The organism is Actibacterium sp. 188UL27-1 (genome assembly GCF_016901225.1).
Classification (GTDB): Bacteria; Pseudomonadota; Alphaproteobacteria; order Rhodobacterales; family Rhodobacteraceae; genus 188UL27-1.
This window is the reverse complement of sequence record NZ_JAFEUL010000008.1, coordinates 113,030-170,700: the sequence shown is the minus strand read 5'-3', so window position 1 is coordinate 170,700 and position 57,671 is coordinate 113,030. Positions and strand designations below refer to the sequence as shown.

52 protein-coding genes, 1 tRNA gene and 2 pseudogenes (1 of these 55 cut by a window edge) are annotated in these 57,671 nt (G+C 60.0%); 22 read left to right on the top strand and 33 right to left on the bottom strand.

From position 1 onward, the window contains the following. On the bottom strand, positions 1-682 hold the 5' portion of the coding sequence (locus IU397_RS12735) for an Mrp/NBP35 family ATP-binding protein (RefSeq protein ID WP_204414070.1). 401 nt of this gene lie to the left of the window's left edge; the window shows 682 of its 1,083 coding nt (coding positions 1-682); the start codon lies at positions 680-682; the stop codon falls past the left edge of the window. A gap of 231 nt (positions 683-913) precedes the next feature. Between IU397_RS12735 and IU397_RS12730 the strand changes: the two genes are divergently transcribed. Continuing rightward, the gene (locus tag IU397_RS12730; RefSeq protein WP_204414069.1) at positions 914-1,141 is read left to right on the top strand and encodes a DUF1127 domain-containing protein; all 228 of its coding nucleotides are present in this window, start codon (positions 914-916) and stop codon (positions 1,139-1,141) included. A 235-nt stretch (positions 1,142-1,376) separates the two neighbouring features. Here IU397_RS12730 and IU397_RS12725 read toward each other — a convergent pair whose 3' ends face one another. Beyond that, positions 1,377-1,757, bottom strand: coding sequence for a response regulator (locus IU397_RS12725; protein ID WP_204414068.1), 381 nt, complete (start codon positions 1,755-1,757; stop codon positions 1,377-1,379). A 63-nt stretch (positions 1,758-1,820) separates the two neighbouring features. After that, the gene (locus IU397_RS12720) at positions 1,821-4,190 is read right to left on the bottom strand and encodes an ATP-dependent helicase (RefSeq protein WP_204414066.1); all 2,370 of its coding nucleotides are present in this window, start codon (positions 4,188-4,190) and stop codon (positions 1,821-1,823) included. 282 nt (positions 4,191-4,472) lie between these two features. Between IU397_RS12720 and IU397_RS12715 the strand changes: the two genes are divergently transcribed. Together IU397_RS12715 and IU397_RS12710 are read left to right on the top strand one after the other, a co-directional pair. After that, positions 4,473-7,919 (top strand): pyruvate carboxylase, encoded by a 3,447-nt coding sequence (locus IU397_RS12715; protein ID WP_204414064.1) that lies wholly within the window; start codon positions 4,473-4,475, stop codon positions 7,917-7,919. A gap of 103 nt (positions 7,920-8,022) precedes the next feature. Continuing rightward, on the top strand, positions 8,023-8,409 hold the full coding sequence (locus IU397_RS12710; RefSeq protein ID WP_204414062.1) for an MAPEG family protein: 387 nt from the start codon (positions 8,023-8,025) through the stop codon (positions 8,407-8,409). 11 nt (positions 8,410-8,420) lie between these two features. Here the strand turns inward: IU397_RS12710 and IU397_RS12705 are convergent, their stop codons facing one another. Next, positions 8,421-9,293, bottom strand: a complete 873-nt coding sequence (locus IU397_RS12705) for a LysR family transcriptional regulator (protein ID WP_239479767.1) — start codon at positions 9,291-9,293, stop codon at positions 8,421-8,423. Between the two features lie 100 nt (positions 9,294-9,393). Here IU397_RS12705 and IU397_RS12700 point away from each other — a divergent pair, with 100 nt between their 5' ends. From IU397_RS12700 to IU397_RS23630, 3 genes are all read left to right on the top strand, one after another. Further along, positions 9,394-9,675: a DUF1330 domain-containing protein gene (locus IU397_RS12700; RefSeq protein ID WP_204414060.1), complete on the top strand. Its 282-nt coding sequence runs from the start codon at positions 9,394-9,396 to the stop codon at positions 9,673-9,675. A gap of 131 nt (positions 9,676-9,806) precedes the next feature. Further along, positions 9,807-9,881: transfer RNA gene (locus tag IU397_RS12695), tRNA-Gly, on the top strand. 187 nt (positions 9,882-10,068) lie between these two features. Further along, a complete protein-coding gene (locus IU397_RS23630) occupies positions 10,069-10,191 on the top strand; it encodes a hypothetical protein (protein WP_255569803.1) in 123 nt (40 codons plus the stop codon). A 224-nt stretch (positions 10,192-10,415) separates the two neighbouring features. Here IU397_RS23630 and IU397_RS12690 read toward each other — a convergent pair whose 3' ends face one another. The 4 genes from IU397_RS12690 to IU397_RS12675 form a co-directional block, all read right to left on the bottom strand. After that, on the bottom strand, positions 10,416-10,730 hold the full coding sequence (locus IU397_RS12690) for a hypothetical protein (RefSeq protein WP_204414059.1): 315 nt from the start codon (positions 10,728-10,730) through the stop codon (positions 10,416-10,418). A gap of 86 nt (positions 10,731-10,816) precedes the next feature. Then, positions 10,817-11,305, bottom strand: coding sequence for a hypothetical protein (locus IU397_RS12685; RefSeq protein WP_204414057.1), 489 nt, complete (start codon positions 11,303-11,305; stop codon positions 10,817-10,819). 102 nt (positions 11,306-11,407) lie between these two features. Next, positions 11,408-12,529, bottom strand: a complete 1,122-nt coding sequence (locus tag IU397_RS12680) for a Gfo/Idh/MocA family protein (RefSeq protein ID WP_204414055.1) — start codon at positions 12,527-12,529, stop codon at positions 11,408-11,410. A 7-nt stretch (positions 12,530-12,536) separates the two neighbouring features. After that, positions 12,537-13,229: a GntR family transcriptional regulator gene (locus tag IU397_RS12675; RefSeq protein ID WP_204414054.1), complete on the bottom strand. Its 693-nt coding sequence runs from the start codon at positions 13,227-13,229 to the stop codon at positions 12,537-12,539. Positions 13,230-13,316: 87 nt separating this feature from the next. Between IU397_RS12675 and IU397_RS12670 the strand changes: the two genes are divergently transcribed. The 8 genes from IU397_RS12670 to IU397_RS12635 all read left to right on the top strand — a co-directional run bounded on the left by IU397_RS12670 (position 13,317) and on the right by IU397_RS12635 (position 20,400). Continuing rightward, a complete protein-coding gene (locus IU397_RS12670; protein WP_204414053.1) occupies positions 13,317-14,471 on the top strand; it encodes an LLM class flavin-dependent oxidoreductase in 1,155 nt (384 codons plus the stop codon). Further along, entirely contained in the window at positions 14,471-15,364 is an 894-nt protein-coding gene (locus IU397_RS12665) for an aldo/keto reductase family oxidoreductase (protein ID WP_204414052.1), read from the top strand. The genes IU397_RS12670 and IU397_RS12665 overlap by 1 nt, the downstream gene beginning before the upstream one ends. Positions 15,365-15,390: 26 nt before the next feature. Continuing rightward, the gene (locus IU397_RS12660) at positions 15,391-15,882 is read left to right on the top strand and encodes a flavin reductase family protein (RefSeq protein WP_204414051.1); all 492 of its coding nucleotides are present in this window, start codon (positions 15,391-15,393) and stop codon (positions 15,880-15,882) included. 84 nt (positions 15,883-15,966) lie between these two features. After that, a complete protein-coding gene (locus IU397_RS12655) occupies positions 15,967-16,575 on the top strand; it encodes a TRAP transporter small permease (protein WP_204414050.1) in 609 nt (202 codons plus the stop codon). Then, complete coding sequence (locus IU397_RS12650; protein ID WP_204414049.1) at positions 16,572-18,098, top strand: TRAP transporter large permease; 1,527 nt, start codon at positions 16,572-16,574, stop codon at positions 18,096-18,098. The genes IU397_RS12655 and IU397_RS12650 overlap by 4 nt, the downstream gene beginning before the upstream one ends. 20 nt (positions 18,099-18,118) lie before the next feature. Then, positions 18,119-19,183, top strand: a complete 1,065-nt coding sequence (gene dctP, locus IU397_RS12645) for a TRAP transporter substrate-binding protein DctP (protein ID WP_204414047.1) — start codon at positions 18,119-18,121, stop codon at positions 19,181-19,183. Positions 19,184-19,753: 570 nt separating this feature from the next. Further along, complete coding sequence (locus IU397_RS12640; protein WP_204414045.1) at positions 19,754-20,005, top strand: hypothetical protein; 252 nt, start codon at positions 19,754-19,756, stop codon at positions 20,003-20,005. Between the two features lie 230 nt (positions 20,006-20,235). Beyond that, positions 20,236-20,400, top strand: coding sequence for a hypothetical protein (locus IU397_RS12635; RefSeq protein ID WP_204414044.1), 165 nt, complete (start codon positions 20,236-20,238; stop codon positions 20,398-20,400). Between the two features lie 89 nt (positions 20,401-20,489). Here the strand turns inward: IU397_RS12635 and IU397_RS12630 are convergent, their stop codons facing one another. Both IU397_RS12630 and IU397_RS12625 read right to left on the bottom strand, forming a co-directional pair. Then, entirely contained in the window at positions 20,490-22,094 is a 1,605-nt protein-coding gene (locus IU397_RS12630) for an EAL domain-containing protein (protein WP_204414042.1), read from the bottom strand. Between the two features lie 156 nt (positions 22,095-22,250). Then, entirely contained in the window at positions 22,251-22,733 is a 483-nt protein-coding gene (locus IU397_RS12625; RefSeq protein WP_204414040.1) for a tetratricopeptide repeat protein, read from the bottom strand. Positions 22,734-22,736: 3 nt separating this feature from the next. Here IU397_RS12625 and IU397_RS12620 point away from each other — a divergent pair, with 3 nt between their 5' ends. The 5 genes from IU397_RS12620 to IU397_RS12600 all read left to right on the top strand — a co-directional run bounded on the left by IU397_RS12620 (position 22,737) and on the right by IU397_RS12600 (position 31,110). Then, on the top strand, positions 22,737-24,095 hold the full coding sequence (locus IU397_RS12620) for a cytochrome-c peroxidase (RefSeq protein WP_370541678.1): 1,359 nt from the start codon (positions 22,737-22,739) through the stop codon (positions 24,093-24,095). Between the two features lie 167 nt (positions 24,096-24,262). Further along, positions 24,263-25,858: a tetratricopeptide repeat protein gene (locus IU397_RS12615; RefSeq protein WP_204414038.1), complete on the top strand. Its 1,596-nt coding sequence runs from the start codon at positions 24,263-24,265 to the stop codon at positions 25,856-25,858. Between the two features lie 25 nt (positions 25,859-25,883). Next, on the top strand, positions 25,884-27,086 hold the full coding sequence (locus IU397_RS12610) for a phosphatase PAP2 family protein (RefSeq protein ID WP_204414036.1): 1,203 nt from the start codon (positions 25,884-25,886) through the stop codon (positions 27,084-27,086). 50 nt (positions 27,087-27,136) lie between these two features. After that, positions 27,137-29,335 (top strand): hypothetical protein, encoded by a 2,199-nt coding sequence (locus IU397_RS12605; protein WP_204414028.1) that lies wholly within the window; start codon positions 27,137-27,139, stop codon positions 29,333-29,335. Positions 29,336-29,610: 275 nt separating this feature from the next. Next, a complete protein-coding gene (locus IU397_RS12600; protein WP_204414027.1) occupies positions 29,611-31,110 on the top strand; it encodes a peroxidase family protein in 1,500 nt (499 codons plus the stop codon). Between the two features lie 178 nt (positions 31,111-31,288). Here IU397_RS12600 and IU397_RS12595 read toward each other — a convergent pair whose 3' ends face one another. The 3 genes from IU397_RS12595 to IU397_RS12585 form a co-directional block, all read right to left on the bottom strand. Beyond that, positions 31,289-33,544, bottom strand: coding sequence for an ATP-binding protein (locus IU397_RS12595; RefSeq protein WP_204414026.1), 2,256 nt, complete (start codon positions 33,542-33,544; stop codon positions 31,289-31,291). 36 nt (positions 33,545-33,580) lie between these two features. After that, on the bottom strand, positions 33,581-34,381 hold the full coding sequence (locus tag IU397_RS12590; RefSeq protein WP_204414025.1) for an ABC transporter substrate-binding protein: 801 nt from the start codon (positions 34,379-34,381) through the stop codon (positions 33,581-33,583). Positions 34,382-34,643: 262 nt separating this feature from the next. Then, on the bottom strand, positions 34,644-35,150 hold the full coding sequence (locus IU397_RS12585; RefSeq protein ID WP_204414024.1) for a fasciclin domain-containing protein: 507 nt from the start codon (positions 35,148-35,150) through the stop codon (positions 34,644-34,646). Between the two features lie 150 nt (positions 35,151-35,300). On the opposite strand from IU397_RS12585, the gene IU397_RS12580 reads away from it, so the two are divergent. Next, the gene (locus IU397_RS12580; RefSeq protein ID WP_204414023.1) at positions 35,301-36,944 is read left to right on the top strand and encodes a sulfatase-like hydrolase/transferase; all 1,644 of its coding nucleotides are present in this window, start codon (positions 35,301-35,303) and stop codon (positions 36,942-36,944) included. Here IU397_RS12580 and IU397_RS12575 read toward each other — a convergent pair. The 6 genes from IU397_RS12575 to IU397_RS12550 form a co-directional block, all read right to left on the bottom strand. Beyond that, positions 36,941-37,405, bottom strand: a complete 465-nt coding sequence (locus IU397_RS12575) for an N-acetyltransferase (protein WP_204414022.1) — start codon at positions 37,403-37,405, stop codon at positions 36,941-36,943. The genes IU397_RS12580 and IU397_RS12575 overlap by 4 nt on opposite strands. Positions 37,406-37,411: 6 nt before the next feature. Next, positions 37,412-37,624: a hypothetical protein gene (locus IU397_RS12570; protein WP_204414021.1), complete on the bottom strand. Its 213-nt coding sequence runs from the start codon at positions 37,622-37,624 to the stop codon at positions 37,412-37,414. A gap of 79 nt (positions 37,625-37,703) precedes the next feature. Beyond that, the gene (locus tag IU397_RS12565) at positions 37,704-37,895 is read right to left on the bottom strand and encodes a hypothetical protein (RefSeq protein ID WP_204414020.1); all 192 of its coding nucleotides are present in this window, start codon (positions 37,893-37,895) and stop codon (positions 37,704-37,706) included. Positions 37,896-38,077: 182 nt separating this feature from the next. Then, positions 38,078-38,179 carry a winged helix-turn-helix domain-containing protein gene (locus IU397_RS23900; RefSeq protein WP_204414018.1) on the bottom strand — a complete coding sequence of 34 codons (102 nt, stop codon included), beginning with the start codon at positions 38,177-38,179 and terminating at the stop codon, positions 38,078-38,080. Next, positions 38,143-38,433, bottom strand: coding sequence for a response regulator transcription factor (locus tag IU397_RS12555; RefSeq protein ID WP_204414166.1), 291 nt, complete (start codon positions 38,431-38,433; stop codon positions 38,143-38,145). Before IU397_RS12555 ends, IU397_RS23900 begins: the two co-directional genes overlap by 37 nt. Positions 38,434-38,626: 193 nt before the next feature. Next, positions 38,627-39,385: an NAD kinase gene (locus IU397_RS12550; RefSeq protein WP_204414016.1), complete on the bottom strand. Its 759-nt coding sequence runs from the start codon at positions 39,383-39,385 to the stop codon at positions 38,627-38,629. A 154-nt stretch (positions 39,386-39,539) separates the two neighbouring features. Here IU397_RS12550 and glyA point away from each other — a divergent pair, with 154 nt between their 5' ends. Both glyA and IU397_RS12540 read left to right on the top strand, forming a co-directional pair. Continuing rightward, positions 39,540-40,835 (top strand): serine hydroxymethyltransferase, encoded by a 1,296-nt coding sequence (gene glyA, locus IU397_RS12545; RefSeq protein WP_204414014.1) that lies wholly within the window; start codon positions 39,540-39,542, stop codon positions 40,833-40,835. Between the two features lie 508 nt (positions 40,836-41,343). Further along, a pseudogene (locus tag IU397_RS12540) lies at positions 41,344-41,813 on the top strand (hypothetical protein); the annotation flags it as partial. 94 nt (positions 41,814-41,907) lie between these two features. On the opposite strand, the gene IU397_RS12535 reads toward IU397_RS12540, so the two are convergent. The 14 genes and pseudogenes from IU397_RS12535 to IU397_RS12470 form a co-directional block, all read right to left on the bottom strand. Beyond that, positions 41,908-43,563, bottom strand: a complete 1,656-nt coding sequence (locus IU397_RS12535; RefSeq protein WP_204414012.1) for an FAD-binding dehydrogenase — start codon at positions 43,561-43,563, stop codon at positions 41,908-41,910. Positions 43,564-43,588: 25 nt separating this feature from the next. After that, a pseudogene (locus IU397_RS12530) lies at positions 43,589-44,455 on the bottom strand (bile acid:sodium symporter family protein); the annotation flags it as partial. Positions 44,456-44,539: 84 nt separating this feature from the next. Beyond that, complete coding sequence (locus tag IU397_RS12525) at positions 44,540-45,553, bottom strand: LacI family DNA-binding transcriptional regulator (protein ID WP_370541675.1); 1,014 nt, start codon at positions 45,551-45,553, stop codon at positions 44,540-44,542. A gap of 46 nt (positions 45,554-45,599) precedes the next feature. Continuing rightward, the gene (locus tag IU397_RS12520; RefSeq protein WP_204414006.1) at positions 45,600-47,225 is read right to left on the bottom strand and encodes a dihydroxyacetone kinase subunit DhaK; all 1,626 of its coding nucleotides are present in this window, start codon (positions 47,223-47,225) and stop codon (positions 45,600-45,602) included. 10 nt (positions 47,226-47,235) lie between these two features. Beyond that, the gene (locus IU397_RS12515; protein ID WP_204414004.1) at positions 47,236-48,228 is read right to left on the bottom strand and encodes an ABC transporter ATP-binding protein; all 993 of its coding nucleotides are present in this window, start codon (positions 48,226-48,228) and stop codon (positions 47,236-47,238) included. Beyond that, positions 48,221-49,318: an ABC transporter ATP-binding protein gene (locus IU397_RS12510; protein ID WP_204414002.1), complete on the bottom strand. Its 1,098-nt coding sequence runs from the start codon at positions 49,316-49,318 to the stop codon at positions 48,221-48,223. The genes IU397_RS12515 and IU397_RS12510 overlap by 8 nt, the downstream gene beginning before the upstream one ends. A 1-nt stretch (position 49,319) precedes the next feature. Further along, on the bottom strand, positions 49,320-49,682 hold the full coding sequence (locus tag IU397_RS12505) for a VOC family protein (protein WP_204413999.1): 363 nt from the start codon (positions 49,680-49,682) through the stop codon (positions 49,320-49,322). 3 nt (positions 49,683-49,685) lie between these two features. Further along, complete coding sequence (locus IU397_RS12500) at positions 49,686-49,880, bottom strand: hypothetical protein (RefSeq protein WP_204413997.1); 195 nt, start codon at positions 49,878-49,880, stop codon at positions 49,686-49,688. A gap of 85 nt (positions 49,881-49,965) precedes the next feature. Continuing rightward, a complete protein-coding gene (locus IU397_RS12495; protein ID WP_204413995.1) occupies positions 49,966-50,907 on the bottom strand; it encodes a carbohydrate ABC transporter permease in 942 nt (313 codons plus the stop codon). Next, the gene (locus IU397_RS12490) at positions 50,904-51,851 is read right to left on the bottom strand and encodes a carbohydrate ABC transporter permease (protein ID WP_204413993.1); all 948 of its coding nucleotides are present in this window, start codon (positions 51,849-51,851) and stop codon (positions 50,904-50,906) included. The genes IU397_RS12495 and IU397_RS12490 overlap by 4 nt, the downstream gene beginning before the upstream one ends. A gap of 90 nt (positions 51,852-51,941) precedes the next feature. Beyond that, positions 51,942-53,261 (bottom strand): ABC transporter substrate-binding protein, encoded by a 1,320-nt coding sequence (locus tag IU397_RS12485; protein ID WP_204413991.1) that lies wholly within the window; start codon positions 53,259-53,261, stop codon positions 51,942-51,944. A 157-nt stretch (positions 53,262-53,418) separates the two neighbouring features. After that, entirely contained in the window at positions 53,419-53,844 is a 426-nt protein-coding gene (locus tag IU397_RS12480) for a universal stress protein (protein ID WP_204413990.1), read from the bottom strand. A 64-nt stretch (positions 53,845-53,908) separates the two neighbouring features. Next, positions 53,909-56,539: a TRAP transporter permease gene (locus IU397_RS12475; RefSeq protein ID WP_204413989.1), complete on the bottom strand. Its 2,631-nt coding sequence runs from the start codon at positions 56,537-56,539 to the stop codon at positions 53,909-53,911. A 72-nt stretch (positions 56,540-56,611) separates the two neighbouring features. Next, the gene (locus tag IU397_RS12470) at positions 56,612-57,574 is read right to left on the bottom strand and encodes a TAXI family TRAP transporter solute-binding subunit (protein ID WP_204413988.1); all 963 of its coding nucleotides are present in this window, start codon (positions 57,572-57,574) and stop codon (positions 56,612-56,614) included. Between the last annotated feature and the right edge of the window lie 97 nt (positions 57,575-57,671).

Here is a 57,671-nt window from a genome sequence, read left to right as displayed (position 1 = left end):
CAATCAGCACATCCAATTCACCCCAGCGCACCTGACCCAGCATCTGTTGCAGGGCGCCCATCAACATCGGGCCGCGCCAGACGACCGCCTGATCCGGATCCACCATCAAACCGATGGACATCATCGTGACCCCGTGAGCGTAAAGCGGCTCGATAATCTTGCCATCGGGCGAGGCGGGCCGCTTGCTGACCCCCATCATACGCGGCTGACTGGGACCATATATATCGGCATCCAACAGGCCGACCCGCCGTCCGGCTCGGGCCAGGGCCACGGCGAGGTTGGCGGACACCGTGGATTTGCCCACGCCCCCCTTGCCCGACCCGACCGCCAGGATGCGATCAACCCCCGACACGGGCGCGGGGCCCGATTGCGGTGTTGGATGACGCCCGATTTTCAAGTCGGGCGGTGGAGCCTTGGTGGTTTTGGCCGCGGGGCCGTGGGCCGTCAACACGGCAGAGACACTTGATACAGTGTCCAATGCGGCCACTGCGGCTTCGGCGGCGGCCCGGACCGGTTCCATCACGCGGGCTTGATCGGCAGAGGGCGCCTCGATCACAAAACGGACAGTATCCCCCTCGATCGTCAATGCCCGCACCATGTCACGCGCGACAAGATCCCCACCGTCGGGCAGGGAAACACCCCGCAATACAGTCAAGACAGTCTCTTTGGTGGGGATCGGCATAAGTCAGCTCCTTTGCCATGCAATGTGGCGTTCCCGCAGGCAGGCGCAAGACCCGTTCGCAGACCGCATAGCAGAGGGGCATCACCGCTGAAAAATACGTCAGCATTACGTATGCATTTTCTGCATGGCAGCATTCGAGATTTATCGATTGTGCAATCGCAGCATAGCACCGATATTCAACTCAACCAACGCGGATGCAAAGCCCGCAAGACAAGATACAGGTACGATGTAATGGCACATGTAACGCACGGTAGCGGTTCCGTTTTCGGCCTTTTGGGCCAGATGACAGTCTTCAACGGTGGCCTGAGCAAGCGGCTCAACCAGTGGAAACGGTTTTCCGAAACGCTGAGCGAGCTTCAGCAATTGTCGGACCGTGAATTGAACGATCTGGGCCTGTCCCGCAGTGCGCTGCGCGGTGTGGCTTGGCATGCAACGCTTGATGAGGCCGCACGCGGCTAAGAGTTTTCGAGATCAGAAGGCCCTTCCTCCTCCCTGGGTCTTCTGTCAATTGGCGGTGGCACCTATCCTCCTCCCAGGTGTCACCGCTCTTTTTTTAGATGTATAACTTGTCTGACCCGATTGTGTGACATCTGTCATGTTCCGCAAATGCGGCCAGTATCAACGCCCGATTTCATTTGCCTAACAGCACTGCATCAAAGCGCGACAACCCAACATAGATTGCATGTCCGCACGTTTACGACGCACCCTGATCCTGCTGGATCATGCGTTTGCATGTGGATGATAGCAGTTCTACATCCACAGGTTTCCGCAAAACCGCAAAGACGTTTGACGAAATCTCCTGCAGTTCACGCTTGGGATATAACGACGATCCCGTCACGATCAGAACCTTGGCTTCGGGCTGTCGCTCCCCGACCGAGCGGGTCAGTTCCATTGCGTCGCCGTCTTCAAGCTTCATATCCATGACGATGACTTCAAAAATGCGAGATGCCATCGCTTGTTCGGCCGCCAATACTGAATTGACACAGACCGTTCGAAATCCGTCATCCGTCAGCACGCTATCCCATAAAAGTCGTAAATTGGGATCGTCTTCAACAATCAGCGCGCGAACAGGCATAAAACCTCCGGGATTTGTCGAGTACAGGCTCGCATCAGATAGATACAGAAAAGTGAAGAACTGTCAAAAAGGCACATCATCGGCAGATGCTGCCGGAACGATAAACTTATCAACGACTTTCTTAACTCCAGCCTTCTCAAAGGCAATCTCAAGTTTGTCGCCTTCAACCCCGGTCACCGCGCCGTAGCCAAACTTTGTATGAAACACACGGTCCCCCAGGGCATAGCTCGACACGGCCTCTGCATCGATGACCATGTTTCGCGTTTCCTTGGGCTGGGCCATGCTGCGGGCCTGCGCACCCGCTTGGTTGCGCGATTGCAGGCGGCGCCAACCCGGTGAATTATAAACGTTCGCCTCAGCTGCCGCTGTTTCCAGGTTAGATTGCATCGCCACCGCACCGAAACCGCCACCGTAAAGTCCAGGCGGGGTCAGGACATCCACATGGTCTTCGGGCAGTTCGTCGACAAACCGGGAGGGCAAAGCCGACTGCCATTGGCCAAAGATCCGTCGGTTCGCGGCAAAGCTGATCGTGCAGAGCTGCTCGGCCCGGGTGATGCCGACATAGGCAAGACGACGTTCCTCCTCCAGGCCCTTCAGCCCGCTTTCATCCATCGACCGTTGGGATGGAAACAGGCCATCCTCCCATCCAGGCAGGAACACGGCGGGAAATTCCAGGCCCTTGGCGGCATGGAGCGTCATGATGCTGACCTTGGCACCGCCATCATCCTGTTCGTTATCCATGATCAGCGCAACATGCTCCAGAAACCCTTGCAGGTTTTCGAAGCTCTCTAATGCCTTAACCAGTTCTTTGAGGTTCTCCAGCCGCCCCGGTGCCTCCGGCGTCTTGTCGTTTTGCCAATGCGTGGTGTAACCGGATTCCTCCAGGATCTGTTCAGCCAATTCAATGTGATTGGCCTGCGGATCCAAAGCACCGCCATGCCAGCGGCCAAATCCCGCCAGCAATTCATCCAGCGCCGACTTCGCCCGCCCGCTTACACCACCGGCGGCCAAAACCAGTCGCGCCCCTTCGAAAAGTGACACACCATTGGCCCGGGCGGCGACTTGCATTTTCTGGATCGCCTTGTCACCAAGGCCGCGTTTCGGAGTATTCACAATCCGCTCAAACGCCAAATCGTCATCGGGGCTGACAGCGACGCGAAAATAGGCCATCGTGTCACGGATCTCCATCCGCTCATAAAACCGCGGTCCGCCGATCACACGATAGGGTAGTCCAATCGTCAGAAACCGGTCCTCAAACGCCCGCATCTGATGGCTGGCCCGCACCAGGATCGCGCAATGGTCCAGCCCGATCGGGTTCATCCCACGGGTGCCCTGCCCTAATGCCTCAAGCTCTTCACCGATCCAGCGCGCCTCTTCCTCACCATCCCAATGACCGATCAGGCGCAGCTTCTCTCCGCCTTCGGCTTCAGTCCACAGCGTCTTTCCCAGCCGCCCCTGGTTGCCTTTGATCACACCGCTGGCCGCGGCAAGAATATGCGCGGTCGAGCGATAGTTCTGCTCAAGCCGCACCACCTTCGCGCCTTCAAAATCCTTTTCGAAACGCAGGATGTTGCCCACCTCGGCCCCGCGCCAGCCATAGATCGACTGATCGTCATCCCCCACACAGCAGATATTGCGGTGCCCCCCCGCCAAAAGGCGCAGCCACAAATACTGGGCGACATTGGTATCCTGATACTCGTCTACCAGGATGTAGCGGAACCACCGGCGATACTGGTCCAGCACATCCGCGTTCTGCTGGAAGATCGTCACGACATGCAGCAACAGATCACCGAAATCGACGGCATTCAGTGTCTTCAAACGCTCCTGATAGGCCGCATACAGATCCACACCCTTGTGGTCGTAGGCGCCCGCCTCAGCCGCCGGAACACTGTCCGGGGTCCAGGCGCGGTTTTTCCAACTGTCGATAATGCCGGCCAGCATCCGGGCCGGCCACCGCTTGTCATCGATGTTTGCGGCCTGGATCAACTGTTTCAGCAGGCGGATCTGATCATCCGTATCTAAAATGGTGAAGTTCGACTTCAATCCGACCAGTTCCGCATGCCGCCGTAATAACTTGACGCAGACCGAATGGAATGTGCCCAGCCATGGCATTCCCTCCACCGCCTGCCCCATCAAGGCTGAGACCCGGCTCTTCATCTCTCGCGCGGCCTTGTTGGTGAAGGTCACGGCCAGGATCTCGTTCGGGCGAGCCGTGCCGGTGTTCAGCAAATGGGCGATCCGCGTGGTCAGCGCCTTTGTCTTGCCAGTTCCCGCACCCGCCAGCATCAAAACCGGGCCGTCCAATGTCTCGACCGCCTCCCGTTGGGCGGGGTTCAACCCGTCCAAATACGGTGTGGGCCGCGCGGCCATGGCCCGCTGGGATAACGGCGTCGTCGCCGCTTCAAACGCATCGCTATCATCGAATGTGTTCATGGACATTAACGTAGCGCAGTCAGACGCTCAGGGAAACCCCGTGTTCCGCATTTGTTCCAGCATAATACCCCATCACACCGGCGCGGCCCGCCATACGCGCCCCGGCCAGCCCTTCGCGCGCGGGCGGATCCATGCAACCGGCACCCTGGTAGACGCGCGCGCCCGGCCCAACGCTTTTGCGCCAAAGGCGCCAAAAGGGGCGGGAGACCTACCCAATCGCCACCATTGCCCCGGTCACAGAACCGTCATACCAATGCCGCAACTGCGAAAAGGAGACCACCCGTGCCTGAATTTCAGAAAATTCTCATCGCCAACCGGGGGGAAATCGCGATCCGCGTCATGCGAGCCGCCAACGAGTTGGGCAAGAAAACCGTCGCCGTCTTTGCCGAGGAAGACAAACTCTGCCTCCACCGTTTCAAGGCCGATGAAGCCTACCGCATCGGTGAAGGTATGGGGCCGGTCGCCGCCTATCTCAGCATCGAAGAAATGATCCGCGTCGCCAAGATGTCGGGCGCCGATGCGATCCATCCGGGCTATGGCCTGCTGTCCGAGAACCCGGAATTTGTTGAGGCCTGCGCCGCAAACGGCATTACCTTCATCGGCCCCAAGGCCGAAACCATGCGCGCCCTGGGCGACAAGGCCAGCGCCCGCAAGGTGGCCGTCGCCGCCGGTGTCCCCGTCATCCCAGCCACGGATGTGCTGGGCGATGATATGAAAAAGATCAAGAAAGAGGCCAAGGAGATCGGCTACCCCCTGATGCTCAAAGCCTCCTGGGGTGGCGGCGGACGCGGCATGCGGCCCATCAACAGCGAAGACGAGCTCGAAGAAAAAGTGCTTGAAGGTCGCCGCGAAGCCGAAGCCGCCTTTGGCAATGGCGAAGGATACCTTGAAAAAATGATCCTGCGCGCCCGCCACGTGGAGGTCCAGATCCTGGGTGACAAGCACGGCGCGATCTACCACCTGTGGGAGCGCGACTGCTCGGTCCAGCGCCGCAATCAAAAGGTCGTGGAACGCGCCCCCGCCCCGTATCTGTCAGCCGCGCAACGCGAACAGCTTTGCTCGCTTGGTAAGAAGATCTGCGAACACGTCAATTATGAATGTGCGGGCACCGTCGAATTCCTGATGGATATGGATAGTGGCGCATTCTACTTCATCGAGGTGAACCCCCGCGTCCAGGTCGAACACACGGTCACCGAAGAGGTCACGGGCATCGATATCGTCCGCGCCCAGATCCTGATCGCCGAAGGCAAATCCCTGGTCGAAGCCACGGGAACCCCCAGCCAGTATGATGTCGTCTTGCGCGGCCACGCGATCCAGTGCCGGGTCACCACCGAAGATCCGCTCAACAATTTCATCCCCGACTATGGCCGCATCACGGCCTATCGCGGCGCCACCGGCATGGGCATTCGCCTTGATGGCGGCACTGCCTATTCCGGCGCCGTGATCACGCGGTATTACGACAGTCTATTGGAAAAGGTCACCGCCTGGGCCCCGACCCCCGAAGCCGCCATCGCCCGCATGGACCGGGCCTTGCGTGAATTCCGCATCCGCGGCGTGGCCACCAACATTGCCTTTGTCGAAAACCTGCTGAAACACCCGCAATTTCTAAACAACGAATACCACACCAAGTTCATCGACCAAACGCCTGAACTGTTCGATTTCAAGGCGCGCCGCGACCGCGCGACCAAGATCCTGACCTATATCGCCGACATCACGGTGAACGGTCACCCTGAGGTGGAAGGCCGCCCCAAACCCGCAGACGACCTGCGCCTGCCAGTCGCCCCCAAACCCAGCATCATCGAACCGCTCCAGGGTCTGCGCCAGATGATGCTCGACAAGGGGCCACAGGCCGTGGCCGATTGGATGGCAGACCAGAAACAGCTGTTGATCACCGACACGACCATGCGCGACGGGCACCAAAGCCTGCTGGCGACCCGCATGCGCTCCCTCGATATGATCAACGTGGCGCCTGCCTATGCCGCCAATATGCCGGGCCTCTTCAGCATCGAATGCTGGGGCGGTGCGACCTTCGATGTGGCCTACCGGTTTTTGCAGGAATGCCCCTGGCAACGCCTGCGTGACCTGCGCGCGGCCATGCCCAACCACCTGACCCAGATGCTGCTGCGCGCCTCAAACGGGGTCGGCTACACCAACTACCCAGACAATGTCGTGCAAAGCTTTGTCCAACGCTCCGCCGATACCGGGATCGATGTGTTCCGCGTCTTCGATCCGCTGAACTGGGTCGAAAACATGCGCGTGGCTATCGATGCGGTGCTGAAAACCGACCGCATCCTTGAGGCCTCAATCTGCTATACAGGCGATATTCTCAGCCCCGAACGCTCCAAATACGATCTGAAATATTATGTCGAAATGGGCAAGGAGCTTAAGGCGGCAGGCACCCATGTGCTGGGCCTCAAGGATATGGCGGGCCTGCTGAAACCTGCCTCTGCCACCCTTCTGGTCAAGGCATTGAAAGAAGAGGTCGGCCTGCCCGTCCACTTCCACACCCATGACACGGCCGGTATCGCCTGCGGCACCATCATCGCCGCAGCCCAGGCTGGCGTCGATGCGGTGGACTGCGCCATGGATGCGCTCAGCGGCAACACCTCCCAAGCGACCCTTGGCACCGTGGTTGAGGCGTTGGCCCATACCGACCGCGACACCAAGCTCAACATTGCCGCCATCCGCGAGATCAGCAATTACTGGGAGGCCGTCCGCGCCCATTACGTGGCTTTTGAAACCGGCCTGCAGGCCCCGGCCTCCGAAGTCTACCTCCATGAAATGCCAGGCGGGCAATTCACCAACCTCAAGGCCCAGGCCCGTTCCATGGGTTTGGAAGAGCGCTGGCACGAAGTAGCCCAGACCTATGCCGATGTGAACGCCATGTTCGGGGATATCGTCAAGGTCACACCGACCTCCAAGGTCGTGGGCGACATGGCCCTGACGATGGTCAGCCAGGGCCTGACCCGCGCAGATGTTGAAGACCCGGGCCGCGATGTGGCCTTTCCCGAAAGCGTCGTGGACATGATGCGCGGCGCCATCGGTCGCCCGCCCGGCGGTTGGCCGAAAAAGATCCAGGCCAAGATCCTGAAAGGTGAAAAACCCCTGACAGAACGGCCTGGAAAGGCCCTGCCCCCGGTCGATCTGGAAAAGACTAAGGCGGAATTGCAAGCGCAGTTCCCCGAGGAGCATATCGATGACGAGGATCTGAACGGCTATCTGATGTATCCCAAGGTCTTTACCGATTACCAAACCCGCCACGCCGATTACGGCCCCGTCCGCACCCTGCCAACCCGCACTTTTTTCTACGGCATGGCGCCCGGCGAGGAGATCACGGCAGAAATCGACCCCGGCAAAACGCTTGAAATCCGCTGCCAGGCCTTGGGTGAAACCAATGCCGAAGGCCAGGCCAAGGTCTTTTTCGAGCTCAACGGCCAGCCCCGCACCGTCCGCGTCCCCAACCGTCGCGTCGTCAGCACCAGCGCGGCCCGGCCAAAGGCCGATGCCACCGCACCCGGCCATATCGGCGCGCCTATGCCCGGTGCCATTGCCACCGTCGCTGTCCAAGCAGGCCAAAAGGTTTCGGTGGGCGACGTGCTCCTGACCATTGAGGCGATGAAGATGGAAACCGGCCTCAGCGCCGAACGCGACGCCACCATCAAGGCCATCCACGTCAAACCCGGCGATCAGATCGACGCCAAGGACCTGCTGATCGAATTGGAAGACTGACCACCCCCATGGCCCGATGAACCGCAACTGTTGTCGCAACGGATGCAATTGGCGTAACAGCTAAAATGCACCGAATGAAACGACATGTGCGGAAGGTCTCCATATGCTAACGGTGACGTCGATCTATGCCAGTCTGACGGCCCTCGTATTTCTGACGCTGAGCGCCCGGGTGATCGCCTATCGGCGATCCAACCAGATCTCGTTGGGGGATGACGGCGACAAGAGCCTACTCAAACGCATGCGGGCCCAGGCCAATTGCGCGGAATATGCGCCAATCGGTCTGATCCTGCTGGCTTTGGCCGAATTACAGGGCGCACCCGCCATTGCGCTGCACCTGTTGGGGCTCACCCTGTTTGCCGGTCGAGCGATCCATGCCTATGGCTTTTCCGCGAGCCCACCGGTTATGGGTCTGCGCGTGGTGGGCATGCTTTTGACGCTGACGATGATCGGGATCTCCGCCCTCGGCCTGCTGGTTCAGGCAATCCTCTGACGGGCGTGGGATCAGGCAACGAACAAGGCCCTCTGCGCCTTGATGTAATCCACCAGCACGTCCCGAAACGCCACCGATTTGGCGGAGGGCCAGACGTCCGGATGCCCCACGACCCAGATATCGGCGTAGGGGTGCGGCGGCAAAACCGGAACCTGCACCAAGCCCGGTGTGGTGCGGCCCAGAAACATCGGGGTCCGCACCACGCCCAGGCCCGCCTGCGCCGCACCCAGCATCGCCACCATATCGTCGAACCGCATGCGAACGCGTGATCCGAGATGGGCCTGCATCGCGGCCTTCGGCACATCGGGATACTGGTCATAAATCAGCCAATCGACGGGGCCAGACGGATTCGCGGTGATCTGATCGGCCCATTCCGGGTTGGCGAAACTGGCATTATGCTGCTGCGTCAGCCGCAACCCCATCAGCGTGTCACCGGGGCTGTGACTGATCCTGATGGCCAGATCCGCCTCGCGCCGGTTCAAATCCAAAAGGTCATTCGTTGCCCGCACCCGCAATTCCACCTGACGATGGGCGGCGCAAAACCTGTCCAGCACCGGAGCCAGAAAATTGGCGATCAGCAATTGAGGCGCTGTCAGCACGAATGGACCGGTCAGCGTGCTGTCGCGCCCGCGCAACTTACGCAACAGATCATGCTCTGCCGCATCCATGCGGGCGGCATGTTCCGCGACCAACACGGCAGTCTCGGTCGGCCGGTATCCGTCTGCCAATCGTTCGAACAACGTCAGGTTCAAACCTGCCTCGGCCCGCGTGATCCGGCGTGACACCGTCGTGTAGCTGACGTCCAAATGTTTTGCCGCCGCGGCGAGCGAGCCATGGCGGACCAGCGCCAAAACCGTTCTCAGATCATCCCAACCAATATCCATACATGCATATTTGCACGCCGGACATGCAAATACACGCGGTTTCGCATGGTGAACCTGCGTTTATCCTCTCCACATCACCGACCGGCCACAGGAGCCCACCATGATCTACGCCTATGTCAGCCTCACCGTCACCAACCCGGATAGCCTCGCCAAGTACCGTGAACAGGGAGCACCGGCCCTGGCCCGCCATGGCGGGAAGGTCGAAACCGCAACGGCCGAGACATCAGTACTGGATGGCAGCCCTAACCTGCCCGATATGGCCGCCCTTCTGTCTTTTCCAGACCGCGGTGCCGCGCTGGCCTGGATCAATGACCCTGAACTTGCCGAAACCCACGCCCTGCGCCGTGGTGCCGGGGCGTCTGATATCGTCTTGCTCGGCTGATAGGAGCCCGAAACGGGGGGCCGCAACCATGCGGCTCCTTTCCCGATGACGTTGCGCATTTGAAGAATTTCCGATGAAAAACCGCTTGAACCCAGCCGGATGTCTGGATACACCCACGCTACTCTAAGGATGCGGGCGTAGCTCAGGGGTAGAGCATAACCTTGCCAAGGTTAGGGTCGTGAGTTCGAATCTCATCGCCCGCTCCAATAGAGTATTTCATCAAATTTATTGACGATCCCGATGTCGTGCGCATCCAGACAAGGATCGATCGCTTTAAGCAAATGTCGCAGAGACGCCCCTGCTTTGGCGGAAGCCGGTCCCATTCATGCCGTATTCAACCGCGATCACAGGCGCAACGGCAGAACGTCACAGTTTATTTCGAAGGGACAGACCATGGCATTTCTTTCAACGATCACCGTCGGACAAGTCATTTGCGCAGCTTTGGCCTGCGCCCTGATCTATGACCTGCGCGAACGTCTGCGCGACGACGACTCCGAAAACGAAGACCTGTATTGAACCGAAACGCCATATCCCGGGTCTGACGCGGATCAGGACATGCGCGCCCAAACGGCAGTGCCAGTCTGAGAACAAAGACGCATCCCAATGTTTGGGATGCGTCTTTTTTATTTTAATTGCTTCACAGCGTCTGACAAAACACCTGAAATATCTTGCATCACTTAACGCGTTGAAATCTTTGATTTCAGGCGGCGCTAAGTGATCCAGGTTTTTCGCATGACACCTTAATTTGGTGAAAAGATCGTGGTGCTGGTGCCGTCGGCATAAACCAGATCCACCGGTTGGGAGGCGTCAGGCAGCGTCAATGTGTAGGGATCGGGCGTGCCCTGGGTCACCTCCGCCTTGACGTCCACGGCGCACTCCTCCGACACGCCGCACCGGACCAGTTGGACCCGTTGGCGCCCATCGTCACTGTCCAACATCGCCCCGGCCAGGTAATGCGCACTTTCCATAAGCGGCATGACCGAGATCCGAATGACGCCATCATCCGCCATGGTGGCTTCGACAAGGTCCAACTGATCTTTCTGATAGATATCCATGGCTAACCTTTCCTTGCAGGCGCTCATCGCTGGCAGAACACAAAGCAGGACCAGCGCCAGCCCACTTCGTCGAACCCAAACGGTGCTTACCATGAGGATGCAGCGGATGATCCCGTTGGTGCAGCGCCAGCCGGAACCGGGCTCATGCGGGATGTCGGGCTGCGCGTCTCAAGCCGGCGAATACTGGCGCCCAACTGGCGCGGCGATTCAGCGCCCAACAGGCTCATATCGTCGGCATCCACGTCTTCGCCAACAACCCGCGCGATGACATCGCTGGCCCAGGACGAGCAGTTATGGGTGTAGTTCCAGGTCACGTTGCGGCCCAGTTCCGTATGCAATGCCGCGGCCTGGGTGGGTGTTAGCTCATAGTAGCGGCTGGCCCGCGCCCCGGCGATGGTTTCAAGCCCACGGCGGATATCGGTGCCGCTGCCATTGTCGATCGTCCGACCATGTTCATCGGGCCACAATCCGTAGCAGGTGGTCCGACCGAGTGTTGTGATGCTGATCCAGGCATGGCCACCTGTTTTGTCTCCACTGGTGACATTGCTGTGTATACCAAGAACGACCTTGGACATGATGAAAACCCCTGTGATTTTTGTCAAAATATACTTGTCCCATGAAGATGCGCATTTTTGCCGTGCATTTCAATGGATCAGTTCACGAAAGGGTGACGCGCGCTAAACCCGCGCGGCCTCCCGCCAGTCCGGCGTCATCGCGACCATCTGCCCGGTGATCGCCGCTTCCTGCGCGGCAAGGCCGATGGCGACCGCCGCCCATCCATCGGCCAGCGTCACCTCCGGCGCGGCGCTGCCTTTGACGACATCCAAAAACCGCTCATGCTGATAGAACGTGGATCCATTGTGGTCCCCAGCGGCGAGCAAGGTCGGATCGACGGGGATCGTCTGCACCTGTGGCCCCTTGGGCGACCGCGGGCTGACCACCACCTTGGGCTCCGGCGGGGCGCCAAGCGCCTCGGGCCAGAACCGTCCCGGCCCGGGCACCAGCGCCTCGATCTTGCCCCGGGGTCCAACCGCGCTGATCTCTTCTTGATAGGTGCTGCCTTCGGCGAACATACACAGCTCCAACATCGCGCGGGCACCATTGGCGAAATCGACGATCACATAGGCCGCGTCCCAGATATCCGGCACGGCACCGTTGTAGTTTTCCTCCAGATGATTCAGGACCTGCCCGCCACTGGCCATCACGCGCACCGGCTCTGACTTCAGAACCAGCCGCATCAGATCAAAGAAATGGCAGCATTTCTCAACCAGGGTGCCGCCTGTCTGGTGGTTGAAGCGATTCCAATGGCCGACCTTTTCAAGGAAGGGAAAGCGGTGCTCGCGGATGGTCAGCATCTTGACCCCGCCGGTGATCGCATCGGCCTGTTGCAGCAACGCTGTGATCGGGGGCATGTAACGATACTCCATCGCGACCCAGATCGGCGCGGCGTAGCTGGCTTGCAAAGCGCGCAGCGCAGCCAGCCCCGCCCCGTCGGTATAAAGCGGCTTTTCCACCAGAACCGGCAGGGCCCGGATCGCGGCCACCTGTTCCAGCTGCGTCATGTGCAAGTGGTTCGGGCTGGCAATCACCAGACAATCCAGATCGTTGCGCTGCAACAACGCGTCCAGCGAAGGCTCCATCGCTGCCGCCGGAGCCGTTGCCTGGGCCGCCGCGGCCATCTCTGCATCCGGCTCAAAGATCGCGCCGACACGGGCGTCACCCAACAATGCGATATTGCGTAGGTGCTCGCGGCCCATCATGCCGCACCCAATAACTCCATACGTGACTGGCACGCGCATCCCTCCTTCAGGTCATCCGATTGGTGTAATGGCACAGCTCTGGATGAAACCAGGTAAACGAGCCCTCGGCCCGCCGCCCGTCCTGCGCCCATCCGATGCGCGTCACATGCCCCATCATGGTTTGTGTGGACCGGCCCAGCCCCGCTGCCCCCCAACCCGGGATCGGCGCCACGCCAACACGATCTTCGACCCGTGCGATCCACAGACCCAGCCGGGCTTTATAATAGTGATACAAACTGTCGGACAGATCGGCGCAGCTGACCGTCTCGGCACGGTCCCCGGCCAACCAGATCTCTTCGATTGCAACCGGCTGGCCATCCAGGTTGCGCTGTCGCCGGATCCGGTGCCCCGTCTCGCCAAGCTGGAACGCCTCAGGCGGCGCGCCTTTATCCACAGACAAAACCAAAGCGGTGGGAAGCCCACCCCCACCAGGCAGCTCAAGGCGAAAAAACGAATATATACCAGACAATTCTGCGCTGGCTTTGATGTAGTTCCCTGACCCCTGCACGCGCTCCAACACACCTTGGCCGTCCAGATCCGCCAGTGCCTTGCGCAACGTACCGACGGACGTGCCGAACTGATCCGCCATATCCCGTTCCGGCGCCAGCTTCTCTCCATCGACCAAACGCCCGGCCATGATCTCTCGCAAGATCAAGGCGCTGATCTGTTTGTAAAGCGGTGGGGAAGCGTGGTCGTCCATGGCCCGTCATGCAAAATTGATACAGGATTGATCTACATCAAGGCCAGTGTTACGCAAGCGAAAATGCATGTCAGTTTCGGAGATTCGATGACGATTGTCCCTGTCACCTCTGCTGATCTGGATGCCGCTGAGGTATCGTGGTTCGCAGCCCTCTGTTCGGACGATTACCAATTCCTTGGTGTGCCCGATGGCGACCTGCGATCATCCTGGGACCATTGCAGCGCGATCCTGAAAGAAGCAGAGGCACAGGGCTTTCGCAACATCTTGTGCCCCTCATCCTATCAGGTCGGGCAAGACACGCTCAGCTTTGTTGCCGGATGCGCTCCCATCACTGACCGGATCAACATGCTGGCCGCGGTTCGGTGTGGTGAGATGCAGCCCATCATGCTCGCCCGCACCATCGCGACGCTGGATCACATGCTGAAGGGTCGGTTGACGGTCAACATCATCTCGTCCGACTTCCCCGGTGAGGTCGCCGAGAGCACCTACCGCTACCAGCGGTCCCGCGAAGTGGTCGAGATCTTGAAACAGTCCTGGACCCGGGATCACATCAATTACAGCGGCGAAATCTATGATTTCAAAGGGATCACAACGGATCCGGCGCGCCCATATCAGACCGGTGGACCCCTGCTATATTTTGGCGGCTACTCGCCTTCGGCCTTGGATCTGTGCGGCCAACATTGCGACGTCTATCTGATGTGGCCAGAGCCCAAGGATCAACTGGCCGAACGCATGAAGGCTGTCCATCAAATCGCTGAAAACTATGATCGAACGCTGGATTATGGCCTCCGTGTCCACATAATTGTCCGCGACACCGAAGCCGAAGCCAAAGAATATGCTGAATATCTGGTCAGCAAGCTCGATGACGAATATGGCCAACTGATCCGCGACCGGGCCCATGACAGCACATCGCTGGGTGTCGCCCACCAGGCCAAGGCGCGGGAATTGGCAGACAAGTTCGGCTATATCGAACCGCATCTCTGGACCGGGATCGGCCGGGCGCGATCCGGCTGCGGTGCAGCCCTTGTTGGCTCCGCCGATCAGATCTTAACCCAGATCGAAGCGTACAAAAAGATGGGCATCCGCGCCTTCATCTTCTCCGGCTACCCCCATCTGGATGAATGCCGCCACTTCGGCGAAAAGGTCATGCCGCAGCTGAAAACCTGTTCCCTGCCAGAGGTTTATGGCAGGGTCCCCGCAGATACACCTAAGACGCCGCTGGGCGCAGGAGAGCGACGTTGATGGAACGCACCACACTGGCCCCCGGTCTTGATTTCAGCCGCATCGTCTATGGTATGTGGCGCCTGGGCGATGATGACGATACCAGCCCCGCCCATGTTCAGGCCAAGGTTGAAGCCTGCCTGGAGCAAGGCATCACCACCATGGACCAAGCCGACATCTACGGCGGGTACGAGGCCGAAGCACTGTTTGGCGCCACCCTGAAAGCCGCCCCCGCCTTGCGTGAGCAGGTCGAGATCGTGACCAAATGCGATATCGTTGCACCCGCCGGGATCTATGCCGATGCGCCGGTCAAATACTACGATACGAGCCGCCAACACGTCGTAACATCGGTCGATAACTCCTTGCGATTGATGAATATCGACCAGATCGACCTGCTGTTGATCCACCGGCCCGATCCTTTGATGGACCACTACGAAACCGGTGCCGCCTTGGACGAGGTCGTGGGATCGGGCAAAGTCCGCGCCGTCGGCGTATCGAACTTCAAACTACATGACTGGACCTTGCTGCAATCCGCGATGCACACGAAACTGGTCACCAACCAGATCGAGGTTAGCCTGCTCCACCACGCCCCGTTCACCAATGGCGATATCGCATTCCTGCAGGAACGCATCATCAAGCCGATGGCCTGGTCACCCCTTGGTGGCGGCGCCTTGTTTAAAAGCGAAAACAGTGCGTTACGCGCCGCAATGAAAGCTGTGGGTGACCAGTACGGCGCAGATGAAGCCGCCGTCGCCGTCGCTTGGCTGCTCGCCCACCCCGCCGGGATCCTGCCCGTCATGGGCACGAACCGCATCGACCGGATCAAGACATTTGCCGACGCGCTCAAGGTCAAGATGGATCGCCAGACCTGGTTCACGCTCTACACTCACGCCTTGGGGCACGAGGTCCCCTGATGGCAGACGGCGCGGGACACCTGCAGATGGAAACGTTTAATCCTACGACCAGCGCGCGCACCTATCGTGATGCGCTGGGATGTTTCGCCACGGGTGTTACCGTGGTCACCTGCGCCTCAGCCAAGGGGCCCCTTGCGATGACGGCCAACAGCTTTGCCAGCGTCTCGCTCGATCCACCGCTGGTCCTATGGTCACCCGGCAAAAACTCCAGCCGCTACCCCGCATTCATGACCGCCCAGCATTTCGCCATCCATGTCCTGCGCAATGATCAGGCCGCCCTCGCCACCCGGTTTGCCAAGGACGGCACCGCGTTCGACGGCACAGCATGGACGATGGACACGAACGGCACGCCACACCTGACCGATTGCCTGTCGCGGTTCGATTGCCTGACCCATGCACAGCACGATGCGGGTGATCACACGATTATCGTCGGCCTGGTCCAGAACGCGGCCCACAGCATCGGCCAACCGCTTGTTTTTGCTCAAGGCGCCTACGGGTTCTTTACGAACGGGTCATAACCCGCAAAGGTATGGGAAGGACCGGATCAACCGGCCCCCGACAACAATGATCGGACCAACCGATCGGGAAGGGAGGAGCCCGAAATGGGTGTGCTGATGGGCCTCTTGGCTCCGCTCCGGCTATTTAACGACACCGTTCTGGCCGCCTGCCGGGTGCTGGGAATGCTGGCGCTGGCCATCATGGTCATCTTCATCCTGATCCAGGTCTTCTCCCGCTACATCCTGAACGACGCCTTGCCCTGGTCCGAAGAGGCCGCGCGGTTCTGCATGCTCTGGATGACAGGCCTCGTGGCTCCGGCCTCGTTCCGACGGGGTGGGTTTGTGGTCATTGATATGCTGGAACGCGCCCTGCCCCGACTGTTTGCCACCATCCTCAGCATGACGCTTTTACTGATCGCAGTTCTGGTCATGGTCTACGCGCTGCAGATCGGCTGGGCCGAGGTGACGGGGTTCGCAGGCACATTCAAGACGGCCTCTCTTTACACTTACATCCTGCCCAGCATCAGCGATTTGAGTATTGAATTTGGCCTGGCCAAGATGCCCCGCTCCCATATGATGGCCTCGCTGGTTGTCGGGCTCACATTGATGATCATCGTGAGTGCAGAGTTGCTGATCCGCAGCATCATCACCCTTGTCGGTGGCGGCGACGACCTCCCACCCTTGGCCGAACCAAACGTGGCGGGGGCAGAATGACCGCCCTCATCTGGTTCCTACCAATCTTCTTGATCCTGCTGATGATCGGGCTGCCAGTCTTTTTCGCGCTGCTGGCCGCACCGGGCGGCATGCTCATCGCAACGGGACAGGAAAGCGACCTCAAGCTCCTCTACCGCAACCTCTATAACGGCATGGACAGCTTCCCCCTGATGGCGCTGCCTTTCTTTATGCTCGCGGGAGAGATCATGAACCGCGGCGGCATCACCACGCGCCTAGTCGAATTCTCCCAGGCCTTCATGGGGCACCTGCGCGGCGGACTGGCCCATGTGAATATCCTGTCCTCGATCCTGTTCGCCGGTCTCTCGGGCTCGGCCGTCGCTGACACATCGGCACTCGGCTCAACCCTGATCCCGGCGATGGAAAAGAACGGCTATACCCGCCGTTTTGCCGCCGCGATCACTGCCGCTTCATCGGTCATCGGCCCAATCATCCCGCCATCGGGCATCATGATCATCTATGCCTATGTGATGGGCGAAAGCGTGGCGGCCCTGTTCCTGGCCGGGATCGTGCCCGGCATCCTCGTCGGCGTCGGCCTGATGGTCATGGTGCGCGTGCTGGCCGACCGCTACGACCTGCCCAAGGCCGAGCGCATTGTGAAGCAAGACAGCGCCATCAGCCCGGTCGAATACTATGTCAGCCTCGTCTTGCTGCGCCTGAATATCGGTGGGCTGCTCTATCTGATCTTGACCGCAACGACGGGCATCGGGTCGGAAACGGTGCAAGAGGACGGGACCGTTGTCCCCGCGGGGACACTCATTCCGCTCATTTCTTTCGTGGTCTGCTACATCGCCACCGACCTGATGCTCCGCGCCTATCGCGGCCAGGTCAGCCATGACTTCCGCATGGTCTGCAAAAAGGCGGTTGCGCCGCTGCAAACCCCGATCATCATCCTGGGCGGCATCTTGGTTGGCGTCTTCACCCCGACAGAGGCCAGCGCGATCGCCGTCTTTTACGCACTCATCATCAGCTTTTTCGTCCTGCGCTCCATGAAGGTGCGCGATCTGGGGCCTGTCCTGACCCGCTCCGCCATGGCATCGGCCACCGTCCTGTTGCTGGTCGGCGCGGCGGTCAGCTTCAAAACCGTCGTGGCTTTGTCGAACGCGCCCCAGGTCCTGGCCGATTTCATCCTCGCGCTCAGCGAAAACCCCCTGATCCTGCTGTTCCTGATCAACATCCTGCTGTTCATCGTCGGCATGTTCCTGGATGCCGGGCCTGCGATCATCATCCTGGGCCCCATCCTCGGCCCGATCTTCGTTGAAATGGGCGTCCACCCCGTCCACTTCGCCATCATCATGAGCGTCAATCTGACAGTCGGTCTGGCGACGCCGCCCATGGGGCTGGTGCTGTTTGTGGCCAGCTCTGTCTCCGGCGAACGGGTCGAAACCATCGCCCGCGCCATCCTACCGTTTCTGGCCATCGAGATCTTTGTGATCTTCCTGATCACCTATGTTCCGGCCATCTCCATGACGATCCCGCGCCTGACGGGATTCGTTTCACCCTGATGCAATATGGGAGGTTTTTCATGCTCAAGGGATTAACCACGGCTGTCGTCACGACGGCTCTACTGGCGGGGTCGTCCGTCGCGGCATGGGCCCAGGACAAGATCACGTTGCGGGCCACGGCCAACTCCAATGAAAACGACGAGGACTATGACGGTCTGGTCGTCTTTAAAAACTACGTGGAGGCCGCGTCGAACGGCGCGATCGAGGTCGAATTGTTCATCGGCACCCAGCTTTGCTCCAACGGGGCGGAATGTCTGGCCGGTGTCGCCGATGGCTCCATCGACATCTACATCTCCACCTCGGGCGGCGCGTCGGGCATCTTTCCCTACGTCCAGGTCCTCGATCTGCCTTACCTGATGGCCGATGACAGGGTGGCCGAAAAGGTGCTGACTGACACCGATTTCACCCGCACGATGCGCGACATGGCCCTGGCCGACAGTGACAATTCGATCCGCCTGATGACCATTGGCAATACCGGCGGCTGGCGCAACTTTGCCAATACCAAACGCCGGGTAGCCTCCCCCGCCGACATGGAAGGGCTGAAAATCCGCACAGTGGTCGCCGATCTACCGCAGGAGCTTGTAACAGCCCTGGGTGCCGCACCCACGCCAATCCCGTGGCCAGAACTGTTCACTAGCTTCCAGACCGGGGTGGTTGAGGGCTCCAAAAACGGCATCACCGACATCATGAGCATGAAATTCCCCGATGCCGGCCTGCAATATGTGACGCTCGACGGCCACGCTTATATGGGTGCGCTCTGGTGGATGTCGAACGCCAAGTTCACAGAGATGGATGAGGGCATGCGCCGCGTCATCGTCGATGGTTTCTACCAGCTCCAGCAGGCCACCTTCGCCTCGCCCAAGCGCAAATCCATCGCCGCTTACGAGGAATTCGTGGCCGGCGGCGGTGACCTCTACGTGCCAACGCCTGAGGAAAAGGCCGCATTCAAAGAGGCCGCCGCGCCTGTCTTTGACTGGTTCAAAGGCAATGTCGACAAGGGTGAGGAGATCTTTACCGCCCTCAGCGAGGCCGTCGCCGAAGCAGAGGCCGAGATTGACGAAGGCCGCGGAAAAGACCTGCAGTAAGGGCAGACACAGACAGGTAAAACGCGCGGTCCGGCCATGGTCCGCGCGTTTTCATTGGGCGACCTGACAAACCTTGTGAAAGGTGTGGAATCCGGCATCCCTCGATCAGCCCACTCAAAAGTGCCCCTGATCGGATCGTGACATGCGGTCACGGCGGAATATCTGGCCAACGGGCCGGGCCATTATCCAAAATGCGGTGAGATCTTCTAGACCCATGCGCCGTGCCAGGCGGGTGAAAACGGGCCCAGCCCTGGGATGCCGGTGAATGGGACAGCCCATGATCAAAGCCGCGGATCCAGGCTTTACACTTTTTTCAAACCGCATGGCGCCATCAGGTGGACGACTTGGTACTAGCTAACCGCTGTCTCCACCGAACAAATCCGCGCGGATATACCGGGGGCGGATGTCCCGGGGATTGACATCGCCCAGATCGGTCAATAGCCCTCTTTTCTTCACCCGGGCCTGATGGGTAATGCACCCGGGCGCAAGGGGCCAAGATGCTGCGGTATGGGTTGTTTCCGTCGCCCGCTTTGGTACCGTTCGCCGCAGGGGGAAGGAGGAGCCCCGGCAATGGCTCACATGATTCATCACCAGGTCGCGCGCTTCGTGCTGCGGGTCTCGGCCATGCTGATCGCCGGGGTCTGGCGCTCCCGGTCGCTGTCCGAGATCGAAGCGGCTCTGCGGCAAAGCCCGCAACCCCGCCGCGCTGTCCTCGTACTTTTTCCCTTGGTATTGTTGTTTCTGCTCAGCCTGATTGCGGCGCAGTTTGGTTGGATTGCCATGCTGGTCTTTTGGATGGGCGTCATTGCCTTAGTGAATTAGCGCCCAGGCGATAACCGGCCTGCGAGCCCGGCGGCCCAATTCACCGCCAAATAGCGAAAATGGGTAGGCGACTGTCCAAACAAAGACTGCATCGCACGGTCAGCCGCATACAAGCGCATACCAAATATATCGTATGCCTTTGTATTATAAAGAAAATTTTCGTAAATTATGATCCGCCGCCGGAATGACGGCGTAACACTTGTCATACGCAACCTCACAGGGGAACGATCATGGACTTCGGACTTGGAATTCTCACGTTCGGTACGCTCGGTTTTGCCGTTGCTTTCGGCTATGTCGGCGCGCGAGCAACGCAAAAGCTGCGCGAAAGCGATGCACCCAAATCATCCTTGTCAGCCGACGGTATCGCCGAACGCATGGCACAGATCAGCAAATAATCGGATCAGGGTGGGGCATATATACCAAGTCCCGCCCGATATCTCCTCCGCCAATATCTGTGACGTTGATTGCCAGGGCAATCGATTGGTTAAACCAACGCGCGGCGGGACGCCATCACGATGGGTTGCATGACAGCTTCCGGGACATGTTTATTTGACCATTTGGTTTCGAGCAGCCATGCAATGTCAGACGCAGGCAATGCACGTTCGAACAGAAATCCCTGACCCGATCCACACCCGAGCGCTCTCAGGAATGAGAGATCTTCCGGCGTCTCCACACCCTCTGCCGTAACTGGCAGTTCTAGTTCCCGCGCCAGAGACATGATACCCGCCACAATCTTTCGATTACTGGGCATCATGCTGATATTGGTCACGAAACTCCGATCTATCTTGATCCGGTCGAAGGGCAGATCCCGCAAGCTCGACAAGCTTGAAAATCCCGTACCGAAATCATCCAGCGCGACCGAGATGTCCAGGGCCTGCAAATCCAGGATAACGTTGCGCGCCAGCTTGAAATCCGAGATCACGGCATTCTCGGTAATCTCGATCTGGAGGCGCGTGGCGTCGAACCCCGTTTCGGATATCACGCGCCGTATCATCTCAACCAGGACGGTGTCATGGACCTCTCGCGGAGAGATATTCACGCTCAGCATAAACCGCGGATCCCAATCGCACGCCGACCCGCAGGCCTGTTTCAACACAGCACCGCTCAGGTGTTCGATCATCCCGGCCGTTTCGGCCACGGGGATGAAAACGGTTGGAGGAATCAAGCCCCGTTCCGGGTGGATCCACCGCGCCAGCACCTCGAACCCCTCGATCAGCCCGGTCTCGATATTCACGATTGGCTGAAAATGAGGCGTGATCTCTCCGTTATCGATGGCGGTATGCAGATCACTTTCCAGGATCGCCGCCTCCCGTGCCTGCTCTTCCAACGCATTGTTGTACCAGGTAAATCCGTTGCGACCCGACCGTTTGGCGGCATGAAGTGCCAAATCCGTCTGGGCCAAATTCGCACTGAATGACCGGTTGGCAGGATTGCTGGCAATTCCGACACTCACCCCGACCCTGACTTTCAGGCCCTCAATCTCAATCGGCTCGGCAATTGCATCAATGATGGCGCGTGCCAGCGCTTCGGCCCGCTGGGTGCCAGACCGATGGTCCAGCACAACGGCAAACTCGTCGCCACCCAACCGGACCATGAAGTCGTCTGCCCCGATCTGGCTCGCAATGCGTTGGGCCACAGTGATCAACACATTGTCACCCGCGGCATGCCCATAAAGATCATTGATCGGCTTGAACCGGTCCAGATCAATCAGCAGCGTTGTCAGATCGTTTTCCGCGGCGTCCGGCGTCTCCCGGGTGAGCGATTTGAGATGCGATAAAAACGCCAGCCGGTTGCCAAGCCCGGTCAATGGATCGTGCAACGCGAGATGCTGCGCCTTCGTCTCCGCCTCCAGATGCCGCCTGACCACCTTCTTCAACTGCCAAGTACGCAGGATCAAACCTATAATCAGCAACGGGATCAGGTTGATCGCCAGCAAAAAAAGCTCGTCCAGCTCCCAACTCTGGTGGTTGCGGCTGAACTCGAAAAACCACTCGAACAGATCAAAATGGACGGCAAGCGCAAAGTTTCCCAAGCCAATCAGACCAAGAACAATACAGGTGAGCACCCAATTCAGGTTTTGCAATTGCACGCCGACGCCTCCCGAAAGCTGTCAGAGCGCACTATTGCGACGCCGTCTTGCCAAACGCTTTCCAGCCCTGGGAAAAACGATGCGGATTTTAAAGATCCTGCCGGTCGCCCGGGCGACACAGGTTTTCCGTGCGCTCGCTGGCAAAACACCTAAAGTCTACCGAAAGGGATACATCCAAACCCGGTAGTCATCGATCAAAACATGCGCCTTTTCAATCTGATCCGCCGTCATCTTCTTGCGCACTTCATCCACACTGATCGCCGCGTCGGGATCGCCCCCGATCGTGCTGAGCGCATACCACATATAGGCGCGCACCAGGTCGGGCGCCGGCATCCCAAGCCCGACCTCGTAATACCAGCCAATGCCGGATTGCGCGCCCGGATGTCCTTTCAAACCCGCCCTCAGATACCATTCGAACGCGCGGGTGTAATCCTGTTCGACGCCCAGCCCCAGCGCATACATGACGCCGATCAGTTCCTCGGCATCGGCGTTACCGGATCGGGCGGCAGGCCAAAGCGCCTCACGCGCCGCGGCAAACTCTCCGGCCTCCATCAAATCGCGCGCCGCCTCGATCTCTGCCAAAACCGGCGTCGCGAGCGCCCACAGGATTACAGCAAATCGTATGCCTGCTTTGTGCATGGAATAGGCATCCTTTGTGCATCGGGTTTCGCGGCCCTTGCAGACCCCCTGCCCCACCCGTTGACCGATGCCGATTTTCTATCTGTCGATCCCGATCAGGCCAAGCTGGGACAACTGCTGTTCTATGACAAGATCCTAAGCGGCAACAAGAATATCAGTTGCGGGACCTGCCATCACGCCGATCTGGCAGGCGGCGACGGGCTGAGCCTTGGCATCGGTGAAGGTGGCAGCGGGGTCGGGCCGTCCCGCACCGGCGGCACCGGCGCTGACCGGGTGCGCAAACGCATCCCCCGTAATGCGCCAAGCCTTTGGAATCTGGGGCATAAAGATGTCAATGTGCTGTTCCATGATGGACGACTTTCGATCAGCGATCTGTACGGCAACGGCTTCAACTCCCCGGCAGAGGAATGGCTGCCCAAGGGACTGACCAATATCGTGGCGGCCCAGGCCGTCTTCCCCCTCACCGCGCAGTTTGAGATGGCTGGCAATCCAAAGGAGAACGAGGTTGCGGGCGCCGTCCATGACCGCGTCGATGCCGCCTGGCCGATCATCTCCAAGCGGGTGCGCAGCATACCGGCCTACAGTGCTGAATTCACACGCGTTTTTGAACATATCAATCACGCCGAAGACATCGGAATCGTCGATATTGCCGAAGCACTCAGCGCTTTCATCCGCATGGAGTGGCGCAATCATGACAGCCCGTTTGATGCCTATCTTGCAGGGGATCGCACAGCCCTCACCCCATCAGCGCATCGGGGTATGGAGCTGTTTTTCGGGCGCGCTGGCTGTTCCAGCTGTCATTCCGGGTCACTTTTGACCGATCAGCGCTTCCACGCCCTCGCGCTGCCTGCCTTCGGGCCCGGCCGGACCCGGCGGTTCGATCCCTATGCGCGCGATGTCGGACGGATGGGTGAAAGCGACACGCTGGAGGACGCCTATCGCTTTCGAACCCCGCCTTTGCGCAATGTCGCACTGACGGGGCCCTACGGCCATAACGGCGCCTATCCAACCTTGCGCGGGATGGTGGAACATCACCTGGACCCCACCGGCAGCCGGGCGCGATGGCGGCCTGATCAAGCCGAATTGCCGGCCTTGCCATGGCTCTCGGCAACCGATTTTGTGATCACACAGGATCGCCTGGAAATGGCCCGGCAGGACGCTCAAATCGACATCGAACCCCTGGCATTGCGTCACGCGGAAATCGACGCCATAGTCTCATTTTTACACGGCCTCACGGGGGAAACTGCTGTGAAAACACCCTTTGGTGTGCCCGAAACAGTACCAAGTGGCCTCCCTGTAGATGTTGTTTATCCCATTGATATCATTGATATATCTATCAATAGGCGTGTCCAAAATCGGTGAATAAAACGTGAAACGGGTTACCTTAAGGAAATTCTTGGGTAATCTTGCGTTAACAAGTGACAAGGTGTGTCGTGGAAGCTGTGGACCAGAATACCAAATTGCGAGTGCGCCTTTTTGGGGTGTTCTCGGCCGCTTGGGACGACGGGTCCGAGCTTCGGATACGGTCCGTGAAACAGCGGGCCATTGTTGCGATGTTGGTAACAGCGGCCGAGGGCACGCGGACCCGCGCCTGGCTGCAGGATAAGTTGTGGAGCCGGTCTGGCCATGAACATGGGCGCGCCAGCCTGCGCCGGGCACTGACCGACCTGCGCGGCCTGTTGGGCGACAATTTCAATGTTCTTTTCGATGTCAACAATACCGAGATTAGGATCAATCAGGACCAGATCCTTCTGACCGGTGGCCCCGGCGATGGCGAATTCCTTGAAGGGATCGACATCGATGAAGAGGGGTTCGAGGATTGGGTCCGCGAAGAACGTCAAAAACAGCACACGACGTCGACCGGCATCAATGCTGCAGCCCGGGCCGAGCCCAAGCCGATGGAAAAGATCAAGCTCCACCCGGTCGACTCGCTCCAACCGACCCTGGCGATCCTGCCTTTCACTACGGCCCGGGGCTATGACGGGACGGGCCAGCTGGGCGACATGATCTCGGAAGAGCTGTCTCGCACCCTATCGCGGTCGCATATGTTCGACGTTATCTCCCATCTGAGCTGTCGCAACCTCGATGCGCGGACGGTTGGCTTGCAAGATATCCGGGCGGCCTTGAACGCCGATTACATCGTCTGTGGGAACTATCGCACCGATTCCGACGCGATCCTGTTGAACGCCGATATTGTTGAGGCGCGGACGGGCAAGATTAACTGCACCCGCGATCTGCGCGGCTCCCAGCGCGCCTTCCTGCAAGGCGATGAGGAGGTGATCTATTCGCTTGCCACCGAGATCGGCAATGAGGTCATGCACCACTCTGTCGAACTGGCCAAGACCCGCCCCATTCCCCATGTCGAAACCCACACGTTGCTGATGTCGGGCATCACCCAGATGCATCGCCAAAGCGTGGCAAGTTTCGCACGCGCGAAAACCTGTATCGAAGAGGTCATCTCGCGCGTGCCCAAAAGCTCCATCGTCCATGCCTGGATGGGCAAGTGGTATATTCTCAGCGTGGTGCAAGGGTGGTCCCGCAACCTGGACCTGGACTCCCGGATCGCCAGCGATTTCACACGCAAGGCGTTGGATCTGAACCCCGAATGCTCCTTTTCGATGTCCATCGACGGCTTCGTGAACAACAACCTGCTCAAGCGCTTCGATGTCGCCATGGACCGCTACGCCGATGCGATTGAGATCGATCCGAACAATGCCCTGGCCTGGCTGCTGAAAGGCACGCTCCACGCCTTCACAGACCAAGGCGAAAAGGCGGTCGCACATACCACGCGGGCTCGGGCTCTCTCTCCGTTAGATCCGCACCGGTATTTCTTCGACGCCCTGTCTGCGGCAGCGGCCTTATCGAACAATGACAATGAGCAGGCCTTGGAAATGGCCAACCGCTCTTTGCGGGCAAACCGTCGGCACACATCGACCATGCGTGCACGAACCGTGGCCCTGCACCGGTTGGGTCGCATGGAAGAGGCACGTCAATCCGCAGACGAGCTTTTGCGGGCCGAACCAACATTGACCGTAAGCAGTTATCTGTCGCAGCATCCGGCTGCATTTTTTGAATCGGGTCGCTCTTGGGCGATCGCATTGAAAGAAGCGGGCATTCCCGCTTAAGCAATTTAAATAAAAGGATAGTTCGATGTCGATTGATGGTGGTGTTGGCGGAGTAGGAGGCGTTGGCGGAGTAGGAGGCGTTGGCGGTGTCGGGGGCGTCGGCGGCGTTGGCGGCGTGGGAGGTGTCGGCGGAGTAGGCGGCGTTGGCGGTGGCGACGGCGGCCGCGCCGGCAGCTATTCCGGTGGGCTTGCCGGGGCCATGATCATCGCGCGAGACGGGATTGTGGGCAGCTACGACCCGCCCGCGCAGCCTGCTCCACCTTTTGACCCGAACAATGCGGAGAACATGAAAGAATGGGCCCCCTGGGTCCGCGGGCTGATCCTGGAAGAGGTCGTGCTGTCCCAGATCGGCTACGGTGCGGATGGCGGACATGCGGGACTGTTCCATCTGGACGTCACCGGTGGCACCGCGACCCAGGCGCCACAATGCGCATACCATCCCCTGGCGGATGTGAAACGCCCCGAGGCGGATGATTTCCTCAAGCAGACCAAGCTGGTCTACAACTACGCGGATCTGCGCGGTGACCGGGCGGCCGAGATCCTCAACCAGGTCGGCTTTCCCACCGTATTCTTTGCCACCATCGCCTCCCTGCATCCTGCACGGAACAAGTATTCGTTGGAATTCGTCGGCTTGGCGCAGATCGTGGCGGCCAAAACGGCGATGCAGATCAAGCAGGTCCTGGCCTGCAAGCGGCCCGACCGGTTCTCGGCCCAGATCCAGCCGATGATCCCCACGCCAGGGCACGGCGCCTTGCCATCGGCCCATGCGGTTGAGGCCTTCATCGTGGCCAAGGTTCTGATCAACCTGCTGGCGGAGGCCGAGGTCAACAACCTGCCCCTGCTCAATGAAATGCTGCTCAAGCAGGCCAGCCGCATCGCGATCAACCGCCATGTTGCCGGCGTCCACTTCCCCGCTGACACCTATGCCGGTGCCGTGATGGGACTGACCCTGGGCGACTACCTATGCCAGCGCGCTGGCGCCAAGACCAAAAAAAATGGTCCGGCCGTAAAGACAACTGGCGCAAGCTTTGATGGCGTCGGTATCGGCAACACCGATTTCGCCCTCTCCTATTTCTACGATAAGGGCAAAATCGAAACCTACAAAACGCCGGACGGCGCCGAAATCGTTAAGGCGAACAAAGCGGTTCCAGACATTCAAAAGTCACCCCTTTTGAATTGGCTTTGGAGCCGGGCCGTCGGCGAATGGAAGGATGCAGAGCCGGCATAAGCGGGCCACCCTCCCATATTTTCAGCCGTTTCATTTTTTAAAGGTGCGCCATGAGCCAATTCATCTGGAATGCAGAGACTCCCGGTGGCAAGGACTTAGACGATTTTGATCCTTACTCGGTGTGGTCTTTGCGGTATGCAGCTGACTTCGATTTTGCCGCCATGGCGGAGAAGGACAACAAGGACGACTTTAAATACGACATCGTCGTCTATGCAGATGCTCAGACCGAGGTTGAGAAACTCGACGAAAACGGGCGTTCCAAGAAAGCAATCGATGTTGTTAAAGAAAGAAGCACGACCCGAACGGCGGACACTCCAAATGAGTCCCCGCAGACAGTTTCAACCCGAATTTTTCTGGAACCAACATCCGAGACCGAAGCAACGATAGAGGAAACCGGTCTCACCAAGGAGAATGCGAGGCGGAAAGCCCCAGCAAATTTGGGTGACCAGGATGCCAAATCGGTCGACGCGCAGGAAAAAAAAGAGCAGCAGCGCAAAAAGGTCCGGGACAAGATTAGATACCGGGCGCCGCTGCGGGAAAGCAGCATTTGCAAGGCAAAGCTCACTGACCCCAACTATGTCTCCGGTAATTATCCCAAGCTGAAACCAGGCTGCAGCGCCATCATCGGGATCGTCGATGATGGCATCAACCTGATCAATGACCGGTTTTCGTGCCAACACGGGGCGCATTGGCACAGCCGGGTCGATTTCGGTTGGGTCATGGACGGCAAGGCACAGCCCAAAAGCACCGTCGCCTTTGGCCGCGAATATACCCGCGACCAACTCGACCTCCAGGTCCAGGCCCGTGACATCCCCGAACGCGACAGGCTCATGGCGCTCGATCTGGTGAACTTTGCCCGGACCGGCCAGCAGACCGTGTCGCGCATGTTGTCCCACGGAACCCATGTCGCCGATCTCGCCGCGGGGTTCGACCCGCAGGACAATCGCGAAAATGCTCGGATCCTCGCCGTGCAACTACCCGCCCTCGTGACGATGGACACATCGGGCGCCTGGCTCGCCCCATTCGCCTTGGCCGGGATCAGCTACATCCTGGACCGGGCCTTCCTGATGTCCAAGATCGAAGATTTTGCCATCCCGGTCGTGATCAATTTCAGCTATGGCATTTCCGGCGGGCCCCATAATGGGCAAAGCGTCGTGGAACGCGGGATCGACACCCTGCTGCGCGCCCACGAAGAGCGGATGCTGGACACGTTCCCCAACCAGCCCCGCTTTTGCACCGCCGAATTGGTCATGCCCACCGGCAACCGCTTCCTGGACCGGGCCCATGCGGAAAAATGCGCCGATGCAAAAAATGCGGAAGTGACGATTGATCTGCCATGGCGGGTCCAGCCCTCTGATGTTACAGCAAATTTCCTGGAAATCTGGATGCCGCGCGCGGCCAAGAACGTGAAAGTCTGGGTCGCGTTGCCTGACGGGCCGAAAGTTCAGCTGAAAGATCTCAATTTCCAAACCGGCCTGGTCCTCCATCCCGATGGGCAGACCAATCCAAATTGCGTGATCGCCCGCGCCACCATCGACCGTCAGCGGGGTAGGATGCCCTCCGGCACCCAGCCGAAAAAGCGGGTGCTGCTGGCCATTGTCCCCACGCAGCTGCCCTATCCCTCCACCCGTCCCGTCGCACCATCGGGGATCTGGACCATCACAGTGACCGCCAAACTCCCTGAAGCCGGTCAAAAGATCGAAGCCTGGATCCAGCGCGATGATGAGCCGATTGGATACAAACGCCCTGGCCGTCCGTCTTATTTCGATGATCCGGATTATCGGCGGTTCGACGGCCCCGATCAGCAAGGCGATGTCAAACTGACCGATGATCCCAACTGCGTCGTCAAACGCTACGGCGCGCTCAACGGCATGGCGACGGGGCAAAAGACCCGGATTATCGGCGGCTATATGGGTCCACCCGCCGCCCATGCCGCGCTTTATGCCGGGGCGGCCGACAAAAGCACGAACGGCGCCAACCACCGCATGCGCTACCCCTGCGCTTCCGCGCAGTCAGATACCAGCCGCGTGCTGTCGGGCACCCTGGGATCGGGCACGCGCAGTGGCTCCGTCTCGGTCCTGAACGGCACCAGCGTGGCCGCCCCCCAAATGGCCCGTTACCTGGTGCTGGGCAAGCTCGGACTGCCCCTGCCCCAAACCGTGCAAGTCGCCGGACCGGTGGAGCAATTGGGCACGCAGGCCCTGCCCCAACCCGCCTGGCATCGCGGCACACGGCGGGATCCGCGTTGAGCATTCCGTGGGTCATCGGGCCCGACGGTTCAGGCATGTTTCAGCCTGCCGGCCCCGCCCCCACAATTCTACCGCTAATACCTGGTGAACTTTCACGATTGGCTCACGATAGGGTAACTCCACATCTGCTTCGCTCGGACCATGCAGTGCCCCAACGGCACAGTATACGGTGTGACTAGAGGTGAGGTTTTGCCCGAATGTTTCTCTCAGATGCGGATGACCGGGGTCATCTGCCAACGCGATCCGGATTGATAGGATCGTTTGGTGATGTAACGATGAGTTCCTTTGACTACTTCTTCCCCGATGTTGCGATGGACCAGCGCCTGGGATTGATCTCGGCCTTGGCGGATCTCGCAAACGGAATGATCGATCCCCCTGTCGGAATGGGCGGCGATGAACCCGCGCAGAACAACGACATCGCCCCGCTTTACAGCTATATCGGCCAATTGCTCAGCCATGATCTGGTCGCGCCACGGACCGATGGTGACCCCCTGGGCGATGGCCAGCCCGCCCTGTGCCTGAACGCCTCTGACCTTATCCCCCTGGAACGCGACACGGTCACCGCCGTGATCAAGAATGGACGCTCGGGTGGACTGCATCTGGAAAGCGTCTATGGCGACGCCTTGGGGTCAGAAGGCGCACGAGCCTTGCGCGACCCGACCGATCCCGCCTTGATGTGCCTGACGCCCTTGCCCGACAGCGCATCCCCCCTGGGCGATGCCCGCAACGCGTCCAGCCTGCTGTTGCGCAATCTGGTTTCGGTCCTTCTGGCCTTTCACAACGCGGTGGCAACGGCCTTGCCCGACTGCTACGCCGACCCCGATGAACGCCATGCAGAGGCCCGCCGCCGCGTCTGCTGGACCTGGCAATGGCTGATCGTGAATGATTATCTGCCGGCGATTTGCGACCCGATCACGCTGTCTTGGGTGCATTCGTCCCGCGCGCCACTCTACCGAGCGTTCTACACCCGCAACAGTATGCTCAGCGATGGCTTTCCCGTGCCGATCGAATTCGCCTTTGCCGTCACCGGCCTGCCGCACACCATGCTGCGCGCGGCCTATGATCTTAACACCCAGTTCGGCCGCCCAGGCGCGGAGGATGCCCGCCAAGGCGCCCGCCTCGAAGATCTGCTGGGCCTGTCCGATCTGTCCCCGACCGACGCCATCGCCGTCGATTGGGACAGGTTAATCGCTCCGCCAGCCGCCTATCCCGACCGGGCAGCCCGGCGGTTCGATACCGGCCTGGCCCACACATTGGGATGGCTCCCGGCGGCCGATGGCAACCTGCCACCCAACCTGGCCGCGCGGATGCTCAATGCCGGATACCGGCTCAGCATGCCGACGGCCCAGGGCGTGTTGGCGGCCCTGACCCAGCATGACAGCCTCCACGAAACCCATCCGCCCCTGCGGCCCCTTTCGGTGAAGGAGATCGGATCCGGAGAGACGGGCCACATCATGCGTCGCCACGGTTTTGTGGACCGAACGCCCTTGTGGTTCTACCTGCTGAAAGAGGCCGAGATCCGCCATGGTGGTGAGCATCTGGGCACGTTGGGCACGCGCCTTTTGGCAGAGACCGTGATCGGTCTGCTGATTAGCGATCCCGACAGTTTCTGGCATGCGCCATCGGATCAGGCAGGCGTCTGGACACCGGAGCGGATGCCGGTCGGCCAACAGGCGGTCATCAGTTTCGCGGGCCTTTTCCAGGTGGCCGGTGTCATCGGCAATGATCTGCCCCCGGGCGGCTCCATCTCGAACGGGGTGTTCACCGGCGTCTAGAGCGAGGCTCTGACCAGTCACTTTACGGCGGCGCGGTACCCCGAAAAAGCATTTGATTTCAACTGTCCCCGCGGGGACAGATCAAAATCAGCGCTCTTTTGATGGCAAAATTCCTGGCATCGACACCAAAGCGCACCTGGAAGTCAGGGAACCAAACGACGATCCGTTGGCGTTCAACTCAACTCATCGCATCGGCGTCGGATGTTGCACCGGCAAGCGCGTCGGAAATGGCATCGGCCAGCTCGCCCAGGGTGGCAGGCTTGTGCAGCAGCGGGGCCTGCACCGCCCCCATCTCGTCCGCGGTAAATCCGACATAGCCCGAGGAATAGATGACCGGCATATCCGGCAGCTTGGCCCGCACCAGGCGCGCCAGTTCAAAGCCGCCGATCTTGCCCGGCATCACGACATCCGTCAGCAGCAGATCAAAATGCGCCCCGCCATTCACCAGATCCAGGGCGGCCTGCCCCGATGTGGCGACCAAAACACCGTATCCCAGATCCCCGATCGCGGATTCCAGCATGATCAACAGATCGGTCTCATCCTCGACCACCAGAACCACCTGCCCGTGCCCCAATACCGGATCGCTTTGCGGCATCGCCTCTTCGCGCGGGCCGGCAAAGGTGCCCCGCGGAAGGGTCAATTGAACCGTGGTGCCCAGGCCAGGCTCTGAATAAATCCGAAGGTCGCCATCGGCCTGTTGCACAAAGCCGTAGACCATCGACAGACCCAGCCCGGTGCCGGAACTGCTATCTTTGGTGGTAAAGAATGGATCGGTGGCGCGGGCCAAGGTTTCCTTGTCCATGCCGGGGCCGTTATCAACAAGCGACAGCTCCACATAGCGGTAGGACAGCCCGTCCCCGCCAACGCCCACCTGCCGGTTGTCCAACTCCTTGTTGACCGACAGGACCGGCCGGGCATGCAAGGTGATGACATTGCCCTTGCCCGCCCGGATGATGGCATCGCGGCTGTTCAATACCAAGTTCATCAGGGCCGTTTCCAGCTGGGCATGGTCGCAATAGATCTGCAGCTTGTCATCCTCGGTCTGGGTTTTGATCGAGATCTGGGCCTCCAGCATCGGCGACACCAACCGTTCGAAATCCTGAAAGACTTCCTGTACGGGGCGCGAATTGGCCATGCCCGGCTGGCGCTTGGCAAAGGCCAGCAAGCGGGAGGTCAGGTCGCGCCCCCGATCCACCGACTTCATCGCGACATCCAGCAATTCGTCCCGCCGGACCGGATTGTTCGCCTTTTGGGCAAGGTTGATGGCATAGAGGATCGAGGCAAGTAAGTTATTGAAATCATGCGCAATTCCACCGGTGAGCTGACCCAAAGCGTCCAGCCGGCTCTTGCGGTCTATGACCTGGCGATTGCGCTCCTGCTCTGACACGTCATCGATCATCATGACGGTAGCGATGCCGTCCGGGTCATCCTCCAGCCGCACACTGTCAACGCGGATGTAGCGGCGATTGACCCCCGGCAGGATACGGTTCAGCAGATGGGTTTCGTTCCGCAAATTGTTGCCGCAAAGCGAGCGGTTCAACGGGTTGGCGCTGGCCTCCAACGGGGTCAGGCTTTCTGCATCCAGAAAATTGATCTCCTCCGGCCAGGGAAACGGCGTTATATCGGAAACCCCGCCCAGCATGTGGCGCGCCCGCGGGTTGACGAACAAAACCATGCCGGTTTCATCCAAGGCGACGATCCCGCTGGTCGCCACGTTCAACACAGTCTCGAATCGGTGGGAAGCGGAGGCCGCAATCTGCTTGGCATGCCAAGCGCGTCGGCCACTGTCATTCAAGGCCGCCACGATCAGATCCAACTCATCCCCCTCTGACTGCCGCGACCGGGGCAAACTGATCGCATCCGGCCCGGCCAGCCAGTTGGGCCCCCCCAACTGCTCTGACAAAGACCGCAGATGCCGCGACACCATGCGATCAAAGATGGCCAGCATGATCAGGGACGCGGCAAAGGTTTTGACAAAATTCGACGCGACCAGGGCAATGGCCTGGGCCCATAACCGGCCTCGGATCTTTGCCAATGAGACGCCGACGGTGAGTTGGCCCACTTCGCTCAAACGACCACCCTCTCCGCGATAGACGAGGGTAAAGACCTGGTCGAGCGTCCTTTGCTGCGCCTCGCTGCCGCGTTCAAAGCGCTGGCCCGTGGCCGCTTGCAAATCGACATTGATCACATCGGCCTGCGCAAAGATCCCGTCGATCAGAACATCGACCTGCGCAAAATTGAACTGCCAAAGGGCATTCTCCAACCCGCTGCGGAAACTGTTATCGATGATGCTGAACTCATCCATCACCCGGGCCAGATCACGCTGGTAGCTGTTGTAAAGCTGAAAGCAGGCCGCCAAAATGGAAAGCAGGGCCGATGCAAGGACCATCAACCCAACGATACGGCGCCCAAGGCGATTGCGCAGATACCTCAAGGGTATCGTCCAAAAGCGGGTCGGTATCGCACCGGGTCAGTCGATATCATGGGCGCTCAGCACGGCGGCCAAAGATCCATCCGCCCGCATGTCAGCCAAGGCATTATTGAAGTCTGCAATGACCTTGTCCTTTTCCGGCAATGTGTTGCGGACGGCCATGTGGATATCGTGGCTGGTCAGGATGTTGGGCATAACCTCGATCCGGTCGGCCAGGGAAGGATCGCCAAATTGGACCGCGTATTTAACCACATCTTCACTATCCAGTGTCAGGTCCACACGGTCATAGGCCACCATTTGCACGGCTTGCAGGGTTGTGGTGACCACCACCTTTTGCAGGAAATCGGCGCGGTCAAAGTTTTCTTCGTACAAAAATCCGTCCCCCACGGCGATCGTATAGGGCCGCAGACTGTCCAAGTCGGAGACGGTATGGGCTGCGCCTTTCTTGCGCACGAACTTGATATCGGTGCTAAAGAAAGGCTCCCCATAGGTCATGTAGGTTGCAATCTCTTCATCAAAGAAAAGACTGCCGACAATGTCATATTCGCCCTTGCGCGAGCCATCCATGATGCGGGCCCATGGTAGCACCTCTGTGCTGACATCGTATCCGGCCCGGATCAGAACAGCAGAGATCACGTCAAGCGAGATGCCACCATTCTTGAGCGTCTTGCCGGAAAAGGGGGGCCATTCATCGGCCACAACCGTCAGCTTGGTTTCGGCATAACCAGCCCCGGCCCAACCGAATAACGCGACGATTGTGCCAGCCATTGCCAAACCGGTCCGCCGCATTGCGGATGCAAAGACATGTTCGGTCTCATGAAGTAACCAGGGAGCGTCCATCGCAAAACCTCCTACCACTGCTACATCATCCATACAGTGTTCGACTACCATAAGAAAACGCGAAATACCGAATGGATTTTCAAATGCTGCAGAATAAAGCGGCTATTTATTCTCAAAACCTAAAGTATCTTTATGGATTTATGGCTGTAAAGCGCCGTTGGAAAACAGCCAAACCCAAAGGCCGGTGAAAGGTAACAGGCCCAGGCGCATTGTCACTGTCCAGGCCCTTTTCTGTGAGGAAAATCACGCGGCGCGGATCTGATCAGCCTTTGGGCAGCAGAACCGTATTGATCATGTGGATCACGCCATTTGACTGATTCATATCGGCGATGGTGACCGTGGCGACATTGCCCATCTCATCCGTGACCATGATCAGATCGCCATCATCGTCGATCATCCCCTTGGTCGCGGCGGCCATCGCATCGGCTGCCACGACATGGCAAGTCAGGACCTTGGTCAACTGGTCCTTGTTCGCTGGCTTCAACAGGCTTTCGACCGTGCCATCGGGCAGCGCGTCAAAGGCGGCATTGACCGGAGCAAAGACGGTAATTGGCCCGGCGCCCGACAGCGTTTCGACCAACCCTGCGGCCTTGACCGCCGCCACAAGCATGGTGTGATCGGCAGAATTCACCGCGTTTTCGATGATGTTCCGATCACCCGGCATCGCTGCCCCCCCGACCTCTGGGTTCGGTATGGCGTAATCATCGGCAAAGCCGGGCAGCGCCAATACGGTCATAAAGACAGCGGCAGGCAGAGTGAAACGGGTCATAACTCTCACCTTTGGATCGATCGGGGTACCAATGGCCCGACCTGCCCCTTTGACGGCGGCTGCGGCCAAAGGTTTCAGCGGATAGGCGAAAAAGACGGCGCTGGCCCGCGCCGCCCCCCTCTGCCACAATTGGGCCAAGGGGGATTTGCGATGAACATTCTTTTCATCATGTATGATCAATTGCGTTTTGATTATCTGAGTTGCGCGGGCCACCCCCATCTGCACACACCCAACTTTGACAGGGTGGCCGCAAGGGGGGTGCGGTTCACGAATGCCTATGTGCAATCGCCGATCTGTGGCCCCAGCCGGATGAGCATCTATACCGGGCGCTATGTCTCCTCCCACGGGGCTGCGTTTAACAACTTTCCTTTGCGGGTGGGTGAGCCGACGTTGGGCGATCACCTGCGCCGTGCCGGGATGGCGTGCTGGCTGATCGGCAAGACCCATATGAATGCCGATGCCGACGGGATGGCGCGGCTTGGCCTGACACCCGACAGCGTGATCGGCGCGCGGCAGGCCGAATGCGGGTTCGATGTCTGGACCCGCGATGACGGGCTTTGGGCAGAGGGCCCGGACGGACTCTATGATCCCAAGCCATCCCCCTATAACGCCTATCTGAAATCCCGCGGTTATGGTGGCACGAACCCCTGGGCCGACTATGCCAATGCCGGGGTTCAGGACGGACAAAAACGCTCAGGCTGGATGTTCGACAATGCCGACCACCCCGCCAATATCCGCGAGGAGGATAGCGAGACACCGTGGCTGACAGGCGAAGCGATCCGGTTCATCGATCAGGCCGAGGGGCCGTGGTGCGCCCATGTCAGCTATATCAAGCCGCACTGGCCCTATATCGTACCCGCCCCCTATCACGCGATGTATGACCGCACCCATGTTCCGGCTGCCAAGCGCCACGAGATTGAACGCGAGGATCCGCATCCCGTCTATCGCGCCTATATGGACGGCGCAGTGGCCCGGGCCTTTCAGCAAGATGCGGTGCGTGACAAGGTCATCCCCGCCTATATGGGCCTGATAAAGCAATGCGATGATCAGCTGGGCCGATTGCTGGATCATCTGGAGCAGACGGGCCGGATGGCCGATACGATGATCGTCCTGACCTCGGACCACGGCGATTATCTGGGAGATCACTGGCTGGGCGAAAAGGATCTGTTCCACGAGCCATCGGTGAAGGTGCCGCTGGTCATCTACGACCCGCGGGCGGAGGCGAATGCCACACGGGGCACCACCTGCGCCGCATTGGTCGAGGCGATAGATCTTGCCCCCACATTCATACAGGTCGCGGGCGGCGAGGCGGCGCCCCATATCGTGGAAGGTCGCAGTCTGTTGCCCTATCTGCACGCTCTGCCGGTGACGGATCGGCCCTTTGCCATCAGTGAATACGACTTTTCCGCCACGGGGGCTTGCGCGGCGCTGGGGCTGGCGCCGCGCGATGCGCGCCTTTTTATGGTGTTCGATGGCCGCTACAAACTGATCCATGCCGAAGGCGGGTTTCGCCCCATGCTGTTCGATCTGCAGACCGATCCGGATGAATTCCACGACCTGGCCAAGGGTCAGGCCCATCAGGCACAGATTGACCGGCTTTATGGCCATCTGGCCACGTGGAGCCGCCGCCAATCCCAACGGATCACCCGATCTGATGCCCAGATTGTGGCGGGTCGCGGCGCCTCTGCCCGAAAGGGTATTTTGATGTTCCTGAAAGATGGCTCCGAGGTTCCGCAGGAATTAACCCAAGCCTATCGCGGGCCCATCGACCGGGACTACACCCGATCCGATTAAAGCAAAGGTTTGTGCAGATAATAAAGCGGCACGGTGCCATCGCAATTCGGCAAGCTGCCAGACACGGCGTAATCCTGTTTTTCATAAAGCCGCCTGGCCGCCTCGTTTCGGGTTTCCAGATGGATCCGGTCGCATTGCTCTTGGCTGGCCCTGTCCTCGACCCGGGCCAAAAGGCGGCTGGCGATGCCCGCGCCCCGGTGCTGTTCGGCCACCCAAAGCTGTGACACATGAACAGATCTGCGACAGATCTCCCCACGACGTCCGGTGGTCAGGCCGCCATCCTCCTCCCGGATAGAAAACAGGATTGTCCGGTAGTCACCTTCCCGTAGAGCCTGACCCGCAGCGGCCAAATGGTCGTGCAGACGGGCGCCGAGGTCAGCGAGGGCCGGGCTGTGCAGGTTGATCTGCATGGCCGCGCAATCCTTGTGAAACTCACCCGGACGAGATCGAAGCGTGGCCATTCGGCGTCAAGCCCCACCAGACGGCAGAAACGGCAATGTCACGACGATCAACACAGCCCGGAATCCGATCTCCAGCGTTCCGGTGATGGGCTGGCTACCTTCCAACGCGCCCCAGATACGGACCGCGACCATGAACACGCGAAACAGGGTGAAGAATTCCAGCGGCACATGCAGACCTGTTCCGTCAATGCCAGCGCGCAGGCAGAACAGGTTGCTCACCCCCCCCGCAGCCGCGCAGCAGGTCGAGCCCGAAATTGAACATCGCAACCTCGCTGCCCAGTTCGGCTGCCCGCTTTTCTCACGCTGCTGCGGCAGCGGGATCTTCGGGCCCGGCCAGCCCGTTATCGGCCATCCGGGGCAGCCCTGTCATGGCCTGCGCGCTGTTCATCTGTTCAACCGCTTCTTCGAATATCCGCTTGGCCTCGGCATGCACGCCCGCCGTGGCCGCGCCATAACCCAGCGTATATTCCATCGGATGCGCCTCTCCCATGTTTCAGCCTTTCGAGAGCGCCGCACAATGCCAGTTCTTCGGGATTGTGGGTGCCAAACACGTCGGATGCCATATCGGCGTAGAGTGGCAAGGCGAGGGTGAAAGCGGCAAAAAGGGTTGCGGGTCTGAGCATGGGACCCTCCGGTGACGTGATGCCCCTGATCAGCCGCAACGCGGTCACCTTAGCCGCGGACCCTCTCAATTATGGTGCCTTGTTTCTGGTCCGGGTCGATCTTGCGGCGCAGCGTCAGAATATGCTGATCCAACGCCCGGTTGTTGGGCATGTAATCGCCCTCCACCCCGCATCGTAAAGCGCGTCTTTGGTCAGTACAAAGCGTGGGTTTTCCCGAAAGCAGCTCAGCAATTTCGGGTCCCGCTCTGTCAGATCCCTGGCGCCGCTGGCATCAGCTAGGATGCGCAGGCCAGCATTGATGGTGACGGGTCCAAAGGCAAAGCTGTGCGGATCCGTGGTGGCGGTGTGGGGCCTGCGCGACCGGACACCGATGACAAGGGCAGTGGCCAGGGCCGGGACGATCATCCTAGGTAAAGGTCAGGGACACAACGACAAGAGCGCGCCGCGTTGCGGGACATCAAGTCCCAAACCGGTTGATCACTGCTGCTGCCGCCCACAGGGCCATTACCATCATCATGTATCGCAGCACAGATGCCATGGCCAAACCGTAGGCCCCCGGAACCGCCGCGTGCAATGGTCCGAACGTCCGACCGCTGGTTCAGGTAAACTGTTCGCTGATCAACCGTTCTTCCAACCCGTGCCCTGGATCGAACAGGATGCGATGGGCGATGCTGGCCTCACTTCGGATCGTGACGCGCTGCACGTTCTGGACAGAGCGGCTATCCGCATCGGCATGGACGCGGCGCTTTTCGGGTTCCAGCACGTCGATCACCACCTCCGCCGATTTCGGCAACAGCGCCCCCCGCCAGCGCCGGGGCCGGAAGGCGGCAATCGCCGTCAGCGCCAGCACATCGGACCCGATGGGCACGATCGGGCCATAAGCGGAATAGTTATAGGCGGTCGATCCCGCAGGCGTCGCCACCAGCGCCCCATCGCAGACCAGCTCCGGCATCCGCACCCGGCCATCAACCGCGATCCGCAGTTTTGCCGCCTGCGATCCGGCCCGCAGCAAGGCAACCTCGTTAATGGCCAGCCGTTCATGTTCTGACCCGTCATCGGTCACGGCATGCATATGCAAGGGATTGATCACTTCCTCTTCGGCTTCGGTCAGGCGGTCGGGCAACCCTTCCTCCCGATATTCGTTCATCAAAAAGCCGATGGTCCCGCAATTCATTCCATAAACCGGGATGTCCAGATGCTGCGTGCCGTGGAGCGTTTGCAGCATGAAGCCGTCGCCACCCAAGGCAACGATCACCTCCGCCTCCTCTGGTGCGGTGACCCCATAGGCGGCCCCCAGCGTCCGTTGCGCCGCCTGGGCCACGGGCGTCTCGCTGGCCATAAAAGCTATGTTTCCCATCGTAATCCCCCGCACCCTTTCGGTGTCAGCAGTCTTTGCCCGGCACCCGCGGGAAGGCAAGACCGGCCCAGAACAGGGGTTTCTTTCTTTTGCGCGGCGGGGTTTTGCGCTACATGCCTGCCATCATATGTTGCCGATCAGGAGGAACCGACCCATGAACGCCCCGCACCGCGACGATGGATTTTTCACTCAAAGCCTTGCCGCCCGCGACCCCGAGATCGCCGCAGCCATGGACAAGGAGCTTGGCCGTCAGCGGGACGAGATCGAATTGATCGCGTCGGAAAACATCGTCAGCCAAGCGGTGATGGAAGCCCAAGGCGGCGTCATGACCAACAAATATGCCGAGGGATATCCCGGTCGTCGCTACTATGGCGGCTGCCAATACGTGGATATTGCAGAGCAATTGGCGATCGACCGAGCCAAGCAACTGTTCGGGTGCGACTTTGCCAATGTTCAGCCCAATTCCGGGAGCCAGGCGAACCAGGGCGTGTTCCTGGCGCTGTTGAAACCGGGCGACACGATCCTCGGCATGAGCCTGGATGCCGGTGGCCACCTCACCCACGGGGCCAAGCCCAACCAGTCGGGCAAGTGGTTTAACGCCGTGCAATACGGCGTCAGGCCCGACACGCTGGATATCGATTACGATCAGCTGGCAGCACTCGCGGCAGAGCATAAACCGCAGATGATCATCGCCGGGGGCTCCGCCATCCCACGCCAGATCGATTTTGCCAAATTCCGCGAGATTGCGGACAGCGTCGGGGCCTACCTGCTGGCGGATGTGGCGCATTTCGCAGGTCTGATCGCGGCAGGCGTCTACCCCTCGCCCTTCCCCCATTGCCACGCCGTGACCACGACCACGCATAAAACCCTGCGCGGCCCGCGTGGCGGCATGATCCTGACCGATGACGAGGCGATGGCGAAAAAGTTCAACTCCGCCATTTTCCCCGGCCTCCAGGGTGGGCCATTGATGCATGTCATCGCGGCCAAGGCCGTGGCCTTTGGGGAGGCGCTGCGCCCCGAATTCAAAACATACCAGCAGCAGGTCATCAAGAATGCCCAGGCCATGGGGGCCGGTCTGATGGCAGGCGGGCTCGACATCGTCACAGGTGGCACGGACAGCCATGTTTTGCTGGTCGACCTGCGCCCCAAAGGGGTCAAAGGCAATGCGACGGAGCGGGCGCTCGGCCGCGCCCACATCACCTGCAACAAGAACGGCATCCCCTTCGACACGGAAAAGCCCATGGTGACCAGCGGCGTTCGCCTGGGCAGCCCGGCTGGCACGACCCGTGGCTTTGCCGAGGCAGAGTTTACCCAGATCGCCCAGTGGATCGTCGAAGTTGTCGACGGCCTCGCCGCCAATGGCGAAGACGGCAACGCGGTGGTCGAGGCAAAGGTCCGCGACGAGGTTCTGGCCCTGTGCGCCAACTTCCCGATCTACGCAGATCTCTAGGTCAGGCGACGGTGGGCGTTCGACGCCCACCTCCCAATTACGGTAGCGGATCGTCGAAACGGTCGTGCGGGGCATCCCACCCGCATGGAACGTCGCGGATGACCGACGATATGCGGCTTGTCGGGCTGCGCCGGGCCCACCATTTCTATGGTACGGGGTAACGCACTTTCGAAATCTGCAATCTCGAATCCATCGATATCGTGCTTTGGCGGATCATTCAGGTTCTACTTTGGCAGGCCAAGCGGAGCACAACGGCGCAATACACCCATGTCGCAACCTAACCGATCCGCGACACCGACCGCCCGTACGAGTTTCTGGCGCAACTGCCGGATCGAAGGGCTGAGTGACCGACCCGGGCGTTGCCACGCCCGAAGCTGGAGGTTGCTGACATCTTTCGTACATGTGGTCTTGCCTATCGGCAGGCCCATATTGGGCATTTAAATCTCAGCTAACCGCGCATCGTATTGGCGATTGAGGTCTGCTGTAGGGAGGCGCTCACCGAAGAGCCGACGGCAACCATGCTTTCAACATCGCGCCCAACCTTTTGAACCGGGACTTCGATGTGGATGGGCCCAATCAGAAGTAACCTCTCATCGAAACTGCGTTTCGACTGTCAGGTCATAGGCCGAAGACATCAGCCATGTTTGGACCAGAGAAGGCTGGCTGCAGATCTGCGTGGGCCAGCCAAAGGATGCCTTCAACACACGGATCACGGATCGCCAGCACGGCTTCAAGGTGTCCATGAGTGGCAAAGGTAATTGTTACGACAATGCTGCCGTCGAGACCTTCTTCAAAACCATCAAAGCCGAACTCATTAGGCGACGGTCAGCACTGGGCTGGAAGAGCCTCGCTCCGGGCAGATTGCTTTACAATCGCCTGTCGGACAATGGTCACTTTCTAACGGAGAGTGGCTTAAATCGAGCACCTCGGGCGGCGCGACAACGCGACATGGCCAGATCGCCGAAAGCGCGGGCCTGACCGCCATAACCCATTACCGTCTAGTCCCGTTGGTTAAGGGGATTAAGGCTTTGGCTGGCCATTCCGCCGCGCATCTGGCCGCGGAATGGCCACGTTAAGCAATGGTTTCGGCCCGCCCTGCTTGCCTGCCGGAAAAGATGCAGCCGCCCAGGAACGTCCCCTCCAGGGCGTTATAGCCGTGATACCCGCCGCCGCCAAAGCCTGCGACCTCCCCCGCCGCGAAAAGACCAGGGATCAGCTGACCGGAGGCGTCGAGCATCTGGCTGTTCAGGTCGGTTTGCAGCCCGCCCAGCGTCTTGCGCGTGATGATGTTAAGCTTGACCGCGATCAGCGGGCCATTGGCCGGATCCAGGATGCGGTGGGGTTTGGCCGTGCGCAAAAGCCGGTCACCGCGATAGTTGCGCGCCGCATGGATCGCCATCATCTGCACATCCTTGGAGAATGGATTTTTGATCTGGGCGTCGCGCGCCTCCACCTCCGTCCGGATCTTGGCCACATCCAGCAAGTCATTGCCTTGGACGGCGTTCATGCCCGCGACCAATTCCTCAAGGGTCTTGGCGACAACGAAGTTTTCGCCATGTTCCTTAAAGGCCTCAACCGCCGGGGTGGCCTGTTTGTTCAGCACCCGGTCCTGCAATACGCGTTTCCAGCTTTTGGCCTCCAGATCGGGGTTTTGCTCGGATCCCGATAGCGCGAATTCCTTTTTCACGATGGCTTGTGTGGTGATGAACCAGGAATAATCATAGCCCGTCGCCAGGATCATCTTGAGCGTTCCCAGGCTGTCAAACCCAGGCAAGGCAGGCGGGGCAAAACGGTTTCCCGTCGCGTCGAACCACATCGACGATGGCCCGGGCAGGATGCGGATGCCATGATTGGGCCAGATTGGATCCCAGTTCTTGACCCCTTCGGTATAGTGCCACATCCGGTCGGCATTGATGACATGGCCACCCGCCGCCTGACTGATGCCGACCATGCGACCGTCGACATGGGCAGGCACACCGGAAATCATCTCGGCCGGGGCGGGGCCAAGCCGGTCGGTCGGCCAGGCCTTGCGCACCAGATCGAAATCGCCACCGATCCCGCCAGAAGTCACCAAAACGCTCGCCGCACGCAGCTCAAAATCACCCACGATATCGCGGTTGGTCTTGTGTCCCCGCGGGGACAGGTCCTCGGCCAGCACTTCACCGCTGACCCCTTTGGCCGCGCCATTCTCCATGATGATATGCGAACAGCGGTGGCGAAATTTCAGCGTGATCCGCCCCGATTTGGCATGGTCGCGCACCCGCCGCTCAAACGGTTCCTGCGTGCCAGGGCCGACGCCCCAGGTCAGATGAAAGCGCGGCACCGAATTGCCGTGGCCCGAGGCGAAGGCGCCGCCCCGCTCGGCCCAGCCGACAATCGGGAACCAGCGCATCCCCAAACCGTGGAGCCAACCGCGCATGCCCCCGGCCGAGAAATCAATAAAGGCTTCGGCCCATTTGCGGGGCCAGTGGTCTTCGTCCCGGTCGAACTGCGCTGATCCCATCCAGTCGGACATCGCCAGTTCGCGGCTGTCAACGATGCCCATGCGGCGCTGTTCGGGGCTGTTGACCAGCATCAGCCCGCCAAGGGACCAAAAGGCCTGCCCCCCCAAAAAATGATCGGGCTCCTGGTCGATCAGGCTGACGGATTTGCCCCGGTCGGCCAGTTCTGCCGCGGCCACCAGACCGGCCAGGCCCCCGCCGACCACGATGACATCCGCCTGTTCCATGGGATCCTCCAGTTGCGCGTACCCGTCAGTCCAGCCGACGGAACCACAGAATGGCGGGCAAGACGACCAGATACATCAAAATTCCGTAGACGGCGGCGGGCAAGGCAAAGGCCGTGAACGCCTGCTGCCCGCCGATCAGGGCCGCGACGGTGATGCCCAGGGTCGAATTCTGAATGCCGGTTTCGATAGAGATTGTCTTGGCCTCCATCACGGTGCGGCGCAGCATGGCGGGTACCAGAAAGCCGATAATCAGCAGCACCGCGATCAGGCAGGTGATGGCAGGGCCCAGGCTGGGCAGGTTCTGGACGAACAGCGCCCAGTTCGACGCGAGGGCCGCCAGAACAATCAGCACGAACAGGCCGGTGGCGATGCGCGACAGGATCGGTTCACCCCGCGCCATGGGGCCGGGCAATGCCGCCCGCAGGCCGAGGCCCAACAGGACCGGCACCACCGTCAGCGCGAACATGGTGACCGCCGTGCCGGTGATGCTGATCGATGTGGCCGATGCCTCCATGAAATACCCGAACGCGAAGCCCAAGATCAGGGGCACGGTCAGCATGCTGGTCAGGCTGATCACGGCGGTCAAGGACACGGACAATGCCACATCCGCCTTTGACAGTCGCGCGATCACGTTGCTGGTCACGCCGCCAGGGCACGCCGCCAGGATCATGAACCCGACCGCCAGTTCGCCGCTGATCCCAAAGGCGAGGATGACCCCGAATGTGACGACCGGGATCAGAATGATCTGGCACAGGGCTCCGGTCAGAAAGGCAACGGTGCGACGCAGGACCCGTAGAAAATCGTCTGGGACCAGCCCAACGCCCAATGAAAACATGATAAAGGCAAGGCCCAGCGGCAGGACCACCGACACCAGAATGTCCATCACTCTCTCTCCCGTCCGCGGATCCGCTTGCTCTGACCGGCCAGCTTGGCCTCTTTTGTAGACTGCGGGCTGATCGTTGTCACGGCGGACGGATCAGGCAGGTAGGTTCTCTTTCAGGTAGATGTCGATGCGAATACGTTCTTGGGTCGGGTTGAACGGGACGCCATCGACATTGGCGCGCAGCACCCGGACGGCAGAGCGCACCAGATGCCCCCGGTCCTGGTTGATCACCGCGTCGAACACCCCGTCCCGCAAAGCGCGCCGGGCCATGGGGGTCAATTCATGGGCCACGACGACCGGCCCCTTGCCCGGCGCCGATTGAGACAGATACTGGATCAAACCGGCATGGTCGGCGGCTGAGGCATAGATGCCGACCAGATCGGGGTAGCTGTCAAACGCGCGGGTGAGCAGATCGTTGATGAGCGCCGGATCGTCCCGCCCTTCGACCGAGGCGACGACCTGCTGACCGGGAAACTCATCGGCCATGACCAGATCAAACCCCTGCCGCCGCTCCAGGTGATCCCGCGCCAGGCGCGATCCGGTCAGGACCAACACGGTGCCCTGTATCCGCAGGAACCGGCCCATCAACTGCGCCGCGGTGCGTCCGGCGGCCAGGTTGTCGATGCCCACGAAATGATCCCGGTCCGAGCTTGGCAGGTCCGACACCAGCGCCACCACAGCCACGCCCCGCGCCCTGATCCGGCGCACGGCATCGCGGATCGACGGCGTCTCGGGCCCGAAAAGAGCGATACCGTCAACCTCATGCGGATCAACGGCATCCAAGGCCGCCACGATCTGTTGCGGATCAAAGGGCGTGGCCTTGGCAACCCGCAACTGCGTGCGGTCAAGGGCGAGCTTCTGGGACTGGTCCCGAATAGCCTCTTCCAGCCCGGCCACAAATTCGCTGCCCGTGGCAGGCAGGATGAAAAGGATCGTGTAGACCCGTTTGCGCGCCAGATTGGCGGCCGCCGTGTCGCGGATGTAGCCCAGCGTATCAATAGCGGTCTGGACCTTTGCGATGGTCACCTTGCGCACGCCGGGGCGATCATTCAGCACCCGGTCGACGGTGGCGAGGCTGACACCGGCCACCCGCGCGATATCGTTCACCGTAGGCTTGCCCGCAGCCTCCGCTTGGTCCCTGGTGGCGATGGCGTCAGCCCTCCGCCATTTCGCGGGCCAGGCCCTCGAACAAAAGGGCGACGGCCTCTGCGCCCGGGTCATTGTGGCCCTTCAGGTTTTCCTCGGGCACATAGGCCGCGCGCCCCGCCTTGGCCCGGTGGATATGAGCCGTGTGATCGGCCCCTTGGCGGGCCGCCTTGGCGGCAGCGGTGATCCCGTCAGGTAAGGCCGTCAAAGCAGGCGACAGCGCGTCGATCATGGTGCGGTCGCCAACCTGTGCGCCGCCAACCTCGCTGACCCGGGCCAACCCTTCTTGCAGCGCGGCATGGATCGAGGCGCCGTTGGCGCAGGCATCGCCTGTCGCGTTAAAGAAAATTGCTAGGATGACACCGGAAGAGCCGCCCATGGTCTGGCTCAACTCATTGCCCAAGGCCGGGAAAAGCTGGGTCAGGTCAGCCAGCGGCATCCGGTCCAACCCACCTTTTAAAGCGCGCGCTGCGGTGGCGAGGGTCGCGCCCGTGTCGCCATCGCCGGATTTCGCATCAAGCTCATTCAACTTGGGTTCGGCGGCGATCAGCAAGTCGGCGACCTTTTCAATGGTCCCGCGGGCCCGGTCATTGTGCGAGGCGATGGGGGCGATGGGCGTCAACCCGTCGGGCATCGGCATCACAGGGACCGGCACCACCTGGTGCAGGCCGGGCCAGGCGGCCATGGGGACCGGCGCGGCCAAGGCATCCTGCTCGGCCGCGTCGGCCTCCAGGACCGAGATCGAAAAGCCGTGCATATCCAGCGACGTCATCATCGCAGCCGGGCCGATGATGTGACCAATCGCGCCGGTTTCGGTCAAGGCATGGGTGAGCACCGACATCTCCAGCGGCGTGGTCGAGCCAAGGTTGTTGACCAGCGCGACCGCCGTGCCGCCGGTCAGATGGGGCGCCAGTCGCTCGGTGACCATCGTCACGGCAGAACGCGCATCGACGAAAGCCACCTGCTGCACCCCCGGTTCGCCGTGGATGCCCAGACCCAGTTCGGCCTTGCCAGCCGCGATGCGTTCTTCCTTGGGGGAACCGGGAATGGTGCAGGTGTCGAGGCTCATCCCGATGGAGACGATCTTGCCGATGACCTGCTTGGCGGCGGCAGTCACCGTGGCCAGATCCTTGCCCTGTTCGGCCTGGGCTCCCGCGACCTTGTGGACAAAAAGCGTGCCAGCCACGCCGCGCGGTTGGGGCAGGTCGGGCAAGGCGATGTCATCATCGACCACCACCATCTCCACCTTGCGGCCCAGGGCGCGGGCGCGTTCCGCGGCGAGGCCAAAGTTGAGGCGGTCGCCGGTGTAGTTCTTAACGATCAGGAGGCACCCGGCCTCTCCCGTGACGGCCAGGATGCCCGCCAGCACGGCGTCGACGGAGGGGGAGGCAAAAACCTCCCCACAAACCGCCGCTGTCAGCATGCCGGGGCCCACGAAACCAGCATGGGCGGGTTCATGCCCCGACCCGCCGCCCGAGATCAGGGCGACGCGGGATTTATCCCAATCGGCGCGGCAGACGACCTTGATATGGGGGTAGCCATCGAGGCGGGACAAAGCCCCGCCCGCGGCCGCCAACAGGCCGTCTATGGCCTCGGTCACGAGGTTTTCCTTGGCATTGATGAACTGCGCCATCCGTCCCTCCCTACTGGATGCGGTCCCCGCCCGCATCAAAGTAAAGCGGGTCTTTGGGGCTAATTTTTAGTGTCATGTCAGGGGTATAGTCGCGCCCGTCCTGGGCCAGCGTCGTCACGGCATGGCCCTGCAGATCGACATGAAGGCGGGTTTGATCGCCCAGATGTTCGGCACGGATCACCCGGGCCTCCGCCCCGTCGCCCTCGGTAATGTTCTCGGGCCGCAAGCCGATTTGCGGCCCTTTGTGGCTGCCGCCAAACAGACCGGAGGGCAGGATATTGATGCGCGGCAGGCCCAGGCGGCTGGCGACATAGATGCTGTTCGGATCCTCATAAATCTGGCGCGGGGTGCCGTATTGGACCAGCTTGCCGTCCTGCAAGACGCCGACATGGGTGGCCATTGTCATCGCCTCGACCTGGTCATGGGTGACGTAAAGCAGCGTCGAGCCAAGATCGGCCTGAATGCGTTTCAACTCCACCCGCAGGTCCGCGCGCAACTTGGCATCCAGGGAGCTAAGGGGTTCATCCATAAGGTAAATCGACGGATCCCGGACCAAGGCGCGACCGATGGAGACGCGCTGCATCTCGCCCCCCGAAAGCTCGGTCGCTTTGTTGTCGAGCTTGTGGGGGATCTGCAGGATCTCGGCGATCTGGCTGACCTTGCGCGCGATCTCATCCTCTGGCGTCTTGAGGATCGGGGAGCGCAAGGGAAAGGCCAGATTGTCCCGCACGCTGAGATGCGGGTAAAGCGAATATTGCTGGAACACCATCGCCACGTCGCGCTGCGCGGGTGTCAGGCCGTCCACTGCATGGCCGCCGATAGTGATTTGGCCCTGATCCAGTTTCTCAAGGCCGGAAATCAGGCGGAGTGTCGTGGTCTTTCCGGCCCCGGTGGGGCCCAGCAAAACGACGAATCCGCCATCCGGTATGGTCATGGATATCCCATCCACTGCCTGTGTTGCGCCAAATGCCTTGGATACGTTCGCAAGCGTGACCTCAGCCATGGGCGAGCACCCCTTCGTTCAGTTCAGAGCGCAGGGCGCGACCACTGGGTTTGTCAAAGATCGTGACGGTGCCGGGTTTGAAGTTTAGCCCCACCTTTTCGCCCGTTTTCACCGGTTGGTTGGCGGGAATGCGCGCCTTGACGTGACCATTGGGCGTGTTGAGCGTAACGATCTGGGTGGTACCCAGGTATTCGGCGGCCAGCACCTCCCCCCGGTAGGTGCCGGTATCGCTGAGGGTGATGTTTTCAGGCCGTACGCCAAAGACCAGATCGCCCGCGCCGCTTTCGCGCAAAGCGGGGATTGTCGCCTCCATCTCGCCCAGTCGCGCCGTGGTGGCCCCGGGCGCAAGCTGTTGTTGGAACGGGAGAAAGTTCATGGCAGGTGAGCCGATGAAATTCGCCACAAACATGGTGGCTGGCGTGTCATAGACCTGTTTCGGGGTGCCAAATTGTTCGACCACGGCGTTGTTCATCACGACGATCTTGTCGCCCATCTGCATCGCCTCTAGCTGGTCATGGGTGACATAGACGGTGGTGGCGCCCATCCGGTCATGGAGGGCGCGCAACTCTTCGGCCATGTGTTCGCGAAATTCGGCATCAAGCGCGCCGAGCGGTTCATCCATCATGAAAGCCTTGGGGTCGCGCACAATGGCCCGGCCCAAGGCAACACGCTGCCGATCCCCGCCGGACAAGCCTCCCACGGGACGGTTCAGAATGTCGGTGATCCCAAGGATTTGCGCGACCTCATCAATCTTGGCCTTCACATCGGCGCGCGCCATGCCTTGGCTGACCAGCGGATAGCTCAGATTTTTGCGAACATTCATATGCGGGTAAAGCGCAAACATCTGGAAAACAAAGGCGATATCGCGTTGGGAAGGCGGCCTTTGGCTGATCTCTTCGCCATCCAGATAGATCTCACCTGAGGTGGGCAGTTCCAGCCCCGCGATCATGCGCAAGGTCGTGGTCTTGCCGCAGCCAGAGGGGCCTAGCAGCATGAAGAACTCACCGTCCTGGATGGTGAAGCTGGATTCCTTGACGGCGACAAAATCGCCGAATTCCTTGCGGACATTTTTGATAACGATTTCAGCCATATCAGAGGAATTGCCCCACACGCAAAAGGTTGCCATCCGGGTCAAGGATCGCCAGTTCGCGCATGCCCCACTCCTTATCCTCCACCGGATGGTACCGGGGGATGCCGTTCGCCGGAAGGTCAAGCGTTTTCAGATGGTTATCCAGCTTGTCGACATCCGTCGTGCGGATGTAAACGCCATGGTCGCTGTCATAGGGTTTTTGGTCTGGATGGCCGAAAAAATGGACCTCGATCTCGTCCATACGCAGGATCATGTAGCCGTGATCAGACCAGCGGCCGGTCTCTTCAAATCCGATTTTCGTATAGAACGCAGAGGTTTGGTCGAAGTCACGGCTGGGCAGGATGGCGGATGTCGCTTTGAGCATGGTTCAATCTCCTTCAGGGAAATGGCTGACGATAATGAACAGTACCGTGCCAATCAGTGTCACGATGAAGGAATAGGTGAAAAGCCAAAGCACGAAGGGCTGCATCAGCATGAACACGCCGAGGGCGATGAGGAGTGTCGCCACAAGCTCCCACGGGCGACGGCGCAGGCGGATCAAGCCAGTCAGAAACCTGCCCATGATACGCCCCTGTTTTGCTGGATGGAGGCGATGCGCCCAGCATGCACAACCGATATGTATCGCGTATTTGTGGGATGCAGCTTTTTCATTTGCGCACCGCCCCGAAAGTGATCCCGCGCAGCAGGTGCTTGCGCAGCAGGATGGTGAAGATCATGACCGGCAGCAGGAAGATCGTGGCACCGGCAGCGACCGCAGGCCAGTCGAGCCCGCCGACCCCGATGATGGTCGGAATGAACGGCGGTGCGGTTTGCGCCGTGGCGGAGGTCAGCAAAACCGAGAAGGCATATTCGTTCCAGGCAAAGATCAGGCAGAAAATCGCGGTGGAGGCGATGCCCGTGGCGGCCTGCGGCAGCACAACCTTGTAGAAGGCTTGGAACCGGGTGTAGCCGTCGATCAGCGCTGCCTCTTCATATTCGCGCGGGATCTCGTCAATGAAACCCTTCAACAGCCAGACCGCGAGGGAGATATTGACGGCCGTATAGAGCAGTATCATCCCCAGATGCGTGTCCGACAGGCCAAGGTTGCGGTACATCAGAAAGATCGGGATGGCGACGGCGATGGGCGGCATCATCCGGGTGCTGAGGATGAAGAACAGCAGGTCATCGGCCAGGGGGATCTTGAACCGGCTGAACGCATAGGCCGCGAGTGTGCCCAGGAAGACTGACAGGAAGGTCGAGCCAAACCCGATGATGACGGAATTTAAGAAGCGTTCGCCAAATTTGGACGGCCCCGCGATCACCATGTTCCGTTCGCGCACAATCTCATCATACCAAGTGGCCGGGGGCGGCAGGGCCTCTAGCGCGTCTGGCGTCACGCGGGTTCGGGTTGTGAAGAGGTTCACGTAACCTTCGAGGGATGGCTCGAAAATCACCTTGGGCGGGTAAGAGATAGAGTCGGGCGGTGTCTTGAACCCTGTCATCATGATCCAGGCGAGCGGGACCATGGTGATCAGTGCATAAAGGATGACAAGCGATCCAGCGACCCATTTGGCCCGCGACGATGGTTCGGTGATGGAATGGGCGCTCATCTTTCTTTCACCTTGTTCAGGGCCTTCACGTAGATCGAGGCTAGGCCAAAGACGGTCACAAAGAGGATGATCGCATAGGCGGACGCATAGCCGGTGCGCCATTTCTCGAACGCCTCCCGCTTGAGATTGATCGAGGTCAGTTCGGTCGTGGAGCCGGGGCCGCCACCGGTGAGTTGCACCACCAGGTCGAACATCTTGAAATTCTCGATCCCGCGGAACAGCACGGCCAGCATCAGGAAGGGCAGGACCATGGGGATGGTGATGGTAAAGAATTGTCGGAGCTTTGAGGCGCGGTCGATCTCGGCTGCCTCATAGATGTAGTCTGGGATCGATCTGAGCCCTGCAAGACAGATCAACATCACAAACGGTGTCCACATCCAGGTGTCCACGATGACGATGGACCAAGGGGCAAGATCAACGGACCCCAGCATCTCAAAACTCGATGGCTCCGCCCCGGTGAACCACGTGATGATGTAGTTAAAGAGCCCGATTTGCGGCTGATAGAGGAACTTCCAGAAATTGCCGACAACGGCCGGCGACAGCATCATCGGTAGCACGATGATCGTGGTCCAAAGGTCGTTGCCCTTGAACTTCTTGTTGATCAGCCAAGCCAGGGTGAACCCGATCAGCACCTGAAAGAAGATCGTCCAAAACAGGAAATGCGCCGTGGCCTGCATGTTCAGCCAGATGTCGCTGTCGGTCAGGATGCGCTCGTAATTGCGAAAGCCGACATTCTTGATCTCGCGCCCGATCCGATTGGCTTTGTAGTTGGTAAAGCTCAGCTGAATGGTCCAAATCAGCGGAAAGATATTAATCGCAAGCAGCAAAAAGATCGTAGGCGCCACAAAAATCCAAGCGATCGCCCGGTCCGATAGGCCGCGGATCTTGCGGGCCATTCCGGGCGGGGTCGCTTTGGCCGCGTGGGCGATAGGGGTGTCAGCCATGGGGCACAGGTTCCCTGGGGCCTGGCGGACCAGATCCACCAGGCCAATTGGAGAATGATGTGGCGGGGGGTTTCCCCCGCCTCCTTTGGATTAGAGCTTGCCTTCGTCCTCAAAGACTTCGGTCCAGTCTTCGATCAGAAGGTCAAGTGCCTCCTTGGCAGTGCCCTGATCGGCCACCACGTAATCATGGACGCGCTTTTGCATGGCGAGCAGCAATTCCGCATAGGCCGGCTCTTGCCAAAAGTCCTGCACCGCTTCCATGGCGACCAGGAAATCCCCAGCGAAGGGGGCGCTATCGGCAAAACCCGGATCGTTCAGCACCGAATTGTGGGCCGAATAGCCACCGACAGACCACCATTTGGCCTGCACCTCAGGCTGGGCAAACCACTTGATGTATTCCAAGGCTGCATCCTGTTTATCGGAATAGGACACGACCGAGATCCCCTGCCCGCCCAAGGTCGAGCCCGCTTGGTTTTGCGGGGGATTGACGAAGAAATCAATCTTGTCGCCACCCGTATTCGGATCGGCATAGAGGCCCGGGAAGAACGCGAACCAGTTCATCGCCATGGCGACCTGGCCGGATTTGAACGCATCCAAGCTCTCACCCATATAGCTGTTGGTGTAGCCCGGTGGTGTCGCTGTCTGGTAGAACTCCTTGTAAAACTCCAGCGCCTCCACAGCCTCGGGGGAATTCACGGCACCCTCCATATCGTAGGAACCTGGCGTGTTTTCGTATTTGAACCCCCAGGGGTACAAAGCCGAGGTGACACCCATCGTGATCCCTTCGGACCCACGCTCGGTAAAGATCGAGGCCCCGTAGACGGTTTTGCCATCGATTTCCCGACCCTGGAAAAACTGCGCGATCTGCAGCATTTCCTTTTGGCTCTCGGGTTCGCGCAGATCCTCGCCCGTGGCTTCTTTGTAAGCGGCCTGGATATCTTCGCGCTCGAACCAATCCTTGCGATAGAACCAGCCATTGGCGTCACCCATGGCGGGCAACGCGTAATAGTTGGGGCTGCCTTTGGGCCAGGTCGAATAGGCATAGACGGTGGCGGGCGCGAAATCGTCCATCGAGATGCCAGCGCTGTCGAAGAAATCATTCAGCTTGACGTAATGGCCATTCTCGGCCCCCCCGCCGATCCATTGGCTGTCACCGATCAGCAGATCACACAGTTTGCCGCCAGAGTTCAGTTCGTTCAGCATCCGGTCGGCGAAGTTGGGCCACGGGATGAATTCAAAATTCATGTTGTGGCCGCTTTCAGCCTCGAACTCCTTGGACAACTCGACCAAAGCATTTGCCGGATCCCAAGCCGCCCAGCACAGGGTGAGATCGTCGGCAGAGGCCGTCGATGCGACCGATGCCGCAGCAATAGACAGCGCGCTCGCTGTCGCGAGATTAAACCGTTTCATGTGTCCTCCCATGGATCTTTTTGCGCGACTCGCCAAAGCGATCCGCGATGTTTGATAACGCTAGCGGAGGGGTATCGGATCTGTCCAGACATTTCTGAGGTGCGTACCTCATCTCAACGACAAACTAATCTAACCCCCTGATAGACCGGAAATAAATCTATCGAACGACGAAGACAGATTGCGGCGCGTGGCGGGCAACGCGAGCCGCATTGGGGCCGATCAGGTAGTCTTTCAACTCTGGCCGGTGGGCCCCAATGACGATGCAGGTCGCGCCCAGCTTGGCCGCAGCGCGCAGGATCTGGTCGTAGATCGTGCCATGGGTGACATGCAGGTTTTCGGCTGGGAGCCCTTCAAGCGCCATGGAGGCAAAATCGGCGAGCGCGCGGCGTGCCTCTGCCTCCATCCGGTCCGCATGTTCAGGTCCGAGGTAATTGCCTACAATGGACATACCGCTGCCGGGAATAACGTTGATCGCGTGCAGCTCTGCCTGCTGCATTCGGGCCAGGCCCGCGGCCATTTCGGCCACGCGGCGCGCGCCGCCCAGATCATTCAGATCGATCGCTACGAGGGTTTTGCCGAGCATGGGTGAGCGCCTCCCTTGGGCACCGTCCTGGTCATGGGCCCGCGGGTTAAGCGGCCCCGGGGGTTCAAAAGGCTGGTTGCGTCGCGCGGGGGCGTTGGATCATCACGATGCCCCCCAGCAAAAGGAGCGCGGGGATAAAGAACAGCTCTTTCGGGAAGCGATCATTTTCGACCTGGACGCGGGTGATGGTGACCGGCGTATCGCCGTAGAAATCATATTCCTTGCCCAGTGTCTCGAAATGAGGTGTGCCTGCAAAAGGTTCATCCAACAGCAATTTGCCGTCCTCCTCCAGCACCGTCAGGCCTTGATCGGAAAAGGCGGTGTCAGTATCGCCGGATAGCGCCGGTAGGGCGATGGTGGTCGGTCGGATCTCGCCCGTATCGAAATCCGGGCCCTCGACCTGGAGGCGCACCTGTTTGCCCGTTTCGGCCTCAGACATCAGGGTGAGGGCTGCGGGGCCCTCGGCTGTAGCGTATTTCTCGCTGACTTGGTCCAGCAAAAAGTCGGGCCGAAAAAGCATGAAGGCGATGACCAGAAGGGCCACGGTTTCGTACCATCGCGATTTCGCGATGAAGTAGCCTTGTGTCGCGGCAGCGAATAGGAGCATGGCGGTCAGTGAGATGAAAAAGACCATGACCGCCTTCAATGGCCCGACATCAATTAGCAACAGGTCCGTGTTGAAGATGAAGAGGAACGGCAGCAGGGCCGTGCGGATGTCATAGGCAAAGCCCTGGACCCCGGTCATGATCGGGTCGCCCCGGCTGATGGCGGCGGCGGCATAGGCCGCCAACCCAACCGGCGGCGTGTCATCCGCAAGGATCCCAAAATAAAAGACGAACATATGGACAGCGATCAGCGGCACGATGAGGCCCGATTGCGCACCGACCGACACGATGACCGGCGCCATAAGCGAGCTTACAACGATGTAGTTGGCCGTAGTCGGCAGACCCATTCCCAGGATCAGGCTGAGGATCGCGACAAGGATCAACAGGACCATCAGGTTGCCGCCGGCGATAGTCTCAATCACCTGGCCGATCACCTGATGCGCACCGGTCAGGCTGATGGTACCGACGATGATACCAGCCGCGCCAGTTGCCACGCCGATCCCGATCATATTGCGGGCGCCCAGGATGAGGCCGCCGACGAAATCGCGCCAGCCGTCGAGTGCGGAACCCCCGATCCCTTCACCCCGGAACAGTGCCTTGAGCGGGCGATGGGTCAGCGCGATGACAATCATGAACATCGTGGCCCAGAAAGCGGATAGCGCGGGCGACAAACGTTCCAACGTGTCGGTCCGAACCATGAGGTTCCAGACCAGGGCAAAGATTGGCAGCGCAAAGTAAAAGCCGCCGATCAGCGTGGGTGTCAGGCGCGGGGCCGCCGGGACCGGCGCGTTGGGGTCATCCATGGCCACGTCCGGGTAGCGCGACGCGACCCAGACAAGCCCGATATAGGCGACGGCCAGCAGAACCACGGCGCCATAGACAGTTTCGGCCATGAAGGGCTCCAACACCATCCGCAGACCAATTATCAGGTAGGTGCAGATCCCCATAAAGATCACGCCTGACAGGAACAGGATCAGGATCATCAGGACATTGATCTTGCGGCCTGGTTTCTTGAGCCCCTCCAGCCCCATTTTCAGGCTTTCGAGATGCACGATATACAGCAGCGCGATGTAGGAGATCACCGCCGGGAGGAAGGCGTGTTTGATCACGTCAATATAGGGGATGTTGACATATTCGACCATCAGGAAGGCGGCGGCCCCCATAACGGGCGGTGTGAGCTGGCCATTGGTGGAACTGGCGACTTCCACTGCGCCCGCCTTTTCCGCCGGAAATCCGATGCGTTTCATAAGGGGGATCGTGAACGTGCCAGTTGTGACCGTGTTGGCGATGGAAGAGCCCGAGATCATGCCGGTCATCATCGACGACAGGACCGACGCCTTGGCCGGGCCGCCACGCAGGGCACCGAGCAGCGCCACAGCCACCTTGATGAACCAATTTCCGCCCCCTGCCCTGTCAAGGATCGCGCCGAACAGCACAAAGAGGAAGATCATGGTGGTCGACACGCCAAGGGCCACACCAAAGACCCCTTCGGTCTGCATCCAATAGTGGCCTAAAGCCTTTCCGAAGGAGGCCCCACCATAATTGGTGATGTTGCGCGCCCATTCGGAATAGCCACCAAAGAAGGCGAAGCTCACGAAAATCCCCGCGATGATGACCAGCGGCAGACCGAGCGAGCGATAGACCGAGATGAACAGCACCACCATGCCGATTGCGGAAATGGCGATGTCAGATGTGCTCCACAATCCCGGCCTGTCCGCAATCTCGAACCGGAAGACCACGAGGTAAAGGCATGTCCCCACGCCAAGGATCACCAGGACCCAGTCATAGGCGGGGATCCGGTCACGGGGAGAGGATTTGAACAGCGGAAAGGCAAGTGTCGCCAACATGATCGCAAAGGCGAGGTGCACAAAACGGGCCTGGGCCACGATATTGGCAAAGATGCTCATCCCGGTGCCCTGGGCCAAGACACCCGGCAGTTTGGAGGCGATGTAAAGCTGAAAGACCGACCAAGCGATACAGGTTCCGATAATTAGCCGCGCTTGCCAGGCGGCACTGGGGTTGCGCGCGCCGGTGTCGGCTTCGGCCACCATGTCATCGGCGGAACGTTCGGATTGTATCTGATCCGCCATGGGGCCCCCCAGCGTTTTGTTATTGATAAACGAAAGGGCCCGCGCAGGGCGGGCCCTTTCAAGGGTCTTGGATTACTGAAGCAAACCGAGTTCTTTATACGCCTTCTCTGCACCCGGATGCAGCGGGGCGCTGAGACCGTCTTTCACCATTTCGGCGGGGTCGAGGTTTTCAAAGGCCGGGTGCTGTTTGCGCAGGTCATCGATGTTGTCCATCACGGCCTTGGCCACGACATAGACGACATCTTCTGACACGGTGTCGGAGGTGACAAAGGTGGCGCCAACGCCGAAGGTTTCAGTGTCGCCATCGGTTCCGGTATACATGCCGCCCGGGATGGTCGCCTTGCGGTAGAACGGATTGTCCTCCACCAGCTTGTCGATGGGCGCACCGGTGACCGAGACGAGGAACGCATCACAGGTCGTTGTCGCCTCTTTGATGGCCGCTGCAGGATGACCGATCGTGTAGATCATGGCGTCGATATTGCCGTCACAGAGCTGCTTGGCCATTTCCGAACCCTTATACTCGGTCGCAAGGGCCAGATCGTCCATACCGATGTCGAAGGCGGCCATCACCACCTCCATAGTCGCGCGCTGGCCAGAGCCGGGGTTGCCGATATTCACGCGCTTGCCCTTGATCTGGTCAAAGCTGGTGATGCCGCTATCGCCGCGCACGATCAGGGTGAAGGGTTCTGGATGGACCGAGAACACGGCGCGGATGCCGGGGAAGGCAGCATCTCCTTCGAATTTCGATGTGCCGTTAAAGGCATGGTACTGCCAATCGGACTGGGCCACGCCAAATTCCAGCTCGCCCCCCTTGATCGTGTTGATGTTGTAGACTGACCCGCCGGTGGATTCGACAGCGCAACGGATGCCATGCTCCTTCCGGGTTTTGTTGACCATCCGGCAGATCGCGCCGCCAGTCGGGTAATAAACGCCGGTGACGCCGCCGGTGCCAATTGAGATAAAGTCCTGCGCGCTTGCCGCACCACCGATGGCAATGGCACCGGCGATTGCCGTGCCGAAAATCATGTTTTTCATGTGTTTGCTCCCAGTTGTATCAGCCCCTCGGAGGGACTCGATCGTGCTCAGTAGAGCCGGAACTTGCCAAACTGACAACTCCACGCATTAACTAAGA

Excerpts from the sequence above, each read along its gene's own strand:
- IU397_RS12705 (WP_239479767.1), bottom strand. The coding sequence starts at position 9,293 with ATGGATATTGGTTGGGATGATCTGAGAACGGTTTTGGCGCTGGTCCGC.
- IU397_RS12665 (WP_204414052.1), top strand. The coding sequence starts at position 14,471 with ATGGAACGCACCACACTGGCCCCCGGTCTTGATTTCAGCCGCATCGTC.
- IU397_RS12495 (WP_204413995.1), bottom strand. The coding sequence starts at position 50,907 with ATGAGCGCCCATTCCATCACCGAACCATCGTCGCGGGCCAAATGGGTC.
- IU397_RS12625 (WP_204414040.1), bottom strand. The coding sequence starts at position 22,733 with ATGCACAAAGCAGGCATACGATTTGCTGTAATCCTGTGGGCGCTCGCG.
- IU397_RS12685 (WP_204414057.1), bottom strand. The coding sequence starts at position 11,305 with ATGTCCAAGGTCGTTCTTGGTATACACAGCAATGTCACCAGTGGAGAC.
- IU397_RS12605 (WP_204414028.1), top strand. The coding sequence starts at position 27,137 with ATGAGCCAATTCATCTGGAATGCAGAGACTCCCGGTGGCAAGGACTTA.
- IU397_RS12680 (WP_204414055.1), bottom strand. The coding sequence starts at position 12,529 with ATGCGCGTGCCAGTCACGTATGGAGTTATTGGGTGCGGCATGATGGGC.
- IU397_RS12585 (WP_204414024.1), bottom strand. The coding sequence starts at position 35,150 with ATGACCCGTTTCACTCTGCCTGCCGCTGTCTTTATGACCGTATTGGCG.
- IU397_RS12650 (WP_204414049.1), top strand. The coding sequence starts at position 16,572 with ATGACCGCCCTCATCTGGTTCCTACCAATCTTCTTGATCCTGCTGATG.
- IU397_RS12660 (WP_204414051.1), top strand. The coding sequence starts at position 15,391 with ATGGAAACGTTTAATCCTACGACCAGCGCGCGCACCTATCGTGATGCG.
- IU397_RS12475 (WP_204413989.1), bottom strand. The coding sequence starts at position 56,539 with ATGGCGGATCAGATACAATCCGAACGTTCCGCCGATGACATGGTGGCC.
- IU397_RS12640 (WP_204414045.1), top strand. The coding sequence starts at position 19,754 with ATGGCTCACATGATTCATCACCAGGTCGCGCGCTTCGTGCTGCGGGTC.
- IU397_RS12575 (WP_204414022.1), bottom strand. The coding sequence starts at position 37,405 with ATGGCCACGCTTCGATCTCGTCCGGGTGAGTTTCACAAGGATTGCGCG.
- IU397_RS12730 (WP_204414069.1), top strand. The coding sequence starts at position 914 with ATGGCACATGTAACGCACGGTAGCGGTTCCGTTTTCGGCCTTTTGGGC.
- IU397_RS12480 (WP_204413990.1), bottom strand. The coding sequence starts at position 53,844 with ATGCTCGGCAAAACCCTCGTAGCGATCGATCTGAATGATCTGGGCGGC.
- IU397_RS12635 (WP_204414044.1), top strand. The coding sequence starts at position 20,236 with ATGGACTTCGGACTTGGAATTCTCACGTTCGGTACGCTCGGTTTTGCC.
- IU397_RS12600 (WP_204414027.1), top strand. The coding sequence starts at position 29,611 with ATGAGTTCCTTTGACTACTTCTTCCCCGATGTTGCGATGGACCAGCGC.
- IU397_RS12490 (WP_204413993.1), bottom strand. The coding sequence starts at position 51,851 with ATGGCTGACACCCCTATCGCCCACGCGGCCAAAGCGACCCCGCCCGGA.
- IU397_RS12580 (WP_204414023.1), top strand. The coding sequence starts at position 35,301 with ATGAACATTCTTTTCATCATGTATGATCAATTGCGTTTTGATTATCTG.
- IU397_RS23900 (WP_204414018.1), bottom strand. The coding sequence starts at position 38,179 with ATGCCCAACAACCGGGCGTTGGATCAGCATATTCTGACGCTGCGCCGC.
- IU397_RS12690 (WP_204414059.1), bottom strand. The coding sequence starts at position 10,730 with ATGGATATCTATCAGAAAGATCAGTTGGACCTTGTCGAAGCCACCATG.
- IU397_RS12700 (WP_204414060.1), top strand. The coding sequence starts at position 9,394 with ATGATCTACGCCTATGTCAGCCTCACCGTCACCAACCCGGATAGCCTC.
- IU397_RS12720 (WP_204414066.1), bottom strand. The coding sequence starts at position 4,190 with ATGAACACATTCGATGATAGCGATGCGTTTGAAGCGGCGACGACGCCG.
- IU397_RS12725 (WP_204414068.1), bottom strand. The coding sequence starts at position 1,757 with ATGCCTGTTCGCGCGCTGATTGTTGAAGACGATCCCAATTTACGACTT.
- IU397_RS12550 (WP_204414016.1), bottom strand. The coding sequence starts at position 39,385 with ATGGGAAACATAGCTTTTATGGCCAGCGAGACGCCCGTGGCCCAGGCG.
- IU397_RS12515 (WP_204414004.1), bottom strand. The coding sequence starts at position 48,228 with ATGGCTGAGGTCACGCTTGCGAACGTATCCAAGGCATTTGGCGCAACA.
- glyA (WP_204414014.1), top strand. The coding sequence starts at position 39,540 with ATGAACGCCCCGCACCGCGACGATGGATTTTTCACTCAAAGCCTTGCC.
- IU397_RS12710 (WP_204414062.1), top strand. The coding sequence starts at position 8,023 with ATGCTAACGGTGACGTCGATCTATGCCAGTCTGACGGCCCTCGTATTT.
- IU397_RS23630 (WP_255569803.1), top strand. The coding sequence starts at position 10,069 with ATGGCATTTCTTTCAACGATCACCGTCGGACAAGTCATTTGCGCAGCT.
- IU397_RS12655 (WP_204414050.1), top strand. The coding sequence starts at position 15,967 with ATGGGTGTGCTGATGGGCCTCTTGGCTCCGCTCCGGCTATTTAACGAC.
- IU397_RS12520 (WP_204414006.1), bottom strand. The coding sequence starts at position 47,225 with ATGGCGCAGTTCATCAATGCCAAGGAAAACCTCGTGACCGAGGCCATA.
- IU397_RS12565 (WP_204414020.1), bottom strand. The coding sequence starts at position 37,895 with ATGGGAGAGGCGCATCCGATGGAATATACGCTGGGTTATGGCGCGGCC.
- dctP (WP_204414047.1), top strand. The coding sequence starts at position 18,119 with ATGCTCAAGGGATTAACCACGGCTGTCGTCACGACGGCTCTACTGGCG.
- IU397_RS12535 (WP_204414012.1), bottom strand. The coding sequence starts at position 43,563 with ATGGAACAGGCGGATGTCATCGTGGTCGGCGGGGGCCTGGCCGGTCTG.
- IU397_RS12610 (WP_204414036.1), top strand. The coding sequence starts at position 25,884 with ATGTCGATTGATGGTGGTGTTGGCGGAGTAGGAGGCGTTGGCGGAGTA.
- IU397_RS12590 (WP_204414025.1), bottom strand. The coding sequence starts at position 34,381 with ATGGACGCTCCCTGGTTACTTCATGAGACCGAACATGTCTTTGCATCC.
- IU397_RS12555 (WP_204414166.1), bottom strand. The coding sequence starts at position 38,433 with ATGATCGTCCCGGCCCTGGCCACTGCCCTTGTCATCGGTGTCCGGTCG.
- IU397_RS12510 (WP_204414002.1), bottom strand. The coding sequence starts at position 49,318 with ATGGCTGAAATCGTTATCAAAAATGTCCGCAAGGAATTCGGCGATTTT.
- IU397_RS12670 (WP_204414053.1), top strand. The coding sequence starts at position 13,317 with ATGACGATTGTCCCTGTCACCTCTGCTGATCTGGATGCCGCTGAGGTA.
- IU397_RS12470 (WP_204413988.1), bottom strand. The coding sequence starts at position 57,574 with ATGAAAAACATGATTTTCGGCACGGCAATCGCCGGTGCCATTGCCATC.
- IU397_RS12675 (WP_204414054.1), bottom strand. The coding sequence starts at position 13,229 with ATGGACGACCACGCTTCCCCACCGCTTTACAAACAGATCAGCGCCTTG.
- IU397_RS12500 (WP_204413997.1), bottom strand. The coding sequence starts at position 49,880 with ATGGGCAGGTTTCTGACTGGCTTGATCCGCCTGCGCCGTCGCCCGTGG.
- IU397_RS12505 (WP_204413999.1), bottom strand. The coding sequence starts at position 49,682 with ATGCTCAAAGCGACATCCGCCATCCTGCCCAGCCGTGACTTCGACCAA.
- IU397_RS12485 (WP_204413991.1), bottom strand. The coding sequence starts at position 53,261 with ATGAAACGGTTTAATCTCGCGACAGCGAGCGCGCTGTCTATTGCTGCG.